Source organism: Halomonas salinarum, assembly GCF_012062845.1.
Classification (GTDB): Bacteria; Pseudomonadota; Gammaproteobacteria; order Pseudomonadales; family Halomonadaceae; genus Onishia; species Onishia salinarum.
In genome coordinates, this window is record NZ_WWNB01000019.1 from 1 (window position 1) to 56,151 (window position 56,151).

Genomic DNA, 56,151 nt, shown 5'->3' on the forward strand with positions numbered 1-56,151 from the left:
GCACCGCCTTGGCAATGGCATCGATGGCGTTGCTGAAATGCATGGACCTTCCCGTGTCAGTGTACCTGACAGGGAAAGGTCTCATGATTAGCTTATTGAAGGTAGGCTTAACTGACTGGCATTACGGCACAAGGCCGGGGCTTTTGACTGAGGGAGCCATGAAACAATGGGAGTACAGCTGGTCGATGCTGCGTGCACCGGCGACACCACTACCGCCCGCCGGACCCTATCATCTAGCGCCCAACTGCTGGCAGCAATGGCGCAATGAACGCTCTAACGCAGCACTCCCTCATCCTTGAGCAGTTTGTAGATGGCTTCGGCGCCCTCTTCAGGCGTGACATCCGAAAGGACCTGCCCACCACCACCTTCGGCCTTGGCTGCGGCGGCCTTGAAGCGATCCCGGGCCGAGGCGGCCTTGACGATCTTGAGACGCTTGGGCCGTTTACGGGCCGGCTGCATCGTCCAGCTCGACAGTGCTTCATCCTTGCAGGAATCTACCGTCAACGACTGGCATTCACCGCGGCGAGCCGGGCCAAAGGCACTTTGGCGTGCCGCGGGAGCGGCACTGTCAACGGTCACGATGGCTGGCAGACGGACCTTGAGTCGCCGGCGCTGACCGCGCGGCAGTGCCTGCAGCACCGTCGCTACACCCTGACTTACCTCCTCGATGGCGGCCAATCCCTGCACCAGGGGCCACCCCAGCCGTTCGGCCAGAAGATACGCCAGCATGCCCGACCCTTCGCCCTGCTCGGCCCGCTCACCGGCAATCACCAGCTGCGGCCCCCAGTCCTCCAGAGCCTCGCCGAGGGCCACACTGACATCGCTGCCAGCGGGCTGCTCGAGTAGCGTGAGATCCTTGAACCCCATACCCAGGTAGCCTCGCAGGGCCTGCTCGCTGTCCGCATCGAAGCGACCGGCATGCACCAGGCGTGTCTGCGCCTCGGGAAGCGAAAGTGCCAGCTCCACACCACGCGCATCGAGATCGGCACGCCGCCCCCGGCCGGTCACCGGATGGCGACCGACAGAGACCAACGCGACAACATCCAGCGCCGAGGTTGACGAAGCATGCCGTTTGGGTGTTTGCATATCAGGCGGCATTGCGGGTCTCCTTGTCAGTAGTGGCGGACGCGTCTGAGGATTCGGTCGCCCCCTCCTGTTCGCGTGCGGACTGAACCCGAGCGACCAATGCCGAGAGAACCGCGGCGGCATCGCCGATCACTGCCAGGTCGGCCCGCTTGACCATGTCACAGCCGGCATCCATGTTGATGGAAATGACCTTTTCGCAGGGCTGGATGCCCTGCAAATGCTGGATGGCGCCACTGATGCCTACTGCCATGTAGACGCGGGCGGTCACCCAGGTGCCGGTGGCCCCCACCTGACGGTCGCGGGGCATGTAACCATCGTCGACCGCCACGCGAGAGGCGCCTTCCGTCGCCCCCAATACCTTGGCGGCCTCATGGAAACCGTCCCAATCACGCACGCCGTTACCGGCGGAGAGGATGAACTCGGCTTCAGACAGCGCAACGCCGGCAGGATCGACGGGCACTTGGCCGAGATCCTCGATCCAGGGCGCATCGACGCCGCCCGGCAAGGCCGGCTCCGAGGTTTCCGGCAGGCCAGCCTCAAGCGTCAGCGGCGCCGCCGCGTGACGCGTCTCGCTGATCGGCTCGGCGCATTCGGCCAGAGCCATTACCAAGCGCGGCATTGGGCGCAGAATATCCTTGCTGCCCGCGGCACCTCGTGCGGTGCACTGCCAGCCAAGCGGCGCCTGCGGGTCCTCGGCCACTTGCCAAAGGCCAGTGACGGGGCGCTCACCCAACCGCGCCGCCATCCGACGACCCAGATCACCGCCACCGAGACCAGAATCCGGCAACAGCCAGTGACGCGGCGCAAATTCACGCTCGACGGCCTCGAGCAATACCAGACGACGCTCCGGCGCGAAGCCCTCGACCGCCTCGAGTGCGATCACTCGGTCGGCGCCGGCCTCGTCCACATCCTCCGGGGCTGCCCCGAAGGTCACTACCGCCACGGCACCCTGAGCGTCTGGGTCGGCGTCGGCAAGCTGACGGGCCAATCCCAGCAGGTCGCGATCGTGACTAGATAGGCGACCACCTCCCATGTCCGGCACCACCGTCACCAGGAAGGCCGGCTCGTCGATCTCGACGCGGGGCTTGCTGACGGCTGCCGAGGCCCGCGCGCCGCCAGCGCCTTGACCCTGCTGAACGCCACTGCGGTCGATACGCTTGAGGCCATTGGGCCCCATGAAGCCCACGGCATGCGGGTTCTTGCGGACCAGGCCCTGCGGCCCCACCCACTCGCTGGCTGCCCCCCGACCGAGTTCCGCCAGCACTTCCAGGTGCTGTGGATGCAGTCGGTTGCGGGCAATCCATTCCTTACGGGGATCTCGACGTAAAATATCACTCATCACGACACCTCCACGGCCTGAGGCCCTTGTGCCTGGGAACGGTCGTCGGAGGTCGCCGGTTTCTCTACCAGTGCATTGGCAACGAGTTCCGCGATGTCGCGCACCTCGGCGGTAGAGTCGACCACACCCTCGAGCATGGCGGTACACTGCGGGCAACCCACCGCCACCATATCGGCACCCGTTTCGCCCACGTCGCCCATGCGCATGTCGGGAATACGTTGCTTGCCAGGAACGTCGGTGATTGCAGCCCCGCCACCACCACCGCAGCAGCGCGAGCGGAAGCCGGAGCGCTCCATCTCGGCGACCTCGATACCCAGCGCCCGCAGCACATTGCGCGGTGCCTCGAACTCGCCGTTATAGCGACCGAGATAGCAGGGATCGTGGTAGGTCACCCGACCGCCCTTCCAGGGAGCGAAGGCCAGCTTGCCGGCATCATAGAGCTCGGCGATGAAGGTGGAGTGGTGACGCACCTCGTAGTCTCCACCCAGCTCGCCATACTCGTTGCCGAGCACATGGAAGCTGTGCGGGTCACAGGTCACGATACGCTTGAAACGATACTTCGACAGGGTGGCGATATTGCGCTTGGCCAGGCTCTGGAAGGTGGCCTCATCGCCCAGGCGCCGCGCCACGTCGCCGCTATCGCGCTCCTCGTCACCGAGCACGGCGAAGTCGACATCAGCGGCACGCAGCACCTTGACCAGAGAACGCAGCGTACGCTGGTTACGCATGTCATAGGCGCCATCACCCAACCACAACAGCACCTCGGCCTCACCACGGTCGGCCATCAGGGGCAGCGACAGGTCAGCGGCCCAGTGCATGCGAGCACCGGGGTCGAAGCCGCCGGGGTTATCGGTAGCGATCAGGTTGTCGAGGACCTCTGCCCCCTTGTTGGGGGTATTGCCGTGCTCGAGGGTCATGAAACGGCGCATATCGACGATGGCATCGACATGCTCGATCATCATCGGACACTCCTCGACGCAGGCACGACAGGTGGTGCACGACCAGAGTGTATCGGCGTCCACCAGGGCCTTGCCCTGGCGGGCCACGATGGGCCCCTCGGCACTGCCTTCATGCTCCCCTACCGGCTTGCCGGGATAAGGGCTGCCGGCGTAATCGGCATCACTGCCGCCGGCCATGCCGACGACCATGTCCTGGATCAGCTTCTTGGGGTTGAGCGGCTGGCCAGCAGCGAAGGCGGGGCATACCGCCTCGCAGCGACCGCACTGCACACAGGCATCGAACCCGAGCAGCTGGTTCCAGGTGAAGTCACTGGGCGTTTCAACGCCCAGCGGCGCCTCGTGGTCGTCCAGGTTCAGCGCCTTGAGGCCAGTCGAACGCCCCTCGCCTCCCTCTTTAGTGGAGAAACGATCAGGACGGCGGTGGAAGGCCAGATGAAGGGCACCGGCGAAGGCGTGCTTCATGGGCCCGCCCCAGGTCATGCCGAAGAACATCTCACCCAGGCCCCAGACCAGCACGGCGGAAAGCACCAGTGCCAGGATCCAGCTGCCGAAATCCTCGGGCAGCAGACCAACGGCGGGCAGGGTAATGGCAAAGGTGCTCAGCGAGAAGGCCATCAGGCTTTTGGGCAGACGCATCCACGGGCCCTTGGAAAGCCGCGCCGGCGGGTTGCGACGGCGGCGAGCCACGAAGCAGCTGCCAGCAAACATGGTGGCACTGGCCGCGAGCAGCACCCAGCCGAGGATGCCTTCGGCTAGGCCCAGTCCGTGCACCAGGATCATCAGCACGGCCGCCGCGACAAAACCGCCGGCGGTGGCCACGTGAGTGTTGGATATCATCTTGTCGCGGGCGACCACATGGTGGAGATCCACCAGGTAGCGCCGCGGCATGGCGGCTAGCCCCTTGAGCAGGGCAACGGGGGCGGGACGACCTTGGCGCCACAGGCGGACACGCCGCCAGGCACCGACCACCGCAAGCGCCAGTGCACCAGCGATCAGGATCGGCAGGAGGGTATCGAGCATCTCGGCTCACCTCGCAATATTGGAATTGTTGGGCGGCCCGGCCATCACTGACCGGGCCGCTGAGGGCTTCAAGTGCTACGCCAATGGGCGCTTAGAAGTCCTTGCAGAGACGCAGGGCGTCGTAGATCGCCGCATGGGTGTTTCGCGGCGCGGTGCAGTCACCGAGACGGAACAGCAGCGGCTCTTCACCTTCTTCGCTCAGGCAAGGCTGCGGCTTGATGTCGTACAGCGCCTGCAGGTCCAGCTGCCCCTTGTTACGGGACTTATCCTTGAGCGCGTAGTAAAGCGCCTCATCGGGACGTACGCCGTTCTCGACGACCACCTGGTCGACCACGCGCTCTTCCTGTGTCCCGGTATACTCGTTCTCGAGTACCGCGACCAGTGAATCGCCCTCACGGTAGACCTTGTGCAGCATCAGGTCGGAGGTCATGATCACCTCCTTCTGATAAAGGCTGCGGTAGTAGGTCGGGAAGGTGGTACCACCCACCGCCGCGCCGGGCTTGATGTCATCGGTGACGATCTCGACCTTGGCGCCCTTGTCAGCCAGATAGTCCGCCGCGGACATCCCTGCAAACTCGCACAGCGCATCATAGATCAGCACATTCTTGCCCGGCTCTACCTTGCCGTTGAGAACGTCCCAGGTGCTGACGACCAGGCTTTCATCCTGATTCTCAGAGTAGCCCCACTCGGCGTACTGTTCGAGGTAGGGGTGACCGCCGGTCGCCAGCACCACAATGTCAGGACGCAGATCGAGGATGGTCGCCTCATCGGCACGGGTGCCCATGCGCTGGTCGACCTTGAGACGGTCCAGCTCGAGCTGGAACCAGCGCGTGATACCGGCGATCTGGTCGCGCTGCGGTGCCTTGGAGGCGATGGTGATCTGCCCGCCTAGCTGATCCGAGGCCTCGAACAGCGTGACCTCATGGCCCCGTTCGGCGGCGACGCGCGCCGCTTCCATGCCACCGGGACCACCGCCGACCACCACGACCTTGCGCTTCTTGCCTTCGGTCTGCTCGATGATGTGGGGCAGGCCCAGGTATTCGCGCGACGTGGCGGCATTCTGGATGCACAGCACGTCGAGCCCTTGGTACTGACGATCGATGCAGTAGTTAGCGCCCACGCACTGCTTGATCTGGTCGACCTGGTCCATCTTGATCTTGGTGATCAGGTGCGGGTCAGCGATGTGCGCGCGGGTCATGCCCACGAGATCCACATAACCACCCTCGAGGATGCGCTGGGCCTGGTTGGGATCCTTGATGTTCTGGGCGTGGATGACCGGCGCCTTGACCACTTCCTTGACGCCCGCTGCCAGGTGCAGGAAGGGCTCCGGCGGATAGGCCATGTTGGGAATGACGTTGGCCAGGGTGTCATGGGTATCGCAGCCCGAGCCGACCACACCGAAGAAATCGACCATGCCGGTTTCATCGTAGTAGGTGGCGATCTGTTTCATGTCATCGTGGGACAGGCCGTCCGGATGGAACTCGTCGCCGCAGATACGCAGGCCGACGCAGAAGTCGTCGCCAACCTCGGCGCGTACCGCCTTGAGCACCTCCATGCCGAAACGCATGCGGTTCTCGAAGCTGCCGCCCCACTCGTCGGTCCGCTTGTTGACGCGCGGGCTCCAGAACTGGTCGATCAGGTGCTGGTGCACGGCGGACAGTTCGACGCCATCCAGACCGCCTTCCTTCGCACGGCGCGCCGCCTGAGCGAAGTCACCGATGATGCGCCAGATATCCTCTTCTTCGATGGTCTTGCAGGTCGAACGGTGGACCGGCTCACGGATGCCGGAGGGCGACAGCAGGGCCGGCCAGTCGAAGCCATCCCAGCGCGAGCGGCGACCCATGTGGGTGATCTGGATCATGATCTTGCCGCCGTGCTTGTGCACTGCGTCCGCCAGGTTCTGGAAGTGCGGAATGATCCGGTCGGTGGTCAGGTTCACCGAGCTCCACCAGCCCTGAGGACTGTCGATGGAGACCACCGAAGAACCACCGCAGATGCACAGCCCGCAGCCGCCCTTGGCCTTTTCCTCGTAGTACTTCACGTACCGGTCGGTGGTCATGCCGCCGTCGGTGGCATGCACTTCAGCGTGTGCGGTGCTGACCACGCGGTTACGGATGGTCAGGTTGCCGATCTGGATCGGCTGGAAGATCGCGTCGAATGCCATGGTTATGCTTCCTCAGCCCTGTGGGGTGTCGAGCGGACGGGTAACGAAAATCCCGACGTCGCAGCCTTCTTCGGCCGCACTCTGCGTCTGTTCGGCGACGGTACGCAACTCGCTGCCTCGCGCGGCCAGGATCTGGTCCATGGCACCGGCAAACCAACCGGTAAACATGTACTCGATCTTCCGGTTGACCTTGCCCATCTGGTAGACGAAGGCGCTGTGTTCGAGGCGTACACGGCAGGTACCGGCATCGAGGTCGATGGCCTCGGTGATGAACAGGCCCCAACCGCGCTGGGAGAGGCGTTTCATGTAGTGTTCGAAGACGTCCACACCTTCGAGGCCGTGGCACTCGGCTTCCTTCTCGCACCAGTGCCAGGCACTCTTGTAGCCGGCATGGTAGAGAATCTCGGCGTATTTCTCGGCGCCCAGCGCTTCTTCCACGGCCATGTGGTTATTGATGAAAAAGTGACGCGGCACATACAGCATGGGCAGGGCGTCAGTCGTCCAGATACCGGTTTCGGCATCCACCTCTATGGGCAGTTCAGGGGCCATCTTGGTCACGGGAGCTCACTTACGTTGTTGTTGGTCTCGAATCTATCGGATGGTGACGCCGTTCAGGCGCCCCACACGTCCTTGAGGGTGCGGACCCAGTTCTCGCCCATGATCTTGCGCACCTGGCGCTCGCTCATACCGCGACGGAGCAGCGCTTCGGTGAGGTTCGGGAACTCACCGATGGTGCGGATCCCTTCGGGATTGATGATATCGCCGAAGCGGGTCAGGCGACGCGCATAACCCTTATCATGGGTCAGCCACTCGAAGAAGTCATGGCCGTGGCCCTGGGTGAAGTCGGTGCCGATACCGATGGCATCTTCCCCGACGATGTTCATCACGTACTCGATGGCCTCGACATAGTCGTCGACGGTGGCGTCGACGCCGGCACGCAGGAAGGGTGTGAACATGGTCACACCGACGAAGCCGCCGTTGTCGGCGATGAACTTGAGTTCGGCGTCGGACTTGTTGCGCGGGTGTTCCTTGAGGCCCGACGGCAGGCAGTGAGAGTAGCAGACCGGCTTTTCAGAGGCCTCGATGACCTCACGAGAGGTGTTCTCGCCAACGTGGGAGAGGTCGCACATGATGCCCACACGGTTCATCTCGGCGACTACCTCGCGGCCAAAGCCGGACAAGCCGCCGTCACGCTCGTAGCAGCCGGTACCTACCAGGTTCTGGGTGTTGTAGCACATCTGCACGATGCCCACGCCGAGCTTCTTGAAGATCTCGATATAACCGAGTTGGTCCTCGAAGGCGTGGGCGTTCTGGAAACCGTAGATGATGCCGGTCTTGCCCTCTTCCTTGGCCCGCGCGATGTCGGCGGTGGTCCGCACCGGCAGCACCAGATCCGAGCTATCGGCTATCAGGGCATTGGTCTTGACGATGTTGTCGACGGTTGCCTGAAACCCCTCCCAGACAGAGACGGTGCAGTTGGCCGCGGTCAGACCACCCTTGCGCATGTCCTCGAACAGCTCACGGTTCCATTTGGCGATGACAAGACCATCGATGACGATGGCGTCCTGGTGCAGGTCGGAAGAGGTCATGAAGGGTACTCCAAGCAAGAAGATGACTTGCCGGCAGCATAGCCCTGGGACTGCCCCGCTCGTCGCTTGGAAGCGACCGGGAGTTTTCCAAAAACGTCAGAGCTGTCGCGATCGCGATATTAGCATCTGACTATTACAGGCGTTCGAGGTAGGCAACTCCGCCCAAATTATGCATCTGCTGGCGAATCCAGCGACTGCGCTCCTCGATATAGGGACCGGGGCGTGACGCGCTCCATCCCCGGGGATTGGGCAGGATCGCTGCCAGACGGCTGGCCTGGTTGACATCAAGACGAGCGGCGCTGACCCCGAAGTAATGCTGAGCAGCGGCCTCCAGGCCGAAGACACCTCTATCCCACTCGACGATATTCAGATAGACCTCGAGGATGCGCTCCTTGGGCCAAAGCGCCTCGAGGAGCAAGGTAAACCAGGCCTCGAGCCCCTTGCGTAGCCAGTTGCGTCCGGTCCACAGAAAGAGGTTCTTGGCGGTCTGCTGACTGATCGTACTGGCCCCGCGCAGGCCCTCGCCATTGCGGCTTGATTCGATAGCGCGGCGGATCTGTTCGAGATCAAAGCCGTGATGCTCGGGGAATCGCTGATCCTCGGCGGCGATCACGGCGATCTTGGCATGCCCGGAAAGCTCCGCCCAGGGCCGCCATTGCTGGTCGATGTCGATCGGTTCACCACCGACCCAGGACTCGAGCTTGCGCTCGACCATCACCATCGAGCCGAACACCGGCACCACCCGGAACATCAGCACCAGCAGCAGCGAGGCGGCAACGAAGCCCCCCGCCGCCCACAACACAGTGCGCAGTAACTTGCCTCGCCAATCGTTCATGCCGGCCTCGGGACGCTCATCGGGCCCGCAGTATAACAAGCCAACAAGCAAATGCCGCGCCCTCAGGGCACGGCATTGATGGGAGAAACCAGCTCGCCAGGGCCATGGCCTGGGCGTGACGACCCAATTAGCGCCACCCCTTACCTAGAGCGGCACGCTTGCATAGGTCGGCTCTCCCTGCGCCTGGGTCAGCGCCAGCACGGCACTGGAAACGGGCTCGAGTGACACCCCCTCGCTCTGCAGGGATGTAAAAGCGCCTTCGGGGCCCGCGGCAAACACCGGACGCGCCTGCCGACTGCCGATTCCCTGACGCTCGTCTCGTGGCGGCATGCCGAAATACTCTCGATAGCACTTGGAAAAGTGCGGGGTGGAAACGAAGCCGCAGGCCGAGGCCACCTCGATGATCGACATCGCGGTCTGCTTGAGCAGCTGCCGGGCCCGGGTCAACCGCAGCTTCAAGTAATAGCGGGACGGCGAGCAGTGCAGGTATTTCTGGAACAGTCGCTCGAGCTGGCGACGCGAGACGTCCACGTAGTTTGCCAGCTCATCAAGGGAGATAGGCTCTTCATGGTTGGCTTCCATCAGCGCCACGATCTCCAGAAGCTTGGGCTGCGTGGTGCCCAGCACGTGCTTGAGCGGTACCCGCTGCAGATCCTGATCGCCGCGCACCCGGTCATAGATGAACATCTCAGAGATACTGGCCGAGAGCTCACGGCCATGATCCAGGGCGATCAGGTGCAACATCATGTCAAGCGGTGCGGTGCCGCCGGAGGCTGTGACCCGGTCGCGATCGATGGAAAACAATCGCGAGCTCAGAGCGACCCGCGGATAGGATTCCTGCATGGCGGCCATGGATTCCCAATGAGTGCTGGTCTCATAGCCGTCAAGCAGCCCCGCCTTGGCGAGCGCCCAACTACCGGTGCAAACCGAGCCGAGACGACGCGATTGTCGGGCCTGTACCTGCAACCAGTAGGTGTGCTCACGCTGGACAGACCGCTGCGGCCCCACGCCACCGCAGACGATCACGGTATCCAGGTTCAGCGGCGTCTGGAAACCGGCATCCGGCGTGACGCGCAGGCCATCACTCGCGCTCACCTGACAACCGTCTTGACTAATGGTGTACCAGCGATAGAGCTCTCGTCCCGCCAACTGGTTCGCCATGCGCAGCGGCTCAATGACCGAGGACAACGACATCAGGGTGAAGTTATCGAGCAGCAGGAAGCCAAAGGTCTGCGGCGACTTGACCGCAGACGTCTTGGACTGAGAAGAGGGCAAGGCAGATGACTGGCGTGGCCCTTGGGAAGCAGTAGTCATGGTCAGGACTCCAGCACGGTATATCGGCAAGGATCACGTCGACCCTCACGTCTTTATGGTTGTTGTGTAAGCAACACGCAGTAGCGCCATCGTCTGGTCAATCACGGTGGCGTTATCGATGTCCAGATCGCGACATGTGAGCAAGAAAACCCCGCTTTCGGTGTCGCCATCAGGCAAGAGATAATCTAAATGTAATCTGTATGTCGCTTTTTGACATGCCAAATTTAGCTATCGAATGCACCGTTTCGGTGAACTGAAATAATCGGTGCACAGGCCATGGGCCTGAAAGCGAAAAGGGCCCTTCGCCCGAAGGAGAAGAGCCCTGACGCGCCCCTAGCCCGAAAGGAAGAGAAACGGGGCAAATATTATCGAGTCCACTCAGCGCTTCTTATGCAGCTGCTCGGCATGATAACGCAGGTGATCCTCGATAAAGGTGGCAATGAAGTAGTAGCTGTGGTCATAGCCGGCATGCCGGCGCAGCGTCAGCGGATGATCGCGTTTTTCACACGCCGCCTCCAGCCGTTCTGGCATCAGCTGCTCGTCAAGGAAGTTGTCGGCCTCACCCTGATCGATGAACAACGGCTGGCGCGAGGCGCCCTTGGCCACCAGCTCACAGGCGTCATATTGAGTCCAGTTACGCGTGTCTTCACCCAGATAATGAGTAAACGCTTTCTGCCCCCAAGGGCTTGCTACCGGATTCACTACCGGCGCGAATGCTGAAACCGCCGCGTACTGCCCAGGACGACGCAGCGCCAGTACCAGGGCCCCATGGCCGCCCATGGAGTGCCCGCTGATCGACTCGCGACCATTGACCGGGAAGTGCTGGCGCACGACCGAAGGTAGCTCCTCGGCCACGTAGTCATACATGCGGTAGTGCTTGGCCCAGGGCTCCTGGGTGGCATTCACATAGAAGCCGGCTCCACTGCCGAAATCGTAGCTGTCATGCTCGCCGGGCAGATCCAGCCCTCGCGGGCTGGTATCCGGACAGACGATGGCGATGCCGAGCTCGGCGGCGAGCCGCTGCGCCCCGGCCTTCTGCATGAAGTTCTCGTCGGTACAGGTCAGCCCCGACAGCCACCACATCAACGGCACCCGCTCGGTCTCGACCTGAGGCGGCAGATAGATGGAAAAGACCATCTCGCAGTCCAGTGCCCGCGCATGATGCTTGTAGCGCTTGAGCCAACCGCCGAAGCTCTTGGTGGCCGATACCAGTTCCAGGGATTCGGACATGCTCATCGGTGCGTCTCCTTCGCTCAGAAATGCAGTACGCTGCGAATGCTCTTGCCCGCATGCAGCAATTCGAAGGCTTCGTTGATCTTCTCGAACGGCATGTCTTGAGTGATGAACTCGTCGATCTTGAGCTCACCCTTCATGTAGCGATCGACATAGCCCGGCAGCTCGCTGCGACCCTTGACGCCACCGAAGGCGGAGCCTTTCCAGACGCGCCCGGTCACCAGCTGGAAGGGCCGTGTGGAGATTTCCTCGCCGGCACCGGCGACGCCGATGATGATCGACTCGCCCCACCCCTTGTGGCAGCACTCAAGCGCCGAACGCATGACATTGACATTGCCGATGCACTCGAAGGAGTAGTCGACGCCGCCATCGGTCAGCTCGACGATGACCTGCTGGATGGAATCACTGTAGTCATTCGGATTGACGAACTCGGTGGCACCGAACTCGCGTGCCAATTCGAACTTCTCCGGGTTGATGTCGATGGCGATGATGCGGCTGGCATTGGCCATTTGCGCGCCATGGATGACGGCAAGACCGATAGCACCGAGGCCGAACACGGCGATGGTGGAGCCCGGCTCGACCTTGGCCGTATTCATGACAGCGCCGATACCCGTGGTCACGCCACAGCCGAGCAGGCAAATCTTGTCCAGCGGGGCTTCCTTGGACACCTTGGCAAGCGATACCTCAGGCACCACGGTGTACTCGGAGAACGTCGAGCAGCCCATGTAGTGATGCAGGGGCTTGCCATCCAGGGAAAAGCGCGAGGTGCCATCCGGCATCAGGCCCTTGCCTTGAGTGGCGCGCACCGAGCTGCACAGGTTGGTCTTGCCGGAAAGGCAGAATTTGCACTGACCGCACTCGGCGGTATAGAGCGGGATGACGTGGTCGCCCGGCACAAGACCCGTCACGCCCTCGCCGACTTCCTCGACGACGCCTGCGCCTTCGTGACCCAGTACTGAGGGGAAAAGCCCTTCCGGATCGGCACCAGAGAGGGTATAGGCATCGGTATGGCAGACGCTGGTGGCGACCATGCGGACCAGCACTTCGCCGGCCTTGGGAGGCTCGACGTCGATTTCGGTGAGTTCCAGCGGCTTGCCGGCTTCCAGTGCAATAGCGGCACGAGATTTCATGGCGACTCCAGACAGTAGGATGTAGGAACATTGATCAGCCGGTCAGGGTAAAAACATTGCCGGCTGTAGTGAAACCAGTCTAGGCGACAGCGCCTGTCGCGATAAACTGGGTGAGACACACAAGATTGTTGCCACTCAGCAAAGATCAGGGAGCACCCTTCACCACATGCAACGCTGGGATCGAATCGAAGCCTTCGTCGAAGTGGTTCGCCTGGGCAGCTTCTCTGCAGCGGCACGGGCGCTCAAGGTCTCGACGTCACACGTCAGCCGACTGGTAGGTCAGCTCGAGAATCAGCTCGGCACCACCCTACTCTACCGTACCACGCGACAACTGCACCTGACCGACGCCGGCACCCTCTACTATGAGCATTGCCGCCATCTGTTCGATGGTTTCCAGGAGGCCGAAGCCGCCGTTCATGACTTTCACGCGCGACCCAAGGGCGTGCTCAAGCTGACATCTTCGACCACCTTCGGCGAGCGTTTCATCGCCCCGCTGGTCAACGATTTTCAGCGCCAGCATCCGCAGCTCGAGGTGGACATGCACTTCACCAATCGCCGCGTCGAGCTGATCGACGAAGGCTATGACGTGGCGATTCGCATGGGGGTGCTCAAGGACTCGACGCTGATCGCTCGGCGCCTGTGTGAGCGCCGCGAGTACGTGGTCGGCTCACGGGACTACTTCGCTCAGGTCCCCCGCCCGCATTCGCTGACCGAGCTTGCCACTCACACCTGCCTGCTCGGCTCCCGGGATCAATGGCTGTTCGAGGTCGACGGGATGCGCCGCGAGGTTCGCGTCGGCGGGCGCTGGCAGGCCAACTCCGGCCCCGCGCTGCTGGACGCCACCCTCAAGGGGCTGGGCATCGCACAGCTGCCGGACTACTACGTCGAGGCGCATCTGGCCAGTGGCGAGCTGGTCTCGGTACTCGACCACTTTCGACACCGCGACACCGCTGTCTGGGCGGTGTATCCGCGCCACCGCCACCTCTCGCCCAAGGTTCGCCAGTTCGTCGACTATCTGGTCGCCCATATTCACGAGGTGTTGCCGGCGCGGCGCTGACAGCGCCAGCTCAGCGATGCAACGACACTAACGGGCGCACAAAAAAGGGCGCCCAGCGGGCGCCCAAGGGGTTGATCAATGGCGGGCCTGGCCCGCCAGAATCAGCATTCGATGGCATTGACGGCAAGACCGCCGCGCGAGGTTTCCTTGTACTTGTCCTGCATGTCGCGGCCGGTGTCACGCATGGTGCGGATCGCCTTGTCCAGCGAGATGAAGTGCTCGCCGTCGCCACGCAGCGCCATCTGGGCAGCGTTGATGGCCTTGACCGAGGCGATGGCATTGCGCTCGATGCAGGGCACCTGCACCAACCCGCCGACCGGGTCGCAGGTCAGACCCAGGTTATGCTCAAGGCCGATCTCGGCGGCATTCTCTACCTGGCCGATGCTGCCACCCATGATTTCAGCAAGCCCGGCGGCGGCCATTGCGCAGGCCGAACCAACTTCACCCTGACAGCCGACTTCGGCGCCAGAGATCGAGGCGTTCTTCTTGCACAAGATGCCCACCGCACCGGCGGCCAGCAGGAAGTCGACCACGTCGCGCTCACAGGCGTCGGGCTGGAACTTCATGTAATAGTGAAGCACCGCCGGAATGATGCCCGCAGCACCGTTGGTGGGCGCGGTGACCATGCGCCCGCCGGCGGCGTTCTCCTCGTTGACCGCCAGGGCAAAGACGTTGACCCAGTCCATTGCCGAGAAGGTGGAGGTGATCAGGCTATGACTGCCTTCCATCGCCACCAGACGACGATGCAGCGAGGCCGCCCGCCGCTTGACGTTGAGCCCACCGGGCAACACACCTTCGTTGCTGAAGCCGGTCTCGACGCAGTCGCGCATTGCCTGCCAGATCGTCCACAGGCCGTCGCGGATCTCCCGCTCACTGCGCCACGTCTTCTCGTTCTCGAGCATCAACTCCGAGATCCGCATGTCATGCATGCGACACAGCGATAACAGCTCACCAGCACTATTAAAATCGTAAGGCAGCGACGTGGTATCGGTATCCAGAACGCCGCCCTGGGCCTGAGCCTCGTCGATCACGAAACCACCACCCACGGAATAGTAGGTATTGCGGTACAGCTCATCGTTATGGCCGTGGGCAATCAGGCGCATCGCATTGGGGTGATGCGGCAGGCATTCATCCAACAGCTGCATGTCGCGCGACCACAGGAAGGGGATCGCCAGACGGTTGTCGAGCAACAGGGTGCGAGATTCCACCAACTCCTCGATGCAAGGATTGATGGTGTTGGTATCAATGGTACTCGGCAGCTCCCCCATCAGTCCCATGATCACAGCCCGGTCGGTACCGTGACCAATGCCGGTAGCTGACAGCGAGCCATACAGGCACACTTCGATACGCGCCACCCGCTCCAGCAGATCAAGCGAGCGCAGCTCCTCGACGAAATCATGAGCGGCCTGCATCGGCCCCACCGTGTGGGAACTCGACGGACCGATACCGATTTTGAACAGGTCGAAGACGCTGATGGACATGGTTCACCTCATTAAAGGAAGCATGGCTTGGATGCCTGGGGTGCCATTGTCATCAATTTGGCTAAAGGTGGCACCCCAATCAGGCCAGATGAACCTATAGTGGTTCGGAAGGAGGCGCGATACAATCCAGAAATACTCGCCACGACTTTAGAAAAACTAAATCATGAGCCGATCCCTCAATTCGCAGACCCATGCCTGGTTGAAGGTCTTTGCGGTCAGCGCTCGCCACCTGTCCTTCACCCGCGCCGCCGAAGAGCTGCACGTTACCACCGGCGCGGTCAGCCAGCAGATCAAGCAGCTCGAGGAGCGGCTCGGCTTCAAGCTGTTCAGGCGCCTGCCACGCCGCCTTGAGCTCACCGACGAGGGCCGCCGACTGGCACTGGTCGTCGAAGATGCCTACCAGGCTGTGGGGCTCGAAGTCAGGCGACTGCGCAGCGGCGTAATGAGCGGCATCCTCAGGTTGCGCTCGGTGCCCTCCTTTCTTGCCAAGTGGCTGATGCCGCGCCTGCCGCGACTACAGGCCCGCTTCCCCGATATCGAACTGCAGGTCGTCGCCGAGGACAGCAGCATCTCGCTGCGGGAGGGCGACTTCGATCTCGCGCTGGATCTCAACGACGGCCAATACCCGGGACTTGCCATCACACCGCTGATGGACGAAGTTATCTTCCCGGTCTGCGCACCAAGCTTGCTGCGCGGCAAACCCCCGCTGCGCCGCCCGGAGGACCTGGCCTGGTACCCCCTGCTGCACGACGTCACCGCCTGGCGCGGCAGCAGCGACTATGCTGAATGGGAGCACTTTCTGCATGAGATCGATGCTCCCCACGTGGGCGTGCAGCGAGGCTATACTTTCAACCGCAACCAACTGACCATGGACGCGGCGAGTGCCGGAATGGGCGTGGCCATCGCCCGCCAGACCCTGATTACCAATGAGCTCAAGACTGGCACACTGATCGAACCGTTCTCGCAGCGCGTCGCCACCGGCAAGCGCTACGGTATCGTCCATGCGCCCGGGGCCCTGGATGACCGGCGCGTCAAGGCGGTACACGACTGGCTGGTCGAAGAGGCTCAACGGGTATCCGGCCACTAGCCGAACAGGTGGTCGCCTCAACGACAATTGCGATAATATAGCGGGTTAACTAATTGTTGCATCGCAAACACACGCCCCAAAGGATTGGCTGCTCGCATGTCTCCAGAGATCATTAGTTTTCGCTCCACCTGCCTTCGCGCATTGTGCTACATCCTGCTGACCGCCGCTATTGTGCAGGGCGTCTACCTGGAGGCCATCCACCTGCCTGACACTCGGCTGTCCGAAGTTAGCTTTACCGAATTTGCCCAGTCGACCCTGCTTTTGATTAGTGTCGTCCTGCTGGCTTACGTTCGCTTCGGACTCCGCCAATTGCCGACCATCAGCCTGCTGATGATGGCCTTCCTCGGCGCGTCACTGGTCCGCGAACAAGACGCGCTGCTCGATGCCTACGTCTTCGACGGCGCCTGGCAGGTCATCGTCACCCTGATCGTGCTGCCCAGTCTTTACGCCGTGATCCGCGCCCGACACACCTTTCTCGGCGAGTTCGAACGCTACGCCAACAGCTTCTCGTTCGGGCTTTTCGCGGCTGGCTTTCTGGTCACCTATGTCTTCTCGCGCCTCTATGGCCGCGGCGAGATGTGGATGGCAATTCTCGGCGACGCCTATGTGCGGGACTTCAAGAATGCCGCTGAGGAAACCACCGAACTGCTCGGCTATGCACTACTGCTGTTCGCGGTAATCGAACTCACGCTACTGGCACGGCGTCGCCTGGCGGCCCGCTAGGAACGTCGCCAGCACCACCACGACCGAAAGCCAGACGCAAAAACGCCCGCAAGCCATGCTTGCGGGCGTTTTTCTTACTGCCATGGCGTTAGCCGCCCTGGAGGCGGCTAACCCGAACCTTACTCGTCGAGGAAGGAACGCAGAGACTCGGAGCGTGACGGGTGGCGCAACTTGCGCAACGCCTTGGCCTCGATTTGACGAATACGCTCGCGGGTAACGTCGAACTGCTTGCCGACTTCCTCGAGGGTATGATCGGTATTCATGTCGATGCCGAAGCGCATGCGCAGCACCTTGGCCTCGCGCGCCGTCAGCCCGCCAAGCACATTGCGCGTCGCTTCGATCAATCCCTCGCCAGTGGCGAGGTCGATAGGCAGCAGCATGGTGCCATCTTCGATGAAATCCCCCAGATGTGAATCGTCATCGTCACCGATCGGCGTCTCCATGGAGATCGGTTCCTTGGCGATCTTGAGCACCTTGCGGACCTTGTCCTCGGGCATCTCAAGACGCTCACCGAGCTCTTCCGGCGTCGGCTCGCGACCCATCTCCTGCAGCATCTGCCGCGACACGCGGTTCAGCTTGTTGATGGTCTCGATCATGTGCACCGGAATACGGATGGTACGCGCCTGGTCGGCAATCGAGCGGGTAATCGCCTGGCGAATCCACCAGGTGGCATAAGTCGAGAACTTGTAGCCGCGACGGTATTCGAACTTGTCGACCGCCTTCATCAGACCGATATTGCCTTCCTGGATCAGATCCAGGAACTGCAAGCCGCGGTTGGTATACTTCTTGGCGATCGAAATCACCAGGCGCAGGTTGGCCTCGACCATCTCTTTCTTGGCCCGGCGCGCCTTGGCTTCACCGATCGACAGCCGACGATTGACCTCTTTCAGCTCAGGCACCTGGAGCTGGACCATGTCTTCTTCGAAGGCGATCTTGCGCTGAGCGCGGGCCACATCGCCGCGGAACGGCTCAAGACGATCCTTGAAGCGCGCGTTGGCCGCGAAGAATTCATCCAGCCACTCGCTGCGCGACTCATTGCCCGGGAAAGACTTGATGAACGTCTTGCGCGGCACTTTCCCTTTCTTGACGAAGATCTGCAGGATCGCTTTTTCCTGATGGCGAACCTGCTCGACGCTAATCCTTACCTGCCCCACCAAACGCTCGAAGTGCTTGGGCACCAGCTTGATCGGCGAGAACAACTCGGCGAGACGCGCCTGCTCGTCATTCACCTTCTTGGAGCCACGCCCATGCGTTTCGATCGCGGCTTGCACGATGGCGTTCTGCTCGCGAATCTGCTCGAAACGCGCCCTGGCTTCCTCAGGATCGGGGCCGCTGGTGGTCTCTTCTTCCTCGGCGTCCTCGTCGTCCTCGACGCCTTCGCCATCGGACTCGCTAACCGGCTCCTCAATAACCTCGGCTTCGGCGACACCGGGAATGCCCTCATCCGGGTCGATGAAACCAGAAAACAGGTCGGACAGGCGACCAGGCGCCTCTTCATCCTGTGTGCCGTCGTAAACTTCGAGTATCGACTCGACCGCACCGGGCAGGTACGCAAGCGCCGACATCACTTCACGCGTACCTTCTTCGATACGCTTGGCGATCTTGATCTCGCCTTCACGGGTCAGCAGTTCGACGGTCCCCATCTCGCGCATGTACATGCGCACCGGGTCAGTCGTGCGACCGACATCGCTCTCCACTGCCGCCAATGCCGCCACGGCCTCTTCGGCCGCGTGCTCATCGGTGGACTGATCCGCCATCATCAAGGTGTCTTCATCGGGTGCTTCTTCAACGACATTAATACCCATGTCGTTGATCATGCCGATGATGTCTTCCACTTGATCCGGGTCGGCGATATCCTCAGGAAGGTGGTCGTTGACCTCGGCATAGGTCAGGTAACCCTGTTCCTTGCCGCGCGCGATCAACTCCTTCAGACGCGACTGCTGCTGCGCATTTCCAGCCATAGAAACCCTATCTCGACGAAGAAGAATGAAGCACCCGAACGATCAGGCATGAAAAACCATAAAGCCGATCAGTATAGCGGTAAGATGGGCTATCCCGCCAGTATTGCGTTTGCGGTGCCGTTCAGGTGTGTTAGGTTGTTTGGTTGTGCTCGGGGTTGGAGCATCGCGATACACCCTTAGATGGTGCTGATGCGCAACATTTCAACCCCGTCCCGATATCGTATCGATGCCCGTCAGCGACCAAGCGACAAAGCTAAATCATTCAGGCGCTGTCTTTCCTCATGAGAAAGTCGCTGCCCGCCTTTCATCTTTGACATCAAAGCCGCGTACTCGCTCTGAGGGGTCTGCCGCGACTGAGCGCAGCGAAAATGCTCTACCAGGCCATCCAGTTCAGTGGCGCGCGCCGCTGGCGGCATCAGCAGCTCACGTCGCGCCAGGCCGGCCAGGCGCTCACCCTCAGGCGTGCCATGAAAGTGCGCCAACAGCACCTGAATGCTGCGATAGCGCCCCGCCCGCAATAGCTTGACCAGATCCTTGAACAGCGCACCATCGGCATCTTGCTCGGGGCACCAATCGAGGTCATCGGGCAGACGGTCCACCAGGGTTGGCTCATGAACCAACAGCTGAAGCGCGCGTGCAATCAAGCTCATGGCACCGCTTCGCGTTGCGGCCTGGGGCGCGCCGCCTTGAGCGCTTTGCTCTTCGGGCACCCGCCAGGTCTCCTGGGGCATCCCACTTTCGACGTCCTCAAGCGGCTCAGCTGGCGCCTTGGCAGTCAACAGCGCCGTAAAACGTGCCTGATCGACCCCCGTCCGCGAGGCAAGCTCGCTTAACATCAGCGACTTCAACACCCCTTCCGGCAGCTGCTCGATGGCTTTGAGCACCTGACTGGCATAGCGCTCACGATCCTCGACACTCGAAAGATCGCGCCCGCGCCCAGCCTGCTCGAACAGAAACTCTGACAGCGGGCTTGCGCAAGTCACCCGGTTCTGGAAAGCCTCAGGGCCTTCCCGGCGCACAAGACTATCCGGGTCCTCGCCCTCGGGCAGGAACAGGAATCGCGCCTGACGGCCATCGATCATCAACGGCAGGACATTGGCCAGCGCCCGACTGGCTGCCTGGCGCCCAGCCTGATCACCATCGAAGCAGAACACCACCTCGCCAACCATGCGAAATAGCCGGGTCAGATGCTCCTCGCTGGTCGAGGTGCCAAGGGTTGCCACCGCATTGCGGATGCCAAACTGCGCAAGCGCCACCACGTCCATGTACCCTTCGACGATCACCACCCGCTCGAGGTGGCGGTTCGCCTGACGCGCCTCATAAAGACCGTAGAGCTCACGCCCCTTGTGAAACACGGGGCTTTCCGACGAATTCAGGTACTTGGGCTTGGCATCCCCCAGCACCCGGCCACCGAAGGCGATGGTGCGCCCCTTGAAGTCGCGGATCGGAAAGACGACCCGATCGCGAAACCGGTCATAAGTGCGACCGCTATCCTCGCGATGTACCAGGAGGCCATACTCGATCTGCACTGCCTCCGACACGCCCTGACTGGAAAGATGACGCTTGAGCGCCTCCCAGTCATCAGGGGCATAGCCGATGGCGAACTCGTCCTGCACCTGGGGTGACAGGTCGCGACGCTCCAGATAGCGCCTGGCCTCTTGCGCCTCAGGCATCTTCAGCCGCTCGCGGAAAAAACGTGCCGCCAGCTCCAGAAGATTGACGCCTTCCTTGCGCTTCTGCTCCCGGGCCTTGGCATGCGGATCGTCAGCGCCCTCTCGAGGCACCTCGATTCCCTGCCGAGCCGCCAACTGCTCTACGGCCTCGGGAAAACGCAGGTTGTCGTACTCCATCAGGAAGCGCAGCGCATTGCCGTGCGCCCCGCAGCCGAAGCAGTGATAAAACTGCTTATCCTGGCTCACGGTGAACGAAGGCGATTTTTCCTGATGGAAGGGACATAGCCCGGCGTGATTACGGCCGTTTTTCTTGAGCGTCACCCGTTCGCCGACGACCTCGACCACATCCACACGGGCGAGCAGGTCATCGATAAAGCGTTGCGGGATCTGGCCCATGGCCATCGCGAGGCATCCTGAATAAACGGCGAACTGTGGCCGCAGCGAAACACTCCGCCGCGGCCACTAAAAAACAAACGGCCACCGTATGGCGGCCGCTTGGCATCCCTCTAGGACGGCATGGCCGCCCTTAGTACGGATTAATACAGCCGCTCGAAACGCTTCTTCTCACGCTGGAGCTTCTTGGCGTGACGCTTGACAGCGGCAGCAGCCTTGCGCTTGCGCTCGGCGGTCGGCTTCTCGTAGTGCTCGCGACGACGCACTTCGGACAGAACACCGGCTTTCTCGCAGGAACGCTTGAAGCGACGCAGCGCGACGTCGAACGGCTCGTTATCACGTACTTTGACAGAAGGCATTAAGCACTCACCTACCTTGGAATCATGAGTTCGGTTTGAACGCACGCCTCGAGTCTTTCGCATCGCTTGAAACATAACGTCCAAGCCACTTTGGAGCGGCATCGGCAATCATCAGGAAAAAGCGGACAGCGAGTGGAACCCGGGCGCACGACCCAGTCATACAGCGGACAATATTCTAGTCGTGGCCTGCCAACTTTGCAAACCTTGGCATCAAGCCGGTGCCCGACGGCATCCAAAGCACGTATAATGGGCGGCTTATTGTTAGCCAGTCATCATAGCCTTGGGGCTTTATCATGCGCGTACTAGGGATCGAGACGTCCTGTGACGAGACCGGCGTTGCCCTCTTTGACACCGAGCGGGGGCTGATTGCCGACGCCCTTTACAGCCAGATCGCCATGCATGCCGATTATGGTGGCGTAGTGCCGGAGCTCGCTTCCCGCGACCACACGCGCAAGCTGCTGCCGCTCATCGAGGAAGTGCTCGACAGTGGTGGCTTGACTCGCCGCGATCTCGACGGCATCGCCTATACCGCAGGCCCGGGCCTGGTCGGTGCTCTGATGGTGGGCGCCTCCACCGCCCATGGCCTGGCGCGCGCGCTCAGTATCCCGGTGCTTGGCGTCCACCACATGGAGGGGCACCTGCTGGCCCCGATGCTTGAAGATGCGCCGCCCGCCTTTCCTTTCGTTGCCCTGCTGGTATCGGGCGGCCACACGCAGCTGGTCGAGGTGCGTGGACTTGGCGACTATCAGTTGCTCGGTGAATCGGTGGACGATGCCGCTGGCGAAGCCTTCGACAAGGCCGCCAAGATGCTGGAACTGGCCTATCCAGGCGGCCCCAATGTGGCACGCCTGGCCGAACAGGGCGACCCGACACGCTTTCGTTTCCCGAGACCGATGACCGACCGGCCGGGTCTCGATTTCAGCTTCTCGGGGCTAAAGACCCATACCCTGACCGCCATCCGCCACCTCAAGGAGGCCGGCCAACTCGATGACCAGGCACGCGCCGACGTCGCCCGCGCCTTCGAGGAAGCCGTGGTCGACACCTTGGTGATCAAGTGCCGGCGAGCGCTGGATGTCACCGGCCTTAAGCGCCTGGTCGTCGCAGGCGGCGTCAGTGCCAACGCGAGGCTGCGTGAACGCCTGGCGGTGGAAACCGACAAGCGTGGCGCCAAGGCGTTCTATCCCCGGGGGCGCTTCTGCACCGACAATGGCGCCATGATCGCCTATGTCGGTGCACAACGGCTATTGGCAGGGGAACGCGACGACAGCGCCATGCGCGCCGTGCCACGCTGGCCGCTGGATCAGTTAGTGCCTGCCGGACACCGACACGCCCCCGCTCGACCCTAGTCGTCTTCCCGGGCGCTATCCGTCGATAGCGCCTTCTCACCGCCGCGACCCAGGCGGCGGATGTTCCACGCGTGACGCACCACGACCAGTATCGCGAAGATGATGATCACGCCTGCATAGTCGGGCGAAAGCCACAGACTGACCAGTGGTGCGAGCGTCGCGCTGGCAAGCGACGCCACCGACGCGGTCCGTACCCGCCAGGCGAGCAGGACCCAGCAAGCGGCACTGACCAACGCCACGCCGGGGGCCAGCACCAGCAATAGCCCGAAGGCACTGGCCACCGCCTTGCCGCCGCGAAAGTGGTGCCAAGGCGGGTAGCTGTGGCCCAGCAGCACTGCAAGCCCCACCAGCCCCTGGGCCCAGGGCGGCAAGCCCTGCGCCTGAGCGACCAGCAGCACCGGCATGCCCTTGGCAGCATCCAGTGCAAGGGTCGCCAGTGCCAACCGCGTGCCATAGAGGCGCAGCACATTGGAAAACCCCGGATTGCAGGACCCTGCCAGCCGAGGGTCGCGCACCCCGGCACACCGGCATACGAGCAGTGCGCCCAGGGCGCTACCACTGAGATAGCCCAGCACCAGCAGCGACCCCATGACGAGAGCCAGATAACTTGGCGGCATAAGGGTTCTCCCGAGCATCGCAGCGGCCAGCCATGATTCTGCCCGCTGACTCACGTACAATCGAGCCCGGCAATTCTTAAAGACCGACTGGTGGGGGATGCATTAATGGATTGCGTGTTGATCGAGGCGCTTGAGGTAGACACCGTGATCGGCGTCTACGACTGGGAGCGTGACATACTCCAGCGCCTGGTCCTCGACCTGGAACTGGCCACCGATATCCGCCCCGCCGCGGCCGATGACGATATCGACAAGACTCTGGACTACGCGGCTATCAGCGAGCGCATTGCCACCTTCGCTGGCGAGCATGACTTCGCGCTGGTGGAAACTTTTGCCGAACGCTTGGCCGCCACCCTGCGCGAGGAATTCGGTATCGCCTGGCTGCACCTCACGGTACGCAAGCCCGGCGCCGTGGCCAACGCCCGAGCCGTTGGTGTACGCATCACGCGAGGCGAACGCCCATGAACCAGGTTACCGTCAGCATCGGCAGCAACATCGAACGCGACAAGCATGTTCGCGTCTGCCTCGACGCCCTTCACGCCTCTTTCGGTGAGCTTGCCGTGTCCAGGGTCTTCGAGAGTGAACCGGTAGGCTTCGAGGATGGACGCAACTTCTATAACCTGGTGGCAGCCTTTTACAGCGAGGCCTCGGTCGGCGAGTTACAGGCCTGGTGCAAGCGCCTCGAATTTGCCCATGGCCGAGTGAAAGACAGCGCCAAGTTCAGTCCCCGCACCCTCGATATCGACCTGTTGACGGTGGGCGCGCTCACCGGGGAGCACGATGGCATCGAACTGCCACGTGACGAAATCACCCAACATGCCTTCGTCCTGAAGCCGCTAGCGGAACTCTTGCCCGAAGCGACGCACCCGGTCAGTGGCGAGCGCTATGACCGCCTTTGGCAGGCCTTCGATGCCGGCGACCAGCGCCTCTGGCCAGTGGATTTCTACTGGCAGCAACAGTGGATCTCCCGCGCCGATTAAGCCATACCTGAAAACTGCCTAGTGCAGTTTTCTTGTCTTTGTGGCCTATGTTTACCCAGCGTCCGACAACACCTCGGCGATCGCGGCCTGGCGGCGCCGGTCGAGTTCCTCGCCCAATGCCTTGCCCTTGAAGCCTTCCTCAAGCAGTCCTCGAGGCTCAATCGCGCGCGCGGCAAGGTAGGCATCATCCAGTACCCGGGCAAGATCAGGCGCCTCCAGCGCCAATAATGCCAGTTGCGGCGCCAGACGCTCTTCGCGCCGCCAGGCGTCGATACCACTGAACCAGGCGAGCGCCTGCTCGGCCGTGAGCGGCGCTGCCTGATGCTCAATACGCAGTGCTCGGGTACGAGCGGCTTGCCGTGCCAGGTCGGCATAGGCCTTGGGCAGTTTCAGGCGTTCGGCGAGCGCGTCTCGACTGTCCTCGTCGAGGTGCTCGACCAGCCGTGCCCAACGAAAGCGTCGCCGTGCACCGCCGTCATCATCGTCAGCGATGTCGTCCTGTGTCGCCGGCAAGTGGTGCAACCGCGCCAATGCCGAGGCGAAGGCATCGCGGTCGGTGATCAGCTCCGGCATCAACACAGCAAGCGCCCCGCACGCATCGAGGGCGGTGAAATACGCCTCGGGGCACGGTTCGCCCAGCGCCTTCTCGGTCTCGGTCCAGACCCGCTCGGCGACCAGATGCGCAAGCTCGCCACTATCGGCAAGCCATTGCATCAGGGAAAGCGTCTCCTCGGCGATGGTGAAACCGAGTCCTCGGTAGCGGGCCAGGAAACGTGCGGTGCGCAATACCCGCAACGGATCTTCGACGAAGGCTGGCGAGACATGCCGAAGCCGCTTGGCGTCGAGGTCATGAAGGCCGTGATACGGATCTGTCAGGGTGCCATCGGTGTCTTCTGCCATGGCATTGATGGTCAGATCGCGGCGCACCAGGTCATCTTCGAGACTGACCTCGGGGCTTGCATGTACCTCGAAGCCCGTATAGCCATGACCGCGCTTGCGCTCGGTGCGCGCCAGGGCGTATTCCTCATGGGTCACCGGATGCAGAAAGACCGGGAAATCGCGCCCCACCGGGGTAAAGCCGCGTCGCATCATCTCATCGACACTGGCCCCTACTACCACCCAGTCGCGATCGACGACCGGCCAACCCAGGCGCGCATCACGGACGGCACCGCCCACACAATAGACCTCGAGACCCTCAAGGAAACGGTCACCCCTCATGCCGGTGCCGAGGCAACGCGCGTGGGGTGCTTGGCCGCCCAGTCGGTGAAGCCGCCATCCAGGCTATAGACCCGTGTATACCCCTGTCCGCCGAGCCAGGCAGCGGCCTGCTGACTGGAATGGCCGTGGTAACAGACGACCACTAGCGGCGAATCCTTGGGTGTCTCGTCGAGCAGCGCACCGACGCTTGCGTTGTCCAGGTGGCGACTCGCCGGAATATGCCCGCGGGCGAAGCTCACCGGGTCTCGAATATCGACCAGCGTCAGCGGCTCGCCTTCGTCCAGCCAGGCTTTAAGAGTGGGGATGTCCAGATGCTCGAAGGGCGTCGTGCTCATGGTAGCTCCACGAAAAATAAGAGGGTGTAGCGGCAAGCGGGGAATCAGGGGCGGGAGTCGATCAGGCCCCTTTCAGACTCGGCTGACTGATGCGCTTGCCGGTCGAAAGATCCAGTGCGGTCAGGCTTCCGCCCCACACACACCCCGTGTCCAGTGCCTCGGCACGGACTCGGCTGCCGGGCGTGGCGCCCTCAAGCGCCGCCCAATGACCGAAGAGGATATGCGGATCGTCCTCGCGGGAATAGCTGAACCAGGGGGCGAAGCCCTTGGGCTCCGAGTCGAGCCCTTCCTTGGCGGCGAACTCCAGTTGGCCGTCCGGGTCGACGAAGCGCATGCGCGTGAAGGCATTGACGATGAATCGAGCTCGGTCCATGCCATCGAGATCATCCTGCCAGTGGCTCGGGTGATTCCCGTACATGCGCGAGAGAAAATCGCCGTTGTCGTCGGCGAGCCTCGCCTCGACTTCACCTGCCAATGCCGCAGCCTTGGCCACCGACCACTGAGGCAACAGACCGGCATGACACATCACGGTATCGTGCTGCTCGCCTGGCTCAAGCCCCGATGCACGCACCATCAACGGCTGCTGTTGCAGCCAGTCGAGCAGCGCCTCGCGATCCGGCGCCTCGAGAATCGTTGCCAGGGTATCGGAGCGCTTGGTGGTACCGTTACCCCGGGCCACCGCCAGCAGGTGCAAGTCATGATTACCCAGCACCACCTGCACCGAATCACCGAGTGCGACCACCTCGCGCAGGCAATCAAGCGAGCCCGGCCCACGATTGACCAGATCCCCGGCCAACCATAGCGTGTCGCGACTGGGTGCGAAGTCGAGGCGCTCGAGCAGCGCCACAAACTCCCGGTGGCACCCCTGCAGATCACCGATCGCATAAGTGGTCATGGTATCTCCTGGTGACAAAGGCTTAAACGATGTTGCCGTCACGGTCCTGTGCAGCATTGTGGGTTGGCATGGCAGTGATGTCCTACCAGAGCGCCAGACTTGCAGGCCCGCCGTGAAGGGTCAATGCACCTGATGGGGGCTCGCCAAGCGGAAGGGGGCAATGGGGACTTCGAGATGCTGCTGCGTGGCAGCATCGACACAGGTGTAATCGCCTTCCATTACGCCCACGGGGCCATCCAGCACTGCTCGGCTGGTATAGCTAAAGGTCTGGCCTGGACCGATCATCGGCTGCTTGCCCACCACGCCCTTGCCTCTCACTTCCTGCACCTTGCCGCTGCTCTGGGTTATCTTCCAGTGACGCGCCAGCAACTGCACGCTATGCGATGAACGGTTATGCACGGTGACGGTGTAGCTGAACACGTAGCGGGACTCGGCTTCGTCGGACTCATCGGCGCGGTAGGCCGGCTCGACGTCGACAAAGAGCGCCGCGATCAGCGCTTCGCGATTAGTGTCGCTCATGCAACCTCCTCTGCCAGATGATCGGCGATGCGCACAAATTCCTCGACGGAGAGCGTCTGGGGCCGCCGGGTCGGATCAATCCCCAGACGCTCCAGCGCCTCGGCGGATACACGCCCCTTGAGATTGTTGCGCAGGGTCTTGCGCCGCTGCCCGAAGGCCTCGCGGACCACATCGAACAACAGCGCCGGATCCCTTGCCGGGTGTGGCAAGGTGTCATGCGGCACCATCTGCACGATAGCCGACTCTACCTTGGGCTGCGGCACGAAGGCTTCAGGCGGGACCACAAACAGCGACTCGACCCGACAGTGGTACTGCGCCAGCACCGAAAGGCGCCCCCAGTGGGTGTCGCCGGGCGCGGCGGCGAGGCGCTCGACCACTTCCTTCTGCAGCATGAAGTGCATGTCGGCAATCGCGCCCGGCGTCTCGAGCAGGTGCACGATCAACGGCGTGGAGATGTTGTAGGGCAGGTTGCCGACCACCCGCAACGCCGGGCCATCGCCACGCAAGGCGGCAAAGTCGAAGGTCAGGGCATCCCCCTCGTGAATCACGAAACCGGGATACTGAAAGAACTGCACACGCAGGCCGGGGATCAGGTCGCGATCAAGCTCGATCACCTCGAGGGCACCGCCGGCCGCATCGATCAGCGGCTCGGTCAGCGCACCCTGGCCGGGGCCGATTTCGACCAGCCGCTCGCCTTCTCGTGGGTCGATAGACCGCACGATGCGCGAGATGACCCCCGAGTCTTGCAGGAAGTTCTGGCCGAAGCGCTTGCGGGCCCGATGCAGGGGTGGGCGTGAAGACATGCGATGGATGATCCTTTGATTCAGACAGAATGTGGGGCTTATCGAGGCCGGGCTCGGCACCGATGGACGGTGCCGGCTAGCCACGCTTGCAGATAGACAGGGCCAATTAAGACAGGGTGGCGCTTGTCGCCATCTCGGCCGCCAGATTCATGGCGACGCGCAGGCTGCCGGTATCGGCGATGCCACGACCGGCGAGATCGAGAGCCGTGCCGTGATCCACCGAGGTGCGCACCAGCGGCAGGCCCAGGGTGATATTGGCCGCACGCCCGAACCCTGCGTACTTGAGCACAGCGAGCCCCTGATCATGATACATGGCCAACACCGCATCGGCGTCATCGAGATGCCGTGGGGTGAAGAGGGTATCGGCGGGATAAGGACCGCGTACATCGAGCCCATCAGTCACCAGGCGCTCGAGCGTCGGGGTGATGATCTCGAGCTCTTCGCGCCCCAGGTGACCGTCCTCGCCAGCATGGGGGTTGAGCCCGCACACCTTGAGGCGCGGCGCGGCGACCCCGAAGTAGCGCTTCAGGTCGGCATCGATGATGTGCAACACACGACTCAGCCCTTCGGCGGTAATGGCATCGGCCACGTCGCGCAGGGGCAGATGCGTGGTCGCCAACGCCACCCGCAACGGGCAGCGCACCGGTCCGTCGAGCTGACCATGCAGCGCCTGGTCGGTGGCCAGCATCATGACCACCTCTTCGACCCCACAAGCATCGCGCAGGTATTCGGTATGGCCGGTGAAGCCGACCTGGCCGCCCTCGATGATCGCCCCCTTGTGCAAGGGTGCGGTGACCATGCCCTGAGCCTTGCCCTCACGACAGGCCGCAATAGCCAGATCCAAGGTCTCGAGCACATAGGCGCCGTTGGCGGGATCAAGCTTGCCGGCATGGCAAGGCGCTTTCAGGGCCACCGGCCATACCGGCAGTACGCCACGACGTGGCATAGACGGCGTCTCGCCAGGCTCCAGCACCCACACCGTCACGTCCAGCTCAAGCTGTGCGGCGAGCGCTTCAAGCAGCGCCGGGTCGCCCACCGCTACGCCGATGAACGCCGGGGCCATATCGGAGGCATCACCCGACATGCCCTCGGCGGCCAGCATCAATGCCAGTTCCGGGCCAATGCCGGCGGGCTCACCGGTGGTCAGCGCCAGTACCGGCGGTTTCATGATCCGCTGGCACCGCTCAAGCGGTTATCGATATAGGCACCAGCGCGAATTTCCTGCAGCCAGACCTCCATCTCATCGTTGGCCTTGCGCTGGAAGAGAGTCTGGCGCACCTGGTCGCGTTGCGTCAGGTTGCGTCCCTGGCCGCCTTCGCGGTCGGCGACCTTGACCAGGTGAAAGCCGCTGGGGCTTCTGATCGGATCGGAGACCTCGCCCTCCTCCAGTGACGGCACTGCCTGGGTGAAGATACTCGGCAGCTCGGCAGACGAACGCCAGCCCAGATCGCCCCCATTGAGCGCCTGACCACCATCGGACTCGGCGGCTGCCAGGCTGGCGAAATCGGCCCCCTCATCGAGACGGCGACGCAGGCGCTCGATCTCGCCACGGGCCTCGTCGATCTGCGCCTGGGACGGCGACTGCGGCAGCGCCACCATGATGTGCGACAGGCGGTAGCGCACGTCGCCATTGGCGCTCTGCTGCTCCAGGTAACGATCCACTTCACGCTCACTGACGGTGACTCGGCTGGCCACCCGGCGCTGCTGGAGCTGACGCATCAAGAGCTCGCGACGCACGTCCTCACGCACGGCAGCAAGCGACAACCCATCGGCCTCGAGGGTATCGGCGAACTGCTCGAGGCTCATGCCGTTGCTCTCAGCGATGCCGCGCACCGTGCGATTGAGCTCGGTATCATCGACGCTGAGATTGGCGTCGTTGGCCATTTGCAGCTGCACCTCTTCAACGATCATGCGATCCAGCACCTGCTGTTCCAGAGCCGCGTCGCTGGGTGGTGTGACGCCACGCTTTTCCAGCTGATCGCGTGCTCGGGCGACCCGGTTCTCGAGTTCGCTATGCATGATCGCGCCCTCGTTGACCACCGCCACAATGTGATCCAGCGGCTTAACCTGCTGGGCCGATGCCGGCTGTGAAGCCGCGGCCAGTGGCAGGGCCACCATCAGCGCCATGGCCAGCGGGGCGATCAATCGACTGCGCATAAATACCTCTTTGACTCGTTTCATGTGTCGATGCCTTAGCGCCGCAGCGCTCAAAAGGCGGTGGAGCGATAGCCGGGAATGGCCTGCTCGAAGTAACTGTCTGCTTCCTGGCCTACCCCGCCGAGGCCCTTGAAGACAAAGCGCAGGAAGATGCCACGATCAGAGTAGTCGTCGGCCGTCGTATTGGCCGTGTCGTTGTCCTCGACCCAGTCACGCCATACCAGCTGCAGACCATAGCAGCAGTCGTTCCACTGCACACCCGCCAGACGTTCCAGAGAGCGACTGTTGGTGTTGTCGTACAGGTAGCGACCTATGAGGTCGACTCGAGCGCTGGCGCGCAGGGCGAAGGATACGTCGAATTCCTCGCGGTTGTAGCCGAGCCGGTCTTCGGGATCGTCGGCGGAGGGATCGAATCCCTGAAGCTCCCAGCGATAGCCGAGGTTCAGCACATGACCACGGGGGTCCCGATAGGCAAGATCGATGCCGTTGCGCTCGGTCACTTCCCGCTCGGTATCATAGAGCCAGGCATAGCGTGTGCTCCAGTAATCGCTGATCTGCCAGTCGATCTTCGCCACCAGCGGCGTGCGATCGCGAGTGGCGCGATACCAGGCGGCGTTATTGGTATCACGATCCGGCAGTGTATCCGGGTCGCCATTTATGTCGATGTTGCGATCCTCGAAATAAAAGCCCTGACCGATGCCAATATCGAGTCGCTCGCGACCGCTGTCGTCTTCAAGAAAGCGTGAACTGACCCCGGCCGAGAGGCGATTCAGATCCCCGACCCGGTCTGCCCCCGAGAAGCGATACGGCGACCACAGCTGACCCCAGGAGAAAGCACGCTCGTTGGTGTCGAAATCGGGAAAGTCCTGCTGGTCTTCGGCCGGCACATAGGCGTAATTGAGACGCGGCTCCAGGGTCTGACGGTAGTCATCACCGAAGGCCGAGAGGTCGCGCTCGAACACCAGGCCACCATCCAGCGAGCTGACCGGCACGGTGCGTGAAAGCGTGGTGTCTCGCTGGGTCTCAAGGGCGCCATAGTCGAGATCATAGGCGGTCTGCAGAAGCTCGACCTTGGGCTCGAAGAACCCCCAGCTGGCATCTCCGCGCCACCCCACTGCCGGTGCCAGATGAATGCGGCTACCGGTGGCGGCTTCGTTGACCGGTACCTCTTGCTCGGCGACGTCACGCCAGAAGTAGGTCGCATTGGAGCGCCACTGTTGGTAGAAGCCGCTATTCTGATCCCAGCGCGCGTTGGCGGTCATGCTCGGCAGCCGATAGAAGGGCTTGTCGCGCTCGGCCAACGGGAAATCGAGTCGCTGAAACCCCTGCGCGCGGGCTTCTAGCTGCCACGTCTCGCCACTGTAATCGAATAGCGCCAGGCGCGGCAGATAGGCCGTATCGGATTCGCCGAAGTCACGCCCGAAATCATCGAAGTAGCGCCCATCGCTGGCGGCGCCATAGGCCAACTGGTAATCGAGCCGGGGACTCAGCCGCCCTTGATGGCGATAGTCCAGATACCAGCGATCTTCTCCGCGGAAGGTATCCGGCGGATCATTGGGATTGGATGAGTTCTTGCCCTGATCGTCGGCAAGATAGGCACCCTCAAGCGTGCCGGCATAGCCCTGATGAAAATAGCCCTCTTGCAGATAGCGGAACTCGCCACCCATCAGGAACCCGCGATCGCTGATGAACCGTGGGGTAAGGGTCGCGTCGTAATTAGGCGCCAGGTTGAAATAGTAGGGTTGGGCGTAGTCGAGGCCATCACCCGAGGCGCTGATCACCGGCCACAGAAAGCCTGACTGGCGCCGATCGTCGATCGGGAAACGCACCCATGGCCAATAGAAGACCGGTACGTCCTGCACCTCGAGGCGCGCATGGGTGGCGGTACCGAAGCCCGCCTCGCGGTCCAGCAGGATGTCGCTACTCACCAGACGCCATGCCTGGCTACCCGGATCACAGGTGGTGAAGCTGGCGTCACTGAGTCGATAGCGACCATCTTCAAGACGGGCCAAGCGCTGCGCGTCGCCGCGCAGACGCGCCTCGTGAGCCACATAGTGAGCACTATCGACCGAGGCAGCATCACTGTTCAGCGACACCTCGGCGGCATCGCCACGCACCAGCAACCCTTGATCGCGCAGGGCCATGGGCCCCGCTACCTGGGCCCGTTCGCGAGCGGGCCCCAGGCTCACTTGCGGTGCCTCGACCTGGCTGTTACCACGACGCAACAGCACTTCGCCGGCCAGGCGCACGGTGCCATCTTCGTCATAGCGGGCACGGTCCGAGGCAGAACGGATATCCTCGGCGGTGTCGCCTGCTGGCAGACGATAGGCCGGCATCACATAGCGGCCGCGGCATAGTGCATCTGACGGCGCATCATCGCCCCAGGGCTGCCAGTCGAGCTTTTCCGCTGGCAGTGGCGCCGGTGGCGCCGCCAGAACATTACCACCGGCGACGGCGGTCAGGCCGGCCAAGGCAGTCCAGTAGAGTCGTTTACCCATCTTCCTCGCTGTCCTTGACGGGGGAAATCGGTATTATACAGGCCGAATTCCGGCTGTCTGCCATCGCTCGGCCGGCGCCTCTTCTGACGACTGATGACCCGGCAACGCACGAGCACGACTTTCAGCATGCGATGCGCCCGGCAGAGCGTCAACCAGAACGCCGCGACATGCACTACCACAGGAGAGACCATGACTTCGGCAGACCCCGAGCGCCTTGGCCCCCTCACCACCTGGGCGGCCAGGCAATACGGTCTGACGCCAGACGAATTCAGGCTGGATTTGGCCGCCGGCGATGCAAGCTTTCGCCGCTACTATCGCCTGACGCTTCCCGACGGCGCCAGCCATATCTTGATGGATGCCCCGCCGGCTCAGGAAGACAGCCGCCCTTTCCTTGCCATCGCCACGGACTGGCACGCCGCCGGCCTACCCGTGCCGCGCGTCCATCATGCCGATCTTGAGGCCGGCTTCCTGGCACTCGACGATCTGGGCGATACACCGCTGCAGCAAAGCTTCACGTCACGCGAGGCCACCTTTGACGGTTTCGAGCGGGCGATCGCGCTGATCCATGAGCTGCAAACCAAGGCATCTCGTCATGCCCTGCCAATCTATGATGCGGCCCTGCTCGCTCGCGAGCTCGACCTGTTTCCTGACTGGTGCCTCGAGCGCCTGCTGGGCATCGCCCCGCCGCCGGGTTGGCCGGCGCTTGCCACAACGCTTATCGAAAGTGCACTCGAGCAGCCGCGCTTTGTCGTACACCGCGACTTCGATGCCATGAACCTGATGCTCGACGACGGCGCGCTGGTGTTGATCGACTTCCAGGATGCCGTGGCCGGCCCGCTGACCTACGACTTTGTCTCGCTGACCCGAGGGCGCTACCGGCGCTTTGACGCCGCGACTCTCCGGCAGTGGCAGGAAGCCTTCCGCGAACGCGCCATCGCCGATGGTCGTCTCGATCCGGGTATCGACACCGAACGCTTCCACTTCTGGTGCGATGCCATGGCTATCCAGCGCAGCCTCAAGGTACTGGGCATCTTCTGCCGCCTGACGCTGCGCGACGACAAGGCAGGCTACCTGGCACGCCTGCCGCACTTCCTCGCGCACCTGGACGACAGCCTGGCGCCCTGGCCGGCGTTTTCCGACTTCCGCGAGTGGCTTCATGTCACCTTTACGCCGGCGCTCGACGCTGCCCTGGCGGCACGAGATATAAACACCTCGGCCAATGAGGCAATGATGCAGGAGCCAACGGCATGAAGGCGATGATCCTGGCCGCGGGGCTTGGCAAGCGCATGCGCCCGCTGACCGACACCTGCCCCAAGCCGCTGCTGCCGGTAGCCGGCAAGCCACTCATCGTTCACCACCTGGAGCGCCTGGCTGCCGCCGGCATCACGGAGGTGGTCATCAACGTCAGCTACCGGGCCGAACAGATCATCGAAGCACTCGGCGACGGTGCGGCCTATGGGGTTAGCATTGAGTGGAGTCGCGAGGACCGTCCTCTGGAGACCGGCGGCGGCATTCAGAAGGCGTTACCGCTGCTCGGCGAGGCGCCCTTCTGGCTGGTCAACGGCGACGTCTGGTGTGCCCCGGACCTCACCGAACTGCCAACGCTTGGAGACGATCTTGCCCACCTGTGGCTGGTCGACAATCCCGACCATCACCCTGCAGGCGACTTCCACCTGGATAACGCGGGGCGCGTCCATCCAGACGGTGAACCGCGCCTGACCTTTGCCGGCCTGAGCATGATCGACCCGGCACTCGTTGCAAGCGAGGCCCCCGGGGCCTTTGCCCTGGCGCCATTACTGCGCAGCGCCATGGTCGCCGGACGCGTCTCCGGCCATCATCATCGCGGCCCCTGGGTCGATGTCGGCACGCCCGAGCGCCTTGCCAAACTGGATACCCGGCTGCGAGCCATGGCAGAGTGAGCGCCTTGCCAGTGCGCATCAGCACCTCGCACTACATTGGACCAAGCGCCTCAATGCATGCTGATGGCGTCGTACTCGTCCTCTCTTTTTTGATCTCAGACGGAGAATTTGCCTCATGAAAGCCAGCGTCAAGTGGACCGACGGTCGTCAGTTCGTCGCCGAATCAGGCAGCGGCCACAGTGTGGTGATCGATGGTCCGCCAGACCATGGCGGCCGCGATACCGGCCCCCGCCCCATGGAGATGCTGCTGATGGGACTCGGCGCCTGCACGTCCTTCGACGTGCTGCAGATTCTCGAGAAGTCTCGTGCCCCGGTCAGCGACTGCGTCGCCAGCGTCGATGCCGAGCGTGCCGACAGCGTGCCCAGTGTTTTCACCAAGATCCATGTGCATTTCACGGTGACCGGCCAGGGGCTCAAGGAGAAGCAGGTCGAGCGCGCGGTGGCGCTATCGGCGGAGAAATACTGCAGCGCCTCCATCATGCTCGCCAATGGCGGCGTCGAAGTGACACACTCTGTCACCATCGTCGAAGGCTGATTCGGATGGAAAACACCCCGGAGCAGGTGCGCCCGTGCCCCGGGGTGTGCATAATACGCGCCTTTCATGCAGCCCCGGCCCAGTCCGCCAGGCATACCACGTACTCATGCACCTGAGGGAGGCTCGGACGTGAGCGACAATCTCCGACTCCACGGCTTCAACAACCTGACCAGTTCGTTGAGCTTCAACATCTATGACATCTGCTATGCCAAGACCGAAGATCAGCGTCGGGCTTACATCGATTACATCGATGAGCTCTATAACGCTGAACGGCTGACGCAGATCCTCAAGGATGTCACCAACATCATCGGCGCCCACGTTCTCAACATCTCGCGTCAGGACTACGAACCCCACGGTGCCAGCGTGACCATCCTGATCGCCGAGCACGAACTCGAGGAACCCGCGCCGGAACAGAGAGCCCCTGGTCCGGGACCGCTGCCGGAGACCGTGGTCGGCCATCTGGACAAGAGCCACGTCACGGTTCACAGCTACCCGGAGTCGCATCCGGACAACGGCATCAGCACCTTCCGCCTGGACATCGACGTGTCGACCTGCGGCATGATCAGCCCGCTCAAGGCGCTGAACTACCTGATCCACAGTTTTGATTCCGACATCGTCACCACGGACTACCGGGTGCGTGGTTTCACCCGCGATGTCGACGGCAAGAAGCTGTTCATCGACCACGACATCACCTCGATTCAGGACTACCTGGCCGAGGACACCAAGAACGCTTACCAGATGGTCGACGTCAACGTCTATCAGGAAAACATGTTCCATACCAAGATGTTGCTGAAGGACTTCGACCTCGACAACTACCTGTTCGGCACCTCGCGCCGTGACCTGACCTTCGAGGAAGCCCGCGACATCGAAAGCCGGCTGCGCAAGGAGATGCTCGAGATCTTCTATTCGCGCAACATGGACTGACAGACGCTCCAGCGCCTCTTGGCCCCTCAATGAAAACGCCCCGCCGGGTCATCCGGCGGGGCGTTTTCGCTTAAGCTCAGGATGTCGCCTCGCTGACATGCCGTCACGACGAGGCGTCACCTCAAGGCATGACGCTCAGACCCGATAGACACTGGTGGTCATCAGCTTGGAGACCAGCCGCATACCGGCCTTGATGGGCGCAGGAAACTGAGCGCCACCGGCCTCCAGGGCCCAGCGCTCGTGGTGGGCCTCGTCTTCGCGCATCTTCTCGAGCACCGCCCTGGAGCGACGATCCCCCGACGGCAAGGCCTCCAGGTGCTCTTCCAGGTGTTCGCCAACCTGCTCTTCGGTTGCCGCCACGAATCCCAGGCTGACCTGATCGCCCACCGCGCCTGCCACCGCGCCGAGACCGAATGAGGCCCCATAGAAGAGCGGGTTGAGCAGGCTGGTGCGGCCATCGAGCTCCTCGAGACGGGCATCGCACCAGGCTAAGTGATCGATCTCCTCCTGAGCGGCCTGTTCCATCTGGCTGCGGATATCGGCCAGCTTGGCGGTCAGCCCCTGGCCCTGATAGAGCGCCTGGGCGCAAACCTCGCCGGTGTGGTTGATGCGCATCAACCCGACGGCATGGGAACGCTCGGCCTCATCGATGTCGCCGTCATCCACACCGGCGGCAGGGCTGGGCCGAGAAGGCTGGGCGGCATGCGGCACCAGGGTTCGCAGAATCGTATCGAACTGCTGAATCAGGTGGTCATTGCGAGAATATTGGCGGTTCATGTAAGCCCCCGTGAGTATCGTCACTAGTCTATCCGAGCCACGGTACGACCAAAAGTTCTGCCAATCTTGCCAGCACACGAGGCCCACCGCACAAGCGACTCGGGACCTCGGGCATTCAGCGTGACCAACATGCAGGGTCGACTGACGGAGTTGAGGCGCGCTACAGGGCAGATTACCCGGCCGGCCAGGTGAAGTCGCGGCCGCCCATCAGGTGCATGTGGACATGATAAACCGTCTGACCGCCACGCTGATTGCAGTTCATCACCACCCGGTAGCCCTCGTCGGCAAAACCCGCCTGCTTGGCAAGCGTCGCCGCGGTGTACTGCAGCCGACCGATCAGCGCCAGGTCATCTTCTGCGATATCGTTGAGGGTCGAAATATGGCGCTTGGGGATCACCAGTTGATGGGTCGGCGCCTGAGGATTGACATCGTTGAAGGCCAGCACATCATCGTCTTCATAGACGATATCGGCGGGGATTTCGCGGTTGATGATCTTGCAGAACAGGCAATCCATGGCGCCTCTCCTTTGAATGATGGTCGATGAATGCGAGTCGTCCGGCCCAGGTGGTTCGCACGACTGAATGGCTTAACGAAAACGTCGCTGGGCCAACAAGTGACGGACCAGGGGGCCCAGAATCAACTCCATGGCCAATGGCATGCGTGACCCGGGCACCACCAGGGTGTGGGGACGGCTCATGAAGGCATCCTGAATCATGGCCAGCAGGTAGGGAAAGTCCACCGTGGACGGATCGCGAAAACGGATCACCACGAAAGACTCGGCATCGGTGGGGATATCCTGAACCTCGAAAGGGTTGGAGGTATCCACCGTGGGCACCCGCTGGAAATTGATGTGCGTGCGCGAGAACTGTGGCTGTATATAGCGCACATAGTCATGCATGCGCCCAAGAATGGTGTCGATCACCGCTTCCTGAGAATAGCCGCGCAGCTTGGTATCACGATCGATCTTCTGGATCCACTCGAGGTTCATGGTGGGCGCCACGCCTACCAACAAGTCGACGTGGCGCGCAATGTCATGATCAGGCGTGACCAGGCCACCATGAAGCCCCTCGTAGAACAGTAGATCCGTGCCACTGGGTAGCGGCTGCCAATCGGTAAAGGTGCCGATCTGGTGGCCCTGCTCGATCATGCGCTTGTCTTCGGCATGGATATAGTGGCGGTAAGTGCCGGCACCCTGATCGCCATATTCCTGAAACAGCGCCTCGAGCCGATCAAGCAGGTTGGCCTCTACCGCGAAATGAGACAGCTCGTCGGTGCGCTCGGGCTCCTCGCGGAAGATTCGCGCCAATTCATCCTTGGTGTAGCGGTGAAAGGCGTCGCCATCGACGGTCGCGGCATGTACATCCTCACGAGTGAACATGCGCTCGAAGGTGCGACGCACCGTGGTGGTTCCTGCTCCGCTGGAGCCGGTCACGGCGATGATTGGATATTCCCGGGACATCAGGCGCCACTCTCAGGATGATAGGACGAAGCGGGTGAAAGCGCAGCTTGCACAGACTCGGGGACCGCGACCGATTTGCCGACATCGGCGTCAACCAACACCAGGTTGAGCCTGGCAGTCGCCACGGGGCGCTGGTCGTGCTCACGCAGTACACGGTGATAAACACAAAGCGACTTGCCTTCGACGGGGGGAATCGCCGTTTCGACGACCAGCATGTCGGGCCAGGCGGCTTCGCCCTGATACTGGATGGCAAGGTCGGCGACGACACTGGGATAGCCGCCGATATCCCATTCCCGGAGCCCCCGGGACACCAGCATCTGGGTTCTGGCCTCGTGCAGCAGCGACACCAGGGCATCGTGCCCCAGGTGGCGCCCATAATTCATATCGGTGATGCGTACCGACAGGGAGTGGCGGTGCAGGATGGCGTCTTCCGGAAACGCCAGGCGGACTCGTGACATATCAACTCCCTGTCGTGGCACTGCCGGGCGCCGAGGCTAAGGCCCAGGAGCGCGGGATAGCGTGCTTTGAACCTGGCCGTAGGCGATACGCTTAGGCGATCAGCGCCCCCTTGCGATGGCGCGGAAGGCGATATCGTTGCGATAGCTCATATCGGTCCAGTCGATGGAGGAAACGCCTTCATAGGCAAGCGCCTGAGCAATGGCCACCGTATCCCCCAAGGCGGTTACACATAGCACGCGTCCGCCACTGGTCGCGACACGACCTTGGTCGTCCAGAGCCGTACCGGCATGGAACACCCGACAGCCAGTATCCTCAGCGGCTTCGATGCCATCGATCACATCGCCCTTGCGATAGCTGCCTGGATAGCCGCCGGCCGCCAGCACCACGCCTACCGCGATGCGGGGATCCCACTCGATGGTCGCGCGATCAAGCTCGCCGCGGGTGCCCGCCAGGCATAGGGCTGCCAGATCGGATTCGAGTCGCATCATGATCGGCTGCGTTTCCGGGTCACCAAAGCGGCAATTGTATTCGATCACCTTGGGGGCGCCGGTCTTGTCGATCATCAACCCCGCGTAGAGAAAGCCGGTATAGGGATGACCCTCGGTGGCCATGCCCTTGACCGTAGGCAGAATCACCTCATCCATGATGCGCTGATAGACCGCCTCGGTGACGACCGGAGCCGGCGAATAGGCCCCCATGCCGCCGGTATTGGGACCTGTATCGCCATCGCCGGCACGCTTGTGATCCTGGCTGGTCGCCATCGGCAGCACATGTTCGCCGTCCACCATGACGATGAAACTCGCTTCCTCACCCTCAAGATACTCCTCGATCACCACCCGTGCCCCGGCATCACCGAAGGCATTGGCCTCGAGCATGTCACGGATCGCCGCTTCGGCCTCGACCTTCGTCATGGCAACGATCACCCCCTTGCCGGAGGCCAGGCCATCGGCCTTGATGACGATCGGGGCGCCCTTTTTGGCGAGATACTCAAGTGCCGGTTCAACGGCGGTAAAGGTCTGATAATCCGCACTGGGAATGTCATGGCGAGCCAGGAAGTCCTTGGTAAAGGACTTGGACCCTTCGAGCTGGGCGGCAGCCTGGGTCGGGCCGAAGATCGCGAGCCCGGCGGCCTGGAAGCGGTCGACAACGCCCGCGACCAGCGGCGCCTCGGGGCCGACGATGGTCAGTTCGATGCCGTGATCACGGGCGAAGGTTTCAAGCCCCTCAAGGTCGGTCACCGCAATATCGACATTGGAGACCTTGGGCTCGATTAGGCTGCCGGCATTGCCGGGTGCCACGTAGACCGTTTCAACGTGAGAAGACTGAGCGACCTTCCAGGCCAGGGCATGTTCGCGGCCGCCGCCGCCGATGATCAGAACCTTCATCTTCAACCTTGCTCGACTGTTGGGTGAGGATAATGCGAATTTTGCGGGGCATTATGCCAGAAAAGCCACCGCCCGTATCGAGGCTCAGTCCTTGTCGCCGCTGGTGTCGTTTTCGGATTTGCCGTCCTTGCCACTGCTCCTGGGCTCCTGATTAAAGGTCTTCTGCCAGAAGCGCATGTTTTCCTCGGCCATCTCGCGCATCATTTCCATCGGCGTATGGCGCATGGCCTCCTTCCACTGATCCTGCATGCGCTGCTGCTGCTCGAGCATCAGGTGGGTACCCTGCTCCAGGTACCGGGCCAGTGGCAGTGGCTGTGCCATGTCGTAGACACGTATGAATTGGGCCAGCAGATCGTTGGAGAACACCTCGGAGTCGCCGCCCGCTTGCTCCTGCTCGATGATGATCGACAACAGAATGGTACGCGTCAGGTCCTCTCCGGACTTAGCATCTTCGACGCGAAAGGGCACTTCCTCAATGATCAGGTTGCGCAGGTCTTCCAGGGTTACATAGCGGCTCTGCTCGGTATCATAGAGCCTGCGGTTGGCATACTTGCGAATCACGCGCACGGACGGTGCTCCTGTTCTCGACTTTGCTGGTATTGTGCACCGCGTCCGACGTTCTAGCCACCGTCGTCATCTATCTGTCATCCGCTGTGCGCCGCCGAGGCCCCATGAACCTGATTTTGCTTGATCCCGCCGACCTGACCGACGACCACCACGTCTGGGTGCGCGACCCCAGACGCTTGCGTCACCTGCGCGAGGTACATCGTGCCCGCCCAGGTGATGAGCTGACGCTTGGCCTGCGCGGCGGCGCCCTGGGTCGCGGCCGGCTGGTCACGCTGAATGACGATGGCGCCCATTTCACACTCGACGCCCTCGACCAGGCGCCACCGCCGGCACTGGATATCGAACTGGTGCTCGCCCTGCCACGCCCGCGAATGCTGGCACGCTCACTTGAGCACGTCACGGCCTTGGGCGTGAAGCGCATCACCCTGCTGCACACCCGGCGGGTGGAGAAGAGCTACTGGCAATCGCCCGAGCTCTCAGAGGAAAAGATACACCAGCACCTGGTGCTAGGGCTTGAGCAGGCACGCGATACGGTGCTGCCCGAGGTATCCCTGGAAACCCACTTCAAGCCCTTCGTCGAAGATCGCCTGCCGGCCCAGCTCAGTGGGCGCCAAGGGCTACTGGCTCATCCCGGCATGGAAGCGGCCTGCCCTCGCGGACTCAATGCACCCGCCACCCTGGTGGTGGGACCCGAGGGCGGTTTTATTCCCTATGAGGTAGAGGCGTTACTGGCAGCCGGCTGCCAAGGCATTCACCTGGGCAGCCGGATCCTGCGGGTCGAGACGGCGGTCGTCGCCCTGCTGGCACGGCTTGGTTGAGCGGCCTTATTTCTGCAGGCCCTCAAGCAGCGACACTGTCGCGAAACCATCCGGTGTCAGCCCCTGGGACGCTTGGTAGGCACGTAACCCAGCGCGGGTGTTGGGCCCCATGATGCCGTCTGGGGTACCGGTCGCGAAGCCGCGAGCATTGAGGGCGCGCTGCAGTTCGCGCACCTGTGCTCTGGAAAGCGGTGTCTCCTGTCGCGGCCAGTCAGCACGTATGCCCGGCTCTTCCGCGATACGACGCGAAAGCGTACCTACCGCCAACGCATAGCTGGTGGCATTGTTATAGCGCAGGATGGCGCGATAGTTGCGGCCGACCAGAAAGGCGGGACCCCGGGCGCCAGCTGGCGCGAGAATCGATGCATTGTTGAGTGTTGGCAGCGTTTCCGAGCCCATGGCGCGCACGCCCTGACGGGCCCATGCCTCGCTTGACCGCCGGGTCGCCAGTTCGGTCTGGGAGTAGTCGAAATCGGCCGGCAGCCGCACTTCGATGCCCCAGGGCTCGCCGGCCTGCCAGCCGGCCCGGGCCAGGTAGTTGGCAGTAGAGGCCATGACATCGGGAATGCTACCCCAGATATCGCGCCGGCCATCACCGTCGCCGTCCTTGGCATAGGCAAGATAGCTTGAAGGCAGGAACTGCGTGTGCCCCATGGCACCGGCCCAGCTGCCGATCATGCGTTCAGGCGCGATATCACCGCTCTCGATGATTTTCAGTGCCGCGATCAGTTCGTCATGGGCGAAGTCGCGACGACGACCATCGAAGGCCAGCGTTGCCAGGGAGTCCAGCGTCGAGAAGCTGCCAAAGTTGCTGCCGTAGTTGCTCTCCACCCCCCAGATCGCGACTACCACCTCGGCGGGCACACCGTAGCCGCTGGTCATGCGCTCGGCCGTGGCACGGTGCTCGGCCAGACGCTCGCGACCGTTGCTCACGCGGGTCGACGACACGGCCGTATCCAGATACTGCCAGATGGGACGCACGAACTCGGGTTGGGCACGGTCGTACTCGAGGATCTTGGGCCGGTAGCGAATATCGGCAAGGGCTCGATCAAGGGTCGACTCGGCGATCCCTCTGGCCCTCGCTTCACGCCTGAAATCAGCGAGCCAGGCGTCGAAGGATGCTGGCGACTCCGCCTGTGCATCGCGCTTATCCTGACCGGCATCAGCGGCCCTTGCCGCCCGATCGTCAGACTGAGCCTGCGCTTGCGCCGGGGCTTGGGCCTTTAGCGGTGTCTGGTCTTGAGCCAGAGCGTCAGTCGACTGACTGCTCTGGCAGCCAACCAGGCTGCTCAGCAGCAACGAGCATACGAGGATCCTGCGCATGGCGGGGCGATACTCCATCATCACGGGGTAAAGCGGGCATCATCGCGCAGATCCACCTGCACCACCAGCCTTAGCGTTTTTGTCATCGCTAGCCAAGCCACAACCTGAGAATCACCGCCAGGTGACAGGCCACCACCACCGCGGTCAGCACGTTACGCAAGCGTCGATACCAGCCAGGCAGCCCAGCGCCCCCTGCAGCACTTGCTTCATAACCGCGCACCGCCATGAAACCAAGCATCAGCAACATGGCGCCCGGCATCCCTCCCCACAAGAGGGCTGGCCAGGCAATCAGACTAGGCGCCATGCTCAACAGCACGCGGCCACGAAAGGCAGCGGGCGCTGGCGCGTCCCGCCCCATGGCAAGCCCCCAATGGATGCCGCCGAGAAAGGAAAGTATCACCGCGCTGTAATAAAGAAAGGCGGTGACCACCGGTGCCTGCCAGGTCAGCGGTGCCCACCACGCGGCAAGGGTCGCCGCCACGAATGGCAATAGGCCGGAAAGGCCAAGCATGACGGGGAGACGGCTAACATCATTACGTAAAAGAACAGGCATCAGGTCTCCTTGGAAGAATCGCTACTGGCACCTCGCAACGGTATCTGCTCATCGTCCCAGGCGGCAGGTGAAACCATCGGCGCAGAGAAGACCTGCGGGGCGGCACGCCAGGGCTGATGGCGCGCCTCTCCCTCGGCCAGGCCCACAAGCTCTGGTAGCCAGTGACTCACGTAGTCGCCGGCCGGGTCGTAGCGGCGAGCCTGCCAGAGCACATTGAAATAGTGTCCGCGGCTCGCCTCACGGCCGGCACCGGCCACATACCCCCAGTTTCCCCAGTTGCTGGCAACATCGAAGTCAATCAGACAATGCTCGAACCAGGCAGCGCCTAGCCGCCAATCCACGCCCAGGTCATGGACAAGGAAACTTGCCACATTCTGGCGTACCCGATTGGACTGCCAGCCAGTGGACGCGAGTTCGCGCATGCCGGCATCGATAAAGGGCACACCGGTCTCGCCACGACACCAGTCGTGGAACGCCGCAGGTGGCTCGGGAAGCGCCCGGGGGCCATAAAGTCCCGCTTTGGCCTGGCGCGCGGCCCAGTGGAAATATTCACGCCACATGAGTTCGAAAATGGCCCAATAACTCGACTCACAGGCGCCATGGTCGCTTTCCCATGCCCGGACGTGATCGTGGACCTGCCGCGCCGACAGGCAGCCAACGGCCAACCAGGGCGACAGCCGTGTCGAAAACTCGGCGCCCAGCAGACCATTACGAGTCTGCTTGTAGCGAGTGATGGCACCGCTGTGCCAGAGATAGTGCTCGAGCCGCGCTTGAGCGACTTCTTCTCCGCCCAGGAAGCGGAATTCACCACGAGGGTCGGCACGCCAGGCGGCCGCCTCAGTGCAGAGATCCTTGAGGGGTGGCAAGCCGCGGGGTGCCTGTTGCGGCCAAAGCGGCAGGGTGATCGGAGCAGAGCGCGCCGGAGGCACCGACCATGCCTTCTCCATACGACGGCGAAAGGCCGAAAAACTGCCCGGCAGCGCCTCAAGCGTAAAGGGCAGCGCCGCTTTTTCGAACAGGGTACCGCCTTCGCAGCGACGAAGCTCACAGTCGGCGGGCAGGCGCTCGGCCAGCCGCGTCAGGTCGTCCATCTCGTCATGACCCGGGGCATCGCGCACATGCACGCAACAGACCTTCAATGAGCTGGCAAGCTCGGCGATGGCCGCCGACGGGTCGCCGACACGCACCAGCAGATCGCCGCCCCGCTTCAGTAGCTCGCCGCGCAGGGCAATCAGACTCTGCCAGAGAAAGCTCAAGCGGGCTGGCCCTATGCGTCGCGCTGATAACCCAGAGGCCAGAGGGGAGAACCACCGCTCGTCGAGCACGTAGACGCACACCAGTGCAGCCGGCGGCGAGGCAAAGTGAAAGAGCGGATTATCGGCCAGGCGCAGGTCGTCTCTCAGCCACACAAGTTCTGGACTCATGCCGACCGCCTGGCGCGGCGCGCCTCGCGGCGACAGCGCTCGCTGCAATGCTGCACCTCATCCCAGCAGCGGGCCCACTTGCGGCGCCAGCGGAAAGGACGCTCGCACTGACGACAGGTCTTGACAGGAAGCTCGGCCTTGCATCGCATGCCACCACCTTGGCCTCACCCGACGGCGGGCCCACATAATTGGACAGGAATATTATTCAGTACATGTATTGTACATGATAATTCCCCGCCAGGAAGGCATCACGAAGAAGGCCGCCCGAAGGCGGCCATTATCAGGGCAGGATGCAATGAGATGCCGTTTCAGCCGGTTTCATCGGACTCACCGGGGACAGGAGCGGCATTGGCATCGGTCTCCCGATGACTGCTGAGCCGATGGGTGACCGAATCATAATTGGGCCTGAGCTCATCCTTGACCGTACCGCTCCACAGGCGCGTACCGACGAAGTATCCCGCCCGCCCGATCACATGAGCCGCCACCGGCGCGGTCAGCAAGAGGAAGAGTATGACCCCGAAGGCCCTGGCCACCACGGCCTCGACGGCGAAATGCAGCGCCACCGCCAGCATGATCAGCGAGGCGCCCAGGGTCGCGGCCTTGGTGGTGGCGTGCATGCGGGTCAGCAGGTCGGGCAGACGCAGTACCCCGAGGGCGGCCACCAGCATGAAAGCGGACCCGGTCAGGATCAGAATGTTCTCGAGAAGTTCAATCATCCCGCGGCCCTCCTCGCTCAAGGAAACGGGCGAAACCGATGGTGGCCATGAAAGCCATCAGCGCCATGACGATGGCCACATCCAAAAGGCTCGGAACATCGGTAGCGATGGCGATCAGGCCAATCATGCCGACCAGAATTGCCGAGAAGAGCTCCAGTGCCACCACCCGATCCGGCAGGCTAGGGCCGCGATAGAGGCGCGCGAAGGCCAGGCAAAGCGCCAGTGCCATCATGGCAAGACTCACAAGGATGATGTTCGACAAGGGACTCTCCTCACGTCGCTAGTGAAACAGGGCCAGGGCGCGGCGCTCCAGCTCGGCCAGGCTGCGCCGAAGTGCCGGCTCATCGTCCAGGAACATGGCATGGATATAGAGCACGCGCCGATCATCGGACACGTCCAGGCTCAGGGTCCCCGGTGTCAGCGAGATCAGGTTGGCGACGAAGGCGATCTCGAACTCAGTCTTGGCCTTCAGGGGCATGGCGATCACTCCCGGGGTCATGTACCAGGGCGGCGTCACGATGTCGTAGGCAACCTTGAGATTGGCCGCCACCAGCTCCTTGAGGAAAAACCCGACAAAGCGGATCAGGCGCGGCAGCCACTGAGCATAGCCAGCCAGCGCCGGCACCTGAGGCTGGATCAGCGCCAGCGCCAGATAGCCGAAGATCAGCCCTGCCAGCAGGCTGCCCCCGCTGAAGTCGCCGGTAAGCACCACCCAGGCCAGGCCGAGCAGCAGGTTCCAGGCGGCTCCGGTCATGGCATTTCCTCCCCGTTTGTGCCGAGCACGGCCTGAATATAGCGCTCGGGCGCCAACAGCTGCCCTGCAGAAGCCTCGGCCAGATTATAGAGGGGCTCGGCGTTGAGGCCGATGAACAGGGTACAGAGCGCCAGCCCCACCACCGGCGTGGCCATGAGCCACATCTCCCGCTGGTCGACCGCCTTAGGGGGGCCATCGCCCTCTTCGTCGGGTGATGCCTTCCAGAACACCTCGGCCCAGATCTTGATCATCGAGTACAGCGTGAGTAACCCCACGAGCAGCGCGATAAAGGTAACGCCATAGGCCTCGGCTTCGATACCGGCCCGGATAACGATGAACTTGGCAAAGAAACCGGACAGGGGCGGCATACCGGCAAGCGACAGCGCCGGAATCAGGAACAGCACGGCCAGCCACGGATGGCTGCGATAGAAACCCCCGAGGGCCGCGAGCTGATAGCTCCCGCTCACCCGGTGAACGATGCCGCTGATCAGGAAGAGCGTCGTCTTCACGATGATGTGATGGACGATGTAGAAGACCCCACCGATGAGGGCCAGAGGCGTGAACAAGGCCAGCCCCAGGAGCATGTACCCGATCTGGCTGACGATATGGAACGACAGGATGCGCCGGAATTCGAACTGCGCCGCCGCCCCCAGCACGCCAGACAGCATGGTCAGGCCGGCGCCCCACAGCAGGATCTCGTGGGTATAGCCCGGACTGTGGTGAAAGATCAGCGTGAAAACCCGAAACAGCGCATAGACCCCGACCTTGGTCAGCAGGGCGGCAAACAACGCCGAGACGGCCACCGGCGGGGTATGGTAGGAAGCCGGCAGCCAGAAAAACAGGGGAAAGGCAGCGGCCTTGATGCCAAAGGCCACCATGAACATCATCGCCAGGACATCGGCCATGCCGTCATCTTCGAGGGTCGCGAGCCGGCGGGCAATGTCGGCCATGTTGAGCGTCCCCACCATGCCGTAGAGCAGCCCCACCGCGACCAGGAAGATCACAGAGGACACCAGGTTAAGCGTGACGTACTTGATCGCCCCTTCCATCTGCGCCTTCTCACTACCGAGGATCAGCAACGCAAAGGACGCCACCAGCATCACTTCAAACCAGACGTAGAGGTTGAAGATATCACCGGTGAGAAAGGCACCGGCGACGCCTGCCAGCAGCAGATGCAACAGGGGAAAGTAGCCATAGGCTTCGTGACCGCGGCCGACCGTTGCCAACGAAAAGAGCGCCACCGCGAAACCGATGATGCCGGTGAGCACGACCATGATGGCGCCCAGCAGGTCGGCCACGAGGCTGATACCGAAGGGAGCCGCCCAGCCGCCCATGTGCATGACCTGGATGCCGTCGCCCTGTACGGTGGCCAGCAGCCACAGGCTGGTGGCCAGCAGGCCGGCCGTCCCGGCCACCGCGATGAATCGCTGCATGCCCCGGGAGCGCCAGAACACCAGTGACACGGCTCCCGCGAACAGCGGGATGAGAATCGGCAATGCGACCTGGGGCATCATGTGTCCGTATCCTTCATCTGATCCAGATCATCGGCGCCCACGATTTCCCAGGCACGGCGCACCAGCACCACGGCGAAGGATAGCACCCCAAAGGCGATGACAATCGCCGTAAGCACCAGCGCCTGAGGCAATGGGTCAGCCACCGCCGCCTCGGGGGCGGTCATTCCCTTCGGCACCAGGGGCGGGGCGCCCCGCACCATCCCCGCCGTAGCGAAGATCAAGAGGTTGGCGGCATTCGAGAGCAGAATCAGTCCGATCACCAGTTTGACGATCGAACGTCGCAGCATCATGTAAATAGCGGCGGCAAACAGGATGCCGATGGTGATGGCCATCAAAGGCTCCATGGGATCTCCTTAACCGTCCTAATGGGTCTGGTCGTGGTCGGCCTGGTCGTAGTCGGTCGGGTCATATTCGTCCTGATCAGTCTCGACCAGAGCGGTAATGGCGGTCAGTACCGACCCCACCACCACCAGATAGACGCCAATATCGAAGATCAGGGGCGTCGAGGCCTTGAAGTCGATGATCGGAATCGTCCACCACTGGGCGGTGAAGAAGGGGTCGCCGGCCCACCAGGCGGGAAGCGTCGACAGCACCCCTAGCAGCAAGCCCATGCCGATCAGATCACGGGGTGACACCTTGAGCATCTCACTCAGGGCACGTGGCCCCTGGGCAAACAGGTAGAGCGCGAAGGCGCCCGATGCCACCAGCCCGGCGATAAAGCCACCACCCGGCTCGTCGTGGCCCCGCAGCAGCAGGAACATCGAAAACAGCAGTTGCAGCGGCAGCAGCAGGCGTGCCGCCACATTGAGGATCAGGGTGCCCGACCTACCCATGGTCATCCTCCGTCGACGCAAGATTGCGTCGTCCGTCACGGTCAACGCCTTCGCCCGGCGCGGCATGGAAGCGCAGCATCGCAAAGACCCCGATGGCGGCCAGGGCCAGAACGAACATTTCCCCCAGCGTATCCAGCGCCCGGAAATCCACCAGAATGACGTTGACGATATTGTGGCCATGCCCCAGAGGTTGGCTGTTGGCGACCATGTAGTCCGAGATTCGCGGCAGTCGCTCGCCGGAGAGCACCGCGAGCATCAGCAGCGTGATCAGCCCTCCGGTGAGACTTGCCACTAACAGGTCCCGCAGACGCTCGGTAGGGGTGGACAGGGTGGCGAAGTGTGGCAGGCGAAACAGCACCAGCACCAGCAGGATCACCGTCAGCGTCTCCACCAGCAACTGGGTAATGGCCAGGTCTGGCGCGCTGAAGAGCACGAAGGTCAGAGCAATGGAGAAGCCCATGACACCTAGCGCGGCTACCGCCGCCAGGCGCGAGCGCATCACGCAGGCCGCCACAGCACCGGCGATCATCAGCCCAGCAGTTACCGCCTCGTGAAAGTAGATCGACAGCGTCACATCGGGGGCCAGGCCGTGCCGAAAGAAAAACGCGTGACCCACAAGGCCTAACAGCACCAGCAACGTCATCACCAGATAATTGCGGATATAGCCGTTCTGCAGGAAGCGGGTCTGCCCGTCCGCCAGGATCACCAGCCCCGCCATCAACGCATCGTAACCGGCTTCGGGCCCGCGGCGTGTCAGAGGCGCGAGGCGGGTCAGCCCAGCGCGCAGCCGATCCCAGAAGCGATAGGTCGTAAGCCCCAGCGCGAGGCTTGCTAGCGACAGCGCGAGCGGCAGGTTAAGGCCATGCCACAGCGCCAGGTGAACCTTGGCCTCAGGCGCCCCAATGCCTGCGACGACAGCGCCCACCACTGGATCAAGCAGCCCCGGCACCAGACCGAACAGCAGCGACAGTGCGGCCAGCAGCCCGGGGCCTGCCAGCATGACACGAGAGGGATCATGAGGGGGACGGGGCGTGTCTTGGCGCTTGCCGAAGAAGGGCCGCAGAACAATGATCGCCGCCACCGCCAGGGTCAGGAAAGCCGCCGTGAAGGCCAGCAGCAGAATCAGAAGGCGCCAAGAAGACGACTCAAGCACCGATGTCAGCATCAGCTCCTTGCCCACGAAGCCCAGCAGGGGCGGCAGGCCCGCCAACGACAGCCCGGCGACCCCGGCAACGATGGCAGTCGCCGGCATGAGATGGCGCAGCCCGCCCATCGCCGTGACGTCCTTGGTGCCGGTCTCGTGATCAAGAATACCGGCCACCATGAACAGCGCCCCCTTATAGAGCGAGTGCGCCAGCAAGAAGACCGCGAAGGCCACCAGGGCTTTCTCGGTGCCGATACCGAGCAACATGGTCAGGGTGCCAAGCCCCATCACCGTGGAGTAGGCCAGCAGTTTCTTCACATTGGTGTGCTGCATCGCCAGGAAGGCGCCAGTGGCCATGGTCACAGCCCCGACCAAGGAGAGAGTGATCACCCAGCTCTCCGTGCCGCCCAGGGCCGGGTGCAATCGGGCGAGCAGGTAGACCCCCGCCTTGACCATGGTCGCCGAGTGCAGATAAGCGGAGACCGGCGTAGGGGCCGCCATGGCATTAGGCAGCCAGAAGTGGAAGGGAAACTGTGCCGATTTGGTAAAGGCGCCCAGCAGCACGCAGATCAGCAGAGGGGTATAGAGGTCGTGGCCGCGCAGGAGATCGCCGCGCTGGACGAGTTCGTGCAGCGACCAGCTGTCACCGGCCAGGGCCAACAGCACGAAGCCGGCAAGCAGCGCCAAACCGCCACCGACGGTGACCAGCAGTCCCTGGAGAGCGGCTTTGCGCGCGGCGAGGTCCGTGTGGTTAAAGCCGATCAAAAGGTAAGAGGTGATGCTGGTGAGTTCCCAGAACACGAAGAGCGTGACCAGGTTGTCGGCAAGCACCAAGCCAAGCATCGACATCATGAAGGCGGTGATCACCACCAGGAAGCGAGGCAGATCACGGTGGCCGCGAAGATACTCCCCCGTGTAGACCAGCACCAAAGCGCCGATTACCGTAATGAGCATCGCGAACAGCCAGGCGAGGCCATCGATCATGAAGGTCAGGGTAATATCGAGGCCCGGCACCCAGGCCTGCTCAAGAAGCAGGACATCGCCGGACGCGATCACTGGCCACTGACCGATGAGCCAGACGGCCAGGGAGGCCGGCAGCAGGGACATGACCAAAGGCGCCCGAGAGCCAAACCAGCGATGGAGCAGCGGGGCCATGGCTGCCGCCACGAATCCTCCCAGCACGGCTGTTTGCATTTAGCCCTCCTCGCCGGTCAAGATTGCCAGTTATGCTACCCAGTCTGGTCAGCGAGGCCAGTCTATAGAGATAACATCTTAAAAGGCAAGGTGGCAGCGACCGAGCTTGCTTTGAGGTAAAGTAGCAAGCGATTAAGCCATGGGAAGGCAGGCAACTCGGCCAAGACCGGCCATTATTCCGTCTCGCCGACGTGCCTCGTGTTCTCTAACTCCAGACCCATGCAGGAAGACCAATCGATGACATTGCTGTGGATAGTCTTGCTACCCCTGCTAGGGGTACTGGTGCCCGTGCTCACCGAGCGGCGCGGACGACGCTTCTGCTCTCTGGCCACCGCACTATTGCCCGCGCTGGCCCTTTTGCTGACCTTCGGCCAGGTATCAGAGCTTGCAGCCGGCGAAACGTTGCGCTTTGCCGCCGAATGGATCCCCGCCCTGGGCCTCGACCTGGCCTTCCGGCTTGATGGTCTGTCGGTACTGTTCAACATACTGATTCTCGGGATCGGACTGCTGATCCTGCTTTACGCACACTACTACCTTTCTCCGGAAGAACCCTTTGGGCGCTTCCACGCCTATCTGATCCTGTTCATGGCGTCCATGGTCGGCATCGTGATGGCCGACAACCTGCTGCTGCTGTGGCTGTTCTGGGAAATGACCAGTCTCTCATCCTTCCTGCTGATCGGCTTCTGGTCACACCAAAGTGATGCACGCAAGGGCGCGCGCATGGCGCTGACCGTGACCGGCGCCGGCGGTCTCGCACTGCTGGCGGGGCTACTGCTGCTCGGCGACATGGTCGGCAGCTTCGACATGAACGTGGTACTCAGCAGTGCCGATGTCATCCTTGCTGATCCGCGCTACCCCATGATGCTGGGCCTGGTGCTGTTGGGTGCCTTCACCAAATCGGCGCAGTTCCCCTTCCAGTTCTGGCTACCCCACGCCATGGCAGCCCCCACACCGGTCTCCGCCTATCTGCACTCGGCGACCATGGTCAAGGCCGGCATCTTCCTGATGGCACGCCTGCATCCCGCCATCGCCGGCAGTGAGCTATGGTCAGTGGTCGTGACGCTTGTCGGGATGGCCACCATGCTGTACGGCGCCTGGTTCGCGCTCCTCAAGACCGACCTCAAGGGCATCCTGGCCTTCTCGACCGTTAGCCATTTGGGGCTGATCACCGCCCTATTGGGCATCGGTAGCCCAATGGCGATCCTCGCGGCGCTCTTTCACATCCTCAACCACGCGACCTTCAAGGGGGCGCTGTTCATGAGTGCGGGGATCATCGATCACGAGACCGGCACACGGGATATCAGCAAGCTGGGCGGTCTGCGACGGGCCATGCCGGTGACCGCCCTGCTGATGACCGTGGCGGCCGCCTCGATGGCCGGGGTGCCACTGCTCAACGGCTTCCTCTCCAAGGAGATGTTCTTCACCGAGACGGTGAATGCCAGTCTGCTCGGCGGACTCGGTTGGCTATTGCCGCTGCTGGCGACCTTCGGCGGCGTCCTCTCGGTGGCCTACTCGCTGCGCATGGTGCATGCCGTCTTCTTCAAGCCAGCCAAGGCCGCGCCGCCCAAGTTTCCCCATGAACCCCCCTGGCTCATGCGCGCACCAGTGGCATTTCTGGTGATTCTCTGTGTTGTCGTTGGGCTATTACCTGCGGTAACGGCGACCGGCTTGCTCGATATTGCCACCCAGGCGGTGCTGGGTGAGTCTTTCGACTTCCACCTGGCCATCTGGCACGGCCTCAACCTCCCGCTGGCAATGAGTGTGATCGCCCTGGCAGCCGGTATCATGCTCTACGGTATCCACCCCTCAATTCGCCGGTTCGTGCGCCAGTTCGGCATCACCGATGCACGACAAATCTTCGAGGGCAGCATCCAACGCCTGGTGGTTCGCAGCCAGGCTCTGACCACTCGGATGGAAAATGGCTCGCTGCAACGCTACATGAGCCTGCTGCTCGGTGCGGCACTGCTGCTTGCCACCCTGGGGCTGTTTGACCTGCCACATCTAGCCGGCAGCCGAGCCGAGGGTGAACTCGACGGCATGTTGATCGTCGGCGCGGCACTGCTGATCTTCGGCGCCGTCGGCACCGTGGTAACCCACCGCTATCGCCTGATTTCGCTGCTGATGCTGTCGGTGGTGGGGCTGTTGGTCTCACTGACTTTCGCGCGTTTCTCGGCGCCAGACTTAGCGCTGACCCAACTCTCGGTCGAAGTAGTGACCATGATTCTGCTGATGCTGGCGCTGTTCTTTCTCCCCCAGAAGACGCCTCGAGAATCCTCCGCTCACCGCACCATCCGTGATATCGCCCTGGCCAGCGCCCTGGGCATGGTGGTGGCGAGCCTCAACTATGCGGTACTGACCCGCGAAACCGACAGCATCTCGAGTTTCTTCCTCGCCAATAGTGTGCCCGGCGGTGGCGGCCATAACGTGGTCAATGTCATCCTGGTCGACTTCCGTGGTTTCGATACGCTGGGGGAGATCACGGTTCTGGCGATCGCCGGTTTGGCGATCTTCAAGCTGCTCAACCGGTTGCGGCTGTTCATGCCGCACAGTGACGGTGAGGGCCGAGTCTGGTCCCCGGATCGCTACCCGATGATCCTGACCAGCATCTCTCAATGGCTGTTGCCGCTGGCGTTGCTGGTATCAGTATTCATCTTCCTGCGCGGCCACAATCAGCCTGGCGGCGGCTTCATCGCAGGCCTGGTAACCGCTGTGGCACTGATTCTGATCTACATGGCCCGCGGCGTGGAATGGACACAGAGTCGGCTGGACTTTCCCTACCAGCCGGTGGCCATCGGCGGCGTCGCCGTGGCGACACTCACTGGGCTGGGTAGCTGGCTGTTCGGCCGGCCTTTCCTGACCTCCGCCTTTGGCCATTTCAAGCTGCCACTGATCGGCGAATTCGAGCTGGCCACCGCCATGCTCTTCGACCTTGGCGTCTATCTGGCAGTGGTCGGTGCGACCCTGATGATCCTTGCCAACCTTGGCAAGGTAACCACCCCTCATCGCCCCTCCAAGAATACCCAGACCGCCACCAGCAAGGAGAAAAGCTGATGGAAAGCCTGTATGCCATTACCACTGGCATCCTCACCGCCTGTGGCCTCTTCCTTACCCTGCGCGGGCGCAGCTTTCCGGTCGTGGTCGGCCTGACGCTGTTATCGTATGCGGTCAACCTCTTCCTGTTCTCGATGGGCGGGCTGACCACCAATGGAGCCGTCATCATCGATGGTCCCGGTGACTACGCTGACCCGCTGCCCCAGGCGCTGGTGCTGACCGCCATCGTGATCGGCTTCGCCATGACCGCCTTCGCGGTCATTCTGGCCATGCGTGCCCGCGGCGACATGGGCAATGACCATGTCGATGGCCGTCAGACCGATGAGCCGCGAGAGGAGCGCCGCTGATGCTGCAACATCTGATCGTACTGCCCATCGTGATCCCCCTGATCAGCGGTATCCTGCTACTGATCAGCCGTCACGGCAGCACCCGCATCAAGCGCGCCCTGGGCGTCGGCAGCACCGCCTTGCTGATGCTCGTCGCTATCGCCCTGCTCGGCAAGGCAAGCGGTGGTGAGGTCGACTACTACGCACTGGGTGGCTGGCAGCCGCCCTTCGGCATCGTCATGGTGCTGGATCGCCTGTCGGCACTGATGGTCCTGCTGACGGCCGTACTCGCATTAGGCTGCGTGGTCTTCGCCAGTGCCGGTGACGATGAGCAGGGCAGCAATTTCCACGGGCTCTTCCAGTTCCAGCTGATGGGCATCAATGGCGCCTTCCTGACCGGTGATCTGTTCAACCTCTTCGTCTTCTTCGAGGTGTTGCTACTGGCGTCTTACGCCCTGCTGATGCATGGCGGCGGCAAGGCACGTATTCAGGCAGGCCTGCATTATGTCGTGCTCAACCTGGCCGGCTCGGCATTGTTTCTGATCGCGGTTGGCGTGCTCTATGGCGCCACGGGCACCCTTAACATGACGCACATGGCCGTACGCCTCGCCGAGCTCGAAAGCGAGCGCGCCGGGCTGGTCAGCGCAGGTGCCCTGCTTCTGCTGGTCGTCTTCGGCCTCAAGGCCGCGATCCTGCCGCTCTACTTCTGGTTGCCACGGGCCTATTCCTCCGCACCGGCGCCAGTGGCCGCACTGTTCGCGATCATGACCAAGGTCGGTATCTATGCGATTCTCAGGGTCTATTATCTGATTTTCGGCGACCTGGCAGGCCCTTTGACGGCGCTTGAGCAGCCCTGGGTATGGTGGCTAGGACTAGGCACTCTGGCGGTCTCGGCGCCGGCTGTGCTGGCCGCCAGAGACTTGCGTTTGCTGGTGGCATACCTGGTACTGGTCTCGGTCGGCACCTTGCTTGCTGGCATCGGCATGCGGACGCCCGAGGCGACAGGTGCCCTGCTCTACTATTTGATCCACACCACTCTGGTCACCGGCGGCCTCTTCCTGCTCGCCGAGCTGATCGGGCTGCAGCGCGGCAAGGCCGGGAGCCGTCTGGTCAAGGGCCGTCCGCTGAGAAATGGTGGACTGCTGGCCATCTTGTTCCTGTTTGGCGCTACCGCCGTTGCAGGCCTGCCGCCACTATCCGGCGGCATCGGCAAGGCCTTGCTGATGACAGCCGCAACACCCTCCCAGCAGCCTTGGCTATGGTCACTGTTGCTGCTCGTCGGGCTTTGCTCCTTGATCGCCCTATCCCGTGCGGGTTCTACCTTGTTCTGGCGTAGCCACGAAGGCGAGCCCAGCGAACTGGCGCTGGGTAAGCGTCAGCTCTTCGGTGTCATCTGGTTGCTTGGCGCCTCGCCGCTGCTGGTCCTGTTGGCCGGCCCGGTCAGCGACTATACCCAGGCCACCGCCGAGCAGCTCAGCTCACCCACGCCGCATATCCGCTCTCTGCTGCCAGACCATGCCAACGGAGGTGATGCATGATCATGCCCCGCTCCTGGCTTCCCACGCCACTACTGTCGATCCTCTTGTTGGTCGTCTGGCTGATGTTGGTAAGTAGCGTCTCCTTTGCTCACCTGCTGCTGGGTAGCCTGCTGGCCATCGCTATCCCATTGCTCAGCCGACGCTTCTGGGACGTCCAACCCAGTGTCAAG

General features: G+C 62.5%; 56 protein-coding genes (1 of these 56 only partly in view). 16 read left to right on the forward strand and 40 right to left on the reverse strand.

Annotated elements, in window-relative coordinates; translation table 11 throughout:
- Positions 1-299, forward strand: a 299-nt coding sequence (locus HF027_RS15505; RefSeq protein WP_209316445.1) for a hypothetical protein, incomplete at its 5' end; no start/stop codon positions are given.
- On the opposite strand, the gene etfB is transcribed toward HF027_RS15505, so the two are convergent.
- From etfB to HF027_RS12625, 10 genes are all read right to left on the reverse strand, one after another.
- Positions 274-1,098, reverse strand: coding sequence for an electron transfer flavoprotein subunit beta (etfB, locus tag HF027_RS12580; protein WP_168016199.1), 825 nt, complete (start codon positions 1,096-1,098; stop codon positions 274-276). The genes HF027_RS15505 and etfB overlap by 26 nt on opposite strands.
- On the reverse strand, positions 1,088-2,425 hold the full coding sequence (gene etfA, locus HF027_RS12585) for an electron transfer flavoprotein subunit alpha (protein ID WP_168016201.1): 1,338 nt from the start codon (positions 2,423-2,425) through the stop codon (positions 1,088-1,090). Before etfA ends, etfB begins: the two co-directional genes overlap by 11 nt.
- Positions 2,425-4,404: a (Fe-S)-binding protein gene (locus HF027_RS12590; RefSeq protein ID WP_168016203.1), complete on the reverse strand. Its 1,980-nt coding sequence runs from the start codon at positions 4,402-4,404 to the stop codon at positions 2,425-2,427. The genes etfA and HF027_RS12590 overlap by 1 nt, the downstream gene beginning before the upstream one ends.
- A 91-nt stretch (positions 4,405-4,495) precedes the next feature.
- Positions 4,496-6,568: a dimethylglycine demethylation protein DgcA gene (gene dgcA / locus HF027_RS12595; protein ID WP_168016205.1), complete on the reverse strand. Its 2,073-nt coding sequence runs from the start codon at positions 6,566-6,568 to the stop codon at positions 4,496-4,498.
- A gap of 12 nt (positions 6,569-6,580) precedes the next feature.
- Positions 6,581-7,126: a DUF5943 domain-containing protein gene (locus HF027_RS12600; protein WP_168016207.1), complete on the reverse strand. Its 546-nt coding sequence runs from the start codon at positions 7,124-7,126 to the stop codon at positions 6,581-6,583.
- 53 nt (positions 7,127-7,179) lie between these two features.
- Complete coding sequence (locus tag HF027_RS12605; protein WP_168016209.1) at positions 7,180-8,157, reverse strand: dipeptidase; 978 nt, start codon at positions 8,155-8,157, stop codon at positions 7,180-7,182.
- Between the two features lie 133 nt (positions 8,158-8,290).
- Positions 8,291-8,992 (reverse strand): monofunctional biosynthetic peptidoglycan transglycosylase, encoded by a 702-nt coding sequence (gene mtgA, locus HF027_RS12610; protein ID WP_168016211.1) that lies wholly within the window; start codon positions 8,990-8,992, stop codon positions 8,291-8,293.
- A 144-nt stretch (positions 8,993-9,136) separates the two neighbouring features.
- Positions 9,137-10,306, reverse strand: a complete 1,170-nt coding sequence (gene gbdR, locus HF027_RS12615) for a choline metabolism transcriptional regulator GbdR (RefSeq protein ID WP_168016213.1) — start codon at positions 10,304-10,306, stop codon at positions 9,137-9,139.
- 378 nt (positions 10,307-10,684) lie between these two features.
- Positions 10,685-11,542: an S-formylglutathione hydrolase gene (gene fghA / locus HF027_RS12620; RefSeq protein ID WP_168016215.1), complete on the reverse strand. Its 858-nt coding sequence runs from the start codon at positions 11,540-11,542 to the stop codon at positions 10,685-10,687.
- Positions 11,543-11,559: 17 nt separating this feature from the next.
- On the reverse strand, positions 11,560-12,669 hold the full coding sequence (locus HF027_RS12625) for an S-(hydroxymethyl)glutathione dehydrogenase/class III alcohol dehydrogenase (protein WP_168016217.1): 1,110 nt from the start codon (positions 12,667-12,669) through the stop codon (positions 11,560-11,562).
- Between the two features lie 166 nt (positions 12,670-12,835).
- Between HF027_RS12625 and HF027_RS12630 the strand changes: the two genes are divergently transcribed.
- Positions 12,836-13,726, forward strand: coding sequence for a LysR family transcriptional regulator (locus HF027_RS12630; RefSeq protein ID WP_168016219.1), 891 nt, complete (start codon positions 12,836-12,838; stop codon positions 13,724-13,726).
- Between the two features lie 101 nt (positions 13,727-13,827).
- Here the strand turns inward: HF027_RS12630 and HF027_RS12635 are convergent, their stop codons facing one another.
- Positions 13,828-15,207, reverse strand: coding sequence for an L-serine ammonia-lyase (locus HF027_RS12635; protein ID WP_168016221.1), 1,380 nt, complete (start codon positions 15,205-15,207; stop codon positions 13,828-13,830).
- 163 nt (positions 15,208-15,370) lie between these two features.
- On the opposite strand from HF027_RS12635, the gene HF027_RS12640 reads away from it, so the two are divergent.
- A complete protein-coding gene (locus HF027_RS12640; RefSeq protein ID WP_168016223.1) occupies positions 15,371-16,294 on the forward strand; it encodes a LysR substrate-binding domain-containing protein in 924 nt (307 codons plus the stop codon).
- A 96-nt stretch (positions 16,295-16,390) separates the two neighbouring features.
- Positions 16,391-17,017 (forward strand): hypothetical protein, encoded by a 627-nt coding sequence (locus tag HF027_RS12645; RefSeq protein ID WP_168016225.1) that lies wholly within the window; start codon positions 16,391-16,393, stop codon positions 17,015-17,017.
- 119 nt (positions 17,018-17,136) lie between these two features.
- On the opposite strand, the gene rpoD is transcribed toward HF027_RS12645, so the two are convergent.
- The 3 genes from rpoD to rpsU all read right to left on the reverse strand — a co-directional run bounded on the left by rpoD (position 17,137) and on the right by rpsU (position 21,403).
- A complete protein-coding gene (gene rpoD / locus HF027_RS12650; RefSeq protein ID WP_168016227.1) occupies positions 17,137-18,978 on the reverse strand; it encodes an RNA polymerase sigma factor RpoD in 1,842 nt (613 codons plus the stop codon).
- Between the two features lie 233 nt (positions 18,979-19,211).
- The gene (dnaG, locus tag HF027_RS12655; protein WP_245184793.1) at positions 19,212-21,053 is read right to left on the reverse strand and encodes a DNA primase; all 1,842 of its coding nucleotides are present in this window, start codon (positions 21,051-21,053) and stop codon (positions 19,212-19,214) included.
- A gap of 134 nt (positions 21,054-21,187) precedes the next feature.
- Positions 21,188-21,403, reverse strand: coding sequence for a 30S ribosomal protein S21 (rpsU, locus tag HF027_RS12660; protein WP_136253559.1), 216 nt, complete (start codon positions 21,401-21,403; stop codon positions 21,188-21,190).
- A 293-nt stretch (positions 21,404-21,696) separates the two neighbouring features.
- Here rpsU and tsaD point away from each other — a divergent pair, with 293 nt between their 5' ends.
- Positions 21,697-22,749 carry a tRNA (adenosine(37)-N6)-threonylcarbamoyltransferase complex transferase subunit TsaD gene (tsaD, locus tag HF027_RS12665; RefSeq protein ID WP_168016229.1) on the forward strand — a complete coding sequence of 351 codons (1,053 nt, stop codon included), beginning with the start codon at positions 21,697-21,699 and terminating at the stop codon, positions 22,747-22,749.
- On the opposite strand, the gene plsY is transcribed toward tsaD, so the two are convergent.
- Positions 22,746-23,366 (reverse strand): glycerol-3-phosphate 1-O-acyltransferase PlsY, encoded by a 621-nt coding sequence (gene plsY / locus HF027_RS12670; RefSeq protein WP_209316446.1) that lies wholly within the window; start codon positions 23,364-23,366, stop codon positions 22,746-22,748. The genes tsaD and plsY overlap by 4 nt on opposite strands.
- 105 nt (positions 23,367-23,471) lie before the next feature.
- On the opposite strand from plsY, the gene folB reads away from it, so the two are divergent.
- Together folB and folK are read left to right on the forward strand one after the other, a co-directional pair.
- The gene (folB, locus tag HF027_RS12675; protein ID WP_168016231.1) at positions 23,472-23,828 is read left to right on the forward strand and encodes a dihydroneopterin aldolase; all 357 of its coding nucleotides are present in this window, start codon (positions 23,472-23,474) and stop codon (positions 23,826-23,828) included.
- A complete protein-coding gene (gene folK / locus HF027_RS12680; protein ID WP_168016233.1) occupies positions 23,825-24,343 on the forward strand; it encodes a 2-amino-4-hydroxy-6-hydroxymethyldihydropteridine diphosphokinase in 519 nt (172 codons plus the stop codon). Before folB ends, folK begins: the two co-directional genes overlap by 4 nt.
- 51 nt (positions 24,344-24,394) lie before the next feature.
- Here folK and HF027_RS12685 read toward each other — a convergent pair whose 3' ends face one another.
- From HF027_RS12685 to HF027_RS12720, 8 genes are all read right to left on the reverse strand, one after another.
- A complete protein-coding gene (locus HF027_RS12685) occupies positions 24,395-25,561 on the reverse strand; it encodes a tRNA nucleotidyltransferase/poly(A) polymerase-related protein (protein ID WP_168016235.1) in 1,167 nt (388 codons plus the stop codon).
- On the reverse strand, positions 25,558-25,896 hold the full coding sequence (gene glpE / locus HF027_RS12690; protein WP_136253564.1) for a thiosulfate sulfurtransferase GlpE: 339 nt from the start codon (positions 25,894-25,896) through the stop codon (positions 25,558-25,560). The genes HF027_RS12685 and glpE overlap by 4 nt, the downstream gene beginning before the upstream one ends.
- Positions 25,897-25,957: 61 nt before the next feature.
- Positions 25,958-26,791 carry a symmetrical bis(5'-nucleosyl)-tetraphosphatase gene (locus tag HF027_RS12695; RefSeq protein ID WP_168016237.1) on the reverse strand — a complete coding sequence of 278 codons (834 nt, stop codon included), beginning with the start codon at positions 26,789-26,791 and terminating at the stop codon, positions 25,958-25,960.
- A 120-nt stretch (positions 26,792-26,911) separates the two neighbouring features.
- A complete protein-coding gene (gene apaG / locus HF027_RS12700) occupies positions 26,912-27,310 on the reverse strand; it encodes a Co2+/Mg2+ efflux protein ApaG (protein ID WP_205742673.1) in 399 nt (132 codons plus the stop codon).
- Positions 27,307-28,113: a 16S rRNA (adenine(1518)-N(6)/adenine(1519)-N(6))-dimethyltransferase RsmA gene (rsmA, locus tag HF027_RS12705; protein WP_168016239.1), complete on the reverse strand. Its 807-nt coding sequence runs from the start codon at positions 28,111-28,113 to the stop codon at positions 27,307-27,309. Before rsmA ends, apaG begins: the two co-directional genes overlap by 4 nt.
- Positions 28,114-28,219: 106 nt before the next feature.
- Positions 28,220-29,281 carry a 4-hydroxythreonine-4-phosphate dehydrogenase PdxA gene (gene pdxA / locus HF027_RS12710; RefSeq protein WP_168016241.1) on the reverse strand — a complete coding sequence of 354 codons (1,062 nt, stop codon included), beginning with the start codon at positions 29,279-29,281 and terminating at the stop codon, positions 28,220-28,222.
- Complete coding sequence (locus HF027_RS12715; RefSeq protein ID WP_245184794.1) at positions 29,278-30,294, reverse strand: peptidylprolyl isomerase; 1,017 nt, start codon at positions 30,292-30,294, stop codon at positions 29,278-29,280. The genes pdxA and HF027_RS12715 overlap by 4 nt, the downstream gene beginning before the upstream one ends.
- A 26-nt stretch (positions 30,295-30,320) precedes the next feature.
- Positions 30,321-32,768: an LPS-assembly protein LptD gene (locus HF027_RS12720; RefSeq protein ID WP_168016243.1), complete on the reverse strand. Its 2,448-nt coding sequence runs from the start codon at positions 32,766-32,768 to the stop codon at positions 30,321-30,323.
- A 189-nt stretch (positions 32,769-32,957) separates the two neighbouring features.
- Between HF027_RS12720 and HF027_RS12725 the strand changes: the two genes are divergently transcribed.
- The 4 genes from HF027_RS12725 (at position 32,958) to speD (ending at position 36,146) form a co-directional block, all read left to right on the forward strand.
- Positions 32,958-34,019 carry an aminoglycoside phosphotransferase family protein gene (locus HF027_RS12725; protein WP_168016245.1) on the forward strand — a complete coding sequence of 354 codons (1,062 nt, stop codon included), beginning with the start codon at positions 32,958-32,960 and terminating at the stop codon, positions 34,017-34,019.
- Positions 34,016-34,687, forward strand: a complete 672-nt coding sequence (murU, locus tag HF027_RS12730) for an N-acetylmuramate alpha-1-phosphate uridylyltransferase MurU (protein WP_168016247.1) — start codon at positions 34,016-34,018, stop codon at positions 34,685-34,687. Before HF027_RS12725 ends, murU begins: the two co-directional genes overlap by 4 nt.
- A 115-nt stretch (positions 34,688-34,802) precedes the next feature.
- On the forward strand, positions 34,803-35,222 hold the full coding sequence (locus HF027_RS12735) for an OsmC family protein (protein ID WP_168016249.1): 420 nt from the start codon (positions 34,803-34,805) through the stop codon (positions 35,220-35,222).
- Positions 35,223-35,351: 129 nt separating this feature from the next.
- Complete coding sequence (gene speD / locus HF027_RS12740) at positions 35,352-36,146, forward strand: adenosylmethionine decarboxylase (protein WP_136253572.1); 795 nt, start codon at positions 35,352-35,354, stop codon at positions 36,144-36,146.
- A 135-nt stretch (positions 36,147-36,281) separates the two neighbouring features.
- Here the strand turns inward: speD and coq7 are convergent, their stop codons facing one another.
- From coq7 to phaR, 6 genes are all read right to left on the reverse strand, one after another.
- Positions 36,282-36,923, reverse strand: a complete 642-nt coding sequence (gene coq7 / locus HF027_RS12745; RefSeq protein ID WP_168016251.1) for a 2-polyprenyl-3-methyl-6-methoxy-1,4-benzoquinone monooxygenase — start codon at positions 36,921-36,923, stop codon at positions 36,282-36,284.
- A gap of 172 nt (positions 36,924-37,095) precedes the next feature.
- Entirely contained in the window at positions 37,096-37,437 is a 342-nt protein-coding gene (locus HF027_RS12750; RefSeq protein ID WP_168016253.1) for a histidine triad nucleotide-binding protein, read from the reverse strand.
- Positions 37,438-37,509: 72 nt separating this feature from the next.
- Entirely contained in the window at positions 37,510-38,382 is an 873-nt protein-coding gene (locus HF027_RS12755) for a phosphoribulokinase (RefSeq protein ID WP_168016255.1), read from the reverse strand.
- Positions 38,382-38,840 (reverse strand): acyl-CoA thioesterase, encoded by a 459-nt coding sequence (locus tag HF027_RS12760; RefSeq protein ID WP_168016257.1) that lies wholly within the window; start codon positions 38,838-38,840, stop codon positions 38,382-38,384. The genes HF027_RS12755 and HF027_RS12760 overlap by 1 nt, the downstream gene beginning before the upstream one ends.
- Positions 38,841-38,939: 99 nt before the next feature.
- Positions 38,940-40,226 carry a phosphoribosylamine--glycine ligase gene (purD, locus tag HF027_RS12765; protein WP_168016259.1) on the reverse strand — a complete coding sequence of 429 codons (1,287 nt, stop codon included), beginning with the start codon at positions 40,224-40,226 and terminating at the stop codon, positions 38,940-38,942.
- A gap of 84 nt (positions 40,227-40,310) precedes the next feature.
- The gene (gene phaR / locus HF027_RS12770; RefSeq protein ID WP_168016261.1) at positions 40,311-40,793 is read right to left on the reverse strand and encodes a polyhydroxyalkanoate synthesis repressor PhaR; all 483 of its coding nucleotides are present in this window, start codon (positions 40,791-40,793) and stop codon (positions 40,311-40,313) included.
- A gap of 104 nt (positions 40,794-40,897) precedes the next feature.
- Here phaR and HF027_RS12775 point away from each other — a divergent pair, with 104 nt between their 5' ends.
- Positions 40,898-41,611, forward strand: a complete 714-nt coding sequence (locus HF027_RS12775) for a 16S rRNA (uracil(1498)-N(3))-methyltransferase (RefSeq protein ID WP_168016263.1) — start codon at positions 40,898-40,900, stop codon at positions 41,609-41,611.
- Positions 41,612-41,617: 6 nt separating this feature from the next.
- Here the strand turns inward: HF027_RS12775 and HF027_RS12780 are convergent, their stop codons facing one another.
- The 11 genes from HF027_RS12780 to HF027_RS12830 form a co-directional block, all read right to left on the reverse strand.
- Entirely contained in the window at positions 41,618-42,934 is a 1,317-nt protein-coding gene (locus HF027_RS12780) for a lytic murein transglycosylase (RefSeq protein WP_168016265.1), read from the reverse strand.
- 88 nt (positions 42,935-43,022) lie between these two features.
- Complete coding sequence (locus HF027_RS12785) at positions 43,023-43,487, reverse strand: DUF3429 domain-containing protein (RefSeq protein WP_245184795.1); 465 nt, start codon at positions 43,485-43,487, stop codon at positions 43,023-43,025.
- The gene (locus tag HF027_RS12790) at positions 43,487-44,911 is read right to left on the reverse strand and encodes a DASH family cryptochrome (RefSeq protein WP_168016267.1); all 1,425 of its coding nucleotides are present in this window, start codon (positions 44,909-44,911) and stop codon (positions 43,487-43,489) included. Before HF027_RS12790 ends, HF027_RS12785 begins: the two co-directional genes overlap by 1 nt.
- Positions 44,908-45,060, reverse strand: a complete 153-nt coding sequence (locus tag HF027_RS15770; RefSeq protein WP_168016269.1) for a DUF2256 domain-containing protein — start codon at positions 45,058-45,060, stop codon at positions 44,908-44,910. The genes HF027_RS12790 and HF027_RS15770 overlap by 4 nt, the downstream gene beginning before the upstream one ends.
- 159 nt (positions 45,061-45,219) lie before the next feature.
- Positions 45,220-45,627 carry a monovalent cation/H(+) antiporter subunit G gene (gene mnhG, locus HF027_RS12800; RefSeq protein WP_168016271.1) on the reverse strand — a complete coding sequence of 136 codons (408 nt, stop codon included), beginning with the start codon at positions 45,625-45,627 and terminating at the stop codon, positions 45,220-45,222.
- Positions 45,620-45,889 (reverse strand): MrpF/PhaF family protein, encoded by a 270-nt coding sequence (locus HF027_RS12805; RefSeq protein ID WP_168016273.1) that lies wholly within the window; start codon positions 45,887-45,889, stop codon positions 45,620-45,622. Before HF027_RS12805 ends, mnhG begins: the two co-directional genes overlap by 8 nt.
- 18 nt (positions 45,890-45,907) lie before the next feature.
- Positions 45,908-46,381, reverse strand: a complete 474-nt coding sequence (locus tag HF027_RS12810; protein WP_168016275.1) for a Na+/H+ antiporter subunit E — start codon at positions 46,379-46,381, stop codon at positions 45,908-45,910.
- Positions 46,378-47,895: a Na+/H+ antiporter subunit D gene (locus tag HF027_RS12815; RefSeq protein ID WP_168016277.1), complete on the reverse strand. Its 1,518-nt coding sequence runs from the start codon at positions 47,893-47,895 to the stop codon at positions 46,378-46,380. Before HF027_RS12815 ends, HF027_RS12810 begins: the two co-directional genes overlap by 4 nt.
- Positions 47,892-48,239, reverse strand: a complete 348-nt coding sequence (locus HF027_RS12820) for a Na+/H+ antiporter subunit C (RefSeq protein WP_168016279.1) — start codon at positions 48,237-48,239, stop codon at positions 47,892-47,894. Before HF027_RS12820 ends, HF027_RS12815 begins: the two co-directional genes overlap by 4 nt.
- 18 nt (positions 48,240-48,257) lie before the next feature.
- Positions 48,258-48,728 carry a Na+/H+ antiporter subunit B gene (locus HF027_RS12825; protein WP_168016281.1) on the reverse strand — a complete coding sequence of 157 codons (471 nt, stop codon included), beginning with the start codon at positions 48,726-48,728 and terminating at the stop codon, positions 48,258-48,260.
- The gene (locus HF027_RS12830) at positions 48,721-51,066 is read right to left on the reverse strand and encodes a putative monovalent cation/H+ antiporter subunit A (protein ID WP_168016283.1); all 2,346 of its coding nucleotides are present in this window, start codon (positions 51,064-51,066) and stop codon (positions 48,721-48,723) included. Before HF027_RS12830 ends, HF027_RS12825 begins: the two co-directional genes overlap by 8 nt.
- Before the next feature lie 237 nt (positions 51,067-51,303).
- On the opposite strand from HF027_RS12830, the gene HF027_RS12835 reads away from it, so the two are divergent.
- The 4 genes in view from HF027_RS12835 to HF027_RS12850 are tightly spaced (each overlapping or abutting the next) and all read left to right on the forward strand, a layout consistent with a single transcriptional unit that may run on beyond the window.
- Positions 51,304-54,117 carry a monovalent cation/H+ antiporter subunit A gene (locus HF027_RS12835; RefSeq protein WP_168016285.1) on the forward strand — a complete coding sequence of 938 codons (2,814 nt, stop codon included), beginning with the start codon at positions 51,304-51,306 and terminating at the stop codon, positions 54,115-54,117.
- On the forward strand, positions 54,117-54,464 hold the full coding sequence (locus tag HF027_RS12840; RefSeq protein ID WP_168016287.1) for a Na+/H+ antiporter subunit C: 348 nt from the start codon (positions 54,117-54,119) through the stop codon (positions 54,462-54,464). The genes HF027_RS12835 and HF027_RS12840 overlap by 1 nt, the downstream gene beginning before the upstream one ends.
- Positions 54,464-55,981: a monovalent cation/H+ antiporter subunit D gene (locus tag HF027_RS12845; RefSeq protein WP_168016289.1), complete on the forward strand. Its 1,518-nt coding sequence runs from the start codon at positions 54,464-54,466 to the stop codon at positions 55,979-55,981. Before HF027_RS12840 ends, HF027_RS12845 begins: the two co-directional genes overlap by 1 nt.
- On the forward strand, positions 55,978-56,151 hold the 5' portion of the coding sequence (locus HF027_RS12850; protein WP_168016291.1) for a Na+/H+ antiporter subunit E. It continues 324 nt past the right edge of the window; the window shows 174 of its 498 coding nt (coding positions 1-174); the start codon lies at positions 55,978-55,980; the stop codon falls past the right edge of the window. The genes HF027_RS12845 and HF027_RS12850 overlap by 4 nt, the downstream gene beginning before the upstream one ends.

Excerpts from the sequence above, each read along its gene's own strand:
- etfB (WP_168016199.1), bottom strand. The coding sequence starts at position 1,098 with ATGCCGCCTGATATGCAAACACCCAAACGGCATGCTTCGTCAACCTCG.
- etfA (WP_168016201.1), bottom strand. The coding sequence starts at position 2,425 with ATGAGTGATATTTTACGTCGAGATCCCCGTAAGGAATGGATTGCCCGC.
- HF027_RS12590 (WP_168016203.1), bottom strand. The coding sequence starts at position 4,404 with ATGCTCGATACCCTCCTGCCGATCCTGATCGCTGGTGCACTGGCGCTT.
- dgcA (WP_168016205.1), bottom strand. The coding sequence starts at position 6,568 with ATGGCATTCGACGCGATCTTCCAGCCGATCCAGATCGGCAACCTGACC.
- HF027_RS12605 (WP_168016209.1), bottom strand. The coding sequence starts at position 8,157 with ATGACCTCTTCCGACCTGCACCAGGACGCCATCGTCATCGATGGTCTT.
- mtgA (WP_168016211.1), bottom strand. The coding sequence starts at position 8,992 with ATGAACGATTGGCGAGGCAAGTTACTGCGCACTGTGTTGTGGGCGGCG.
- gbdR (WP_168016213.1), bottom strand. The coding sequence starts at position 10,306 with ATGACTACTGCTTCCCAAGGGCCACGCCAGTCATCTGCCTTGCCCTCT.
- fghA (WP_168016215.1), bottom strand. The coding sequence starts at position 11,542 with ATGAGCATGTCCGAATCCCTGGAACTGGTATCGGCCACCAAGAGCTTC.
- HF027_RS12625 (WP_168016217.1), bottom strand. The coding sequence starts at position 12,669 with ATGAAATCTCGTGCCGCTATTGCACTGGAAGCCGGCAAGCCGCTGGAA.
- HF027_RS12630 (WP_168016219.1), top strand. The coding sequence starts at position 12,836 with ATGCAACGCTGGGATCGAATCGAAGCCTTCGTCGAAGTGGTTCGCCTG.
- HF027_RS12635 (WP_168016221.1), bottom strand. The coding sequence starts at position 15,207 with ATGTCCATCAGCGTCTTCGACCTGTTCAAAATCGGTATCGGTCCGTCG.
- HF027_RS12640 (WP_168016223.1), top strand. The coding sequence starts at position 15,371 with ATGAGCCGATCCCTCAATTCGCAGACCCATGCCTGGTTGAAGGTCTTT.
- HF027_RS12645 (WP_168016225.1), top strand. The coding sequence starts at position 16,391 with ATGTCTCCAGAGATCATTAGTTTTCGCTCCACCTGCCTTCGCGCATTG.
- rpoD (WP_168016227.1), bottom strand. The coding sequence starts at position 18,978 with ATGGCTGGAAATGCGCAGCAGCAGTCGCGTCTGAAGGAGTTGATCGCG.
- dnaG (WP_245184793.1), bottom strand. The coding sequence starts at position 21,053 with ATGGCCATGGGCCAGATCCCGCAACGCTTTATCGATGACCTGCTCGCC.
- rpsU (WP_136253559.1), bottom strand. The coding sequence starts at position 21,403 with ATGCCTTCTGTCAAAGTACGTGATAACGAGCCGTTCGACGTCGCGCTG.
- tsaD (WP_168016229.1), top strand. The coding sequence starts at position 21,697 with ATGCGCGTACTAGGGATCGAGACGTCCTGTGACGAGACCGGCGTTGCC.
- plsY (WP_209316446.1), bottom strand. The coding sequence starts at position 23,366 with ATGCCGCCAAGTTATCTGGCTCTCGTCATGGGGTCGCTGCTGGTGCTG.
- folB (WP_168016231.1), top strand. The coding sequence starts at position 23,472 with ATGGATTGCGTGTTGATCGAGGCGCTTGAGGTAGACACCGTGATCGGC.
- folK (WP_168016233.1), top strand. The coding sequence starts at position 23,825 with ATGAACCAGGTTACCGTCAGCATCGGCAGCAACATCGAACGCGACAAG.
- HF027_RS12685 (WP_168016235.1), bottom strand. The coding sequence starts at position 25,561 with ATGAGGGGTGACCGTTTCCTTGAGGGTCTCGAGGTCTATTGTGTGGGC.
- glpE (WP_136253564.1), bottom strand. The coding sequence starts at position 25,896 with ATGAGCACGACGCCCTTCGAGCATCTGGACATCCCCACTCTTAAAGCC.
- HF027_RS12695 (WP_168016237.1), bottom strand. The coding sequence starts at position 26,791 with ATGACCACTTATGCGATCGGTGATCTGCAGGGGTGCCACCGGGAGTTT.
- apaG (WP_205742673.1), bottom strand. The coding sequence starts at position 27,310 with ATGAGCGACACTAATCGCGAAGCGCTGATCGCGGCGCTCTTTGTCGAC.
- rsmA (WP_168016239.1), bottom strand. The coding sequence starts at position 28,113 with ATGTCTTCACGCCCACCCCTGCATCGGGCCCGCAAGCGCTTCGGCCAG.
- pdxA (WP_168016241.1), bottom strand. The coding sequence starts at position 29,281 with ATGAAACCGCCGGTACTGGCGCTGACCACCGGTGAGCCCGCCGGCATT.
- HF027_RS12715 (WP_245184794.1), bottom strand. The coding sequence starts at position 30,294 with ATGAAACGAGTCAAAGAGGTATTTATGCGCAGTCGATTGATCGCCCCG.
- HF027_RS12720 (WP_168016243.1), bottom strand. The coding sequence starts at position 32,768 with ATGGGTAAACGACTCTACTGGACTGCCTTGGCCGGCCTGACCGCCGTC.
- HF027_RS12725 (WP_168016245.1), top strand. The coding sequence starts at position 32,958 with ATGACTTCGGCAGACCCCGAGCGCCTTGGCCCCCTCACCACCTGGGCG.
- murU (WP_168016247.1), top strand. The coding sequence starts at position 34,016 with ATGAAGGCGATGATCCTGGCCGCGGGGCTTGGCAAGCGCATGCGCCCG.
- HF027_RS12735 (WP_168016249.1), top strand. The coding sequence starts at position 34,803 with ATGAAAGCCAGCGTCAAGTGGACCGACGGTCGTCAGTTCGTCGCCGAA.
- coq7 (WP_168016251.1), bottom strand. The coding sequence starts at position 36,923 with ATGAACCGCCAATATTCTCGCAATGACCACCTGATTCAGCAGTTCGAT.
- HF027_RS12750 (WP_168016253.1), bottom strand. The coding sequence starts at position 37,437 with ATGGATTGCCTGTTCTGCAAGATCATCAACCGCGAAATCCCCGCCGAT.
- HF027_RS12755 (WP_168016255.1), bottom strand. The coding sequence starts at position 38,382 with ATGTCCCGGGAATATCCAATCATCGCCGTGACCGGCTCCAGCGGAGCA.
- HF027_RS12760 (WP_168016257.1), bottom strand. The coding sequence starts at position 38,840 with ATGTCACGAGTCCGCCTGGCGTTTCCGGAAGACGCCATCCTGCACCGC.
- purD (WP_168016259.1), bottom strand. The coding sequence starts at position 40,226 with ATGAAGGTTCTGATCATCGGCGGCGGCGGCCGCGAACATGCCCTGGCC.
- HF027_RS12775 (WP_168016263.1), top strand. The coding sequence starts at position 40,898 with ATGAACCTGATTTTGCTTGATCCCGCCGACCTGACCGACGACCACCAC.
- HF027_RS12780 (WP_168016265.1), bottom strand. The coding sequence starts at position 42,934 with ATGCGCAGGATCCTCGTATGCTCGTTGCTGCTGAGCAGCCTGGTTGGC.
- HF027_RS12785 (WP_245184795.1), bottom strand. The coding sequence starts at position 43,487 with ATGCCTGTTCTTTTACGTAATGATGTTAGCCGTCTCCCCGTCATGCTT.
- HF027_RS12790 (WP_168016267.1), bottom strand. The coding sequence starts at position 44,911 with ATGAGTCCAGAACTTGTGTGGCTGAGAGACGACCTGCGCCTGGCCGAT.
- HF027_RS15770 (WP_168016269.1), bottom strand. The coding sequence starts at position 45,060 with ATGCGATGCAAGGCCGAGCTTCCTGTCAAGACCTGTCGTCAGTGCGAG.
- mnhG (WP_168016271.1), bottom strand. The coding sequence starts at position 45,627 with ATGATTGAACTTCTCGAGAACATTCTGATCCTGACCGGGTCCGCTTTC.
- HF027_RS12810 (WP_168016275.1), bottom strand. The coding sequence starts at position 46,381 with ATGACCGGAGCCGCCTGGAACCTGCTGCTCGGCCTGGCCTGGGTGGTG.
- HF027_RS12815 (WP_168016277.1), bottom strand. The coding sequence starts at position 47,895 with ATGATGCCCCAGGTCGCATTGCCGATTCTCATCCCGCTGTTCGCGGGA.
- HF027_RS12820 (WP_168016279.1), bottom strand. The coding sequence starts at position 48,239 with ATGGAGCCTTTGATGGCCATCACCATCGGCATCCTGTTTGCCGCCGCT.
- HF027_RS12825 (WP_168016281.1), bottom strand. The coding sequence starts at position 48,728 with ATGGGTAGGTCGGGCACCCTGATCCTCAATGTGGCGGCACGCCTGCTG.
- HF027_RS12830 (WP_168016283.1), bottom strand. The coding sequence starts at position 51,066 with ATGCAAACAGCCGTGCTGGGAGGATTCGTGGCGGCAGCCATGGCCCCG.
- HF027_RS12835 (WP_168016285.1), top strand. The coding sequence starts at position 51,304 with ATGACATTGCTGTGGATAGTCTTGCTACCCCTGCTAGGGGTACTGGTG.
- HF027_RS12840 (WP_168016287.1), top strand. The coding sequence starts at position 54,117 with ATGGAAAGCCTGTATGCCATTACCACTGGCATCCTCACCGCCTGTGGC.
- HF027_RS12845 (WP_168016289.1), top strand. The coding sequence starts at position 54,464 with ATGCTGCAACATCTGATCGTACTGCCCATCGTGATCCCCCTGATCAGC.